The organism is Aureispira sp. CCB-QB1, assembly GCF_000724545.1.
Taxonomy (GTDB): domain Bacteria; phylum Bacteroidota; class Bacteroidia; order Chitinophagales; family Saprospiraceae; genus Aureispira.
Map to the genome: position 1 here is coordinate 57,672 of NZ_JHBV01000033.1, position 45,774 is coordinate 103,445.

The 45,774-nt window shown below is 35.3% G+C and carries 35 protein-coding genes and 2 pseudogenes (1 of these 37 cut by a window edge); 18 read left to right on the forward strand and 19 right to left on the reverse strand.

All coding sequences use genetic code 11. The features are described from left to right. Window positions 1-194 carry the 3' portion of a helix-turn-helix domain-containing protein gene (locus CG11_RS17945; RefSeq protein WP_052598214.1) on the forward strand. 163 nt of this gene lie to the left of the window's left edge, so 194 of the gene's 357 nt are visible here — the last part of the coding sequence; the start codon falls outside the window, past its left edge; its stop codon occupies window positions 192-194. A 76-nt stretch (window positions 195-270) separates the two neighbouring features. Here the strand turns inward: CG11_RS17945 and CG11_RS17950 are convergent, their stop codons facing one another. Continuing rightward, a complete protein-coding gene (locus CG11_RS17950; RefSeq protein WP_052598215.1) occupies window positions 271-849 on the reverse strand; it encodes an SH3 domain-containing protein in 579 nt (192 codons plus the stop codon). Between the two features lie 530 nt (window positions 850-1,379). Here CG11_RS17950 and CG11_RS17955 point away from each other — a divergent pair. Next, window positions 1,380-1,613: a hypothetical protein gene (locus tag CG11_RS17955; protein WP_052598216.1), complete on the forward strand. Its 234-nt coding sequence runs from the start codon at window positions 1,380-1,382 to the stop codon at window positions 1,611-1,613. A 990-nt stretch (window positions 1,614-2,603) separates the two neighbouring features. On the opposite strand, the gene CG11_RS17960 is transcribed toward CG11_RS17955, so the two are convergent. Continuing rightward, window positions 2,604-2,831, reverse strand: a complete 228-nt coding sequence (locus CG11_RS17960) for a hypothetical protein (RefSeq protein WP_052598217.1) — start codon at window positions 2,829-2,831, stop codon at window positions 2,604-2,606. A 22-nt stretch (window positions 2,832-2,853) separates the two neighbouring features. Further along, on the reverse strand, window positions 2,854-2,988 hold the full coding sequence (locus CG11_RS30950) for a hypothetical protein (RefSeq protein WP_255351954.1): 135 nt from the start codon (window positions 2,986-2,988) through the stop codon (window positions 2,854-2,856). A 229-nt stretch (window positions 2,989-3,217) separates the two neighbouring features. Here CG11_RS30950 and pheT point away from each other — a divergent pair, with 229 nt between their 5' ends. From pheT to CG11_RS17985, 5 genes are all read left to right on the forward strand, one after another. After that, window positions 3,218-5,701, forward strand: a complete 2,484-nt coding sequence (pheT, locus tag CG11_RS17965; RefSeq protein ID WP_052598218.1) for a phenylalanine--tRNA ligase subunit beta — start codon at window positions 3,218-3,220, stop codon at window positions 5,699-5,701. Window positions 5,702-5,797: 96 nt separating this feature from the next. Then, window positions 5,798-6,097, forward strand: coding sequence for a hypothetical protein (locus CG11_RS17970; protein ID WP_052598219.1), 300 nt, complete (start codon window positions 5,798-5,800; stop codon window positions 6,095-6,097). Window positions 6,098-6,107: 10 nt separating this feature from the next. Further along, complete coding sequence (locus CG11_RS17975; RefSeq protein WP_052598220.1) at window positions 6,108-6,404, forward strand: cell division protein ZapA; 297 nt, start codon at window positions 6,108-6,110, stop codon at window positions 6,402-6,404. 123 nt (window positions 6,405-6,527) lie between these two features. Continuing rightward, window positions 6,528-8,165 (forward strand): ribonuclease Y, encoded by a 1,638-nt coding sequence (rny, locus tag CG11_RS17980; RefSeq protein ID WP_052598221.1) that lies wholly within the window; start codon window positions 6,528-6,530, stop codon window positions 8,163-8,165. Between the two features lie 100 nt (window positions 8,166-8,265). Continuing rightward, window positions 8,266-8,880 carry a hypothetical protein gene (locus CG11_RS17985; protein WP_052598222.1) on the forward strand — a complete coding sequence of 205 codons (615 nt, stop codon included), beginning with the start codon at window positions 8,266-8,268 and terminating at the stop codon, window positions 8,878-8,880. Window positions 8,881-8,903: 23 nt separating this feature from the next. On the opposite strand, the gene CG11_RS17990 is transcribed toward CG11_RS17985, so the two are convergent. The 3 genes from CG11_RS17990 to murC form a co-directional block, all read right to left on the reverse strand. After that, on the reverse strand, window positions 8,904-9,803 hold the full coding sequence (locus tag CG11_RS17990) for a bestrophin family protein (RefSeq protein ID WP_052598223.1): 900 nt from the start codon (window positions 9,801-9,803) through the stop codon (window positions 8,904-8,906). Window positions 9,804-9,861: 58 nt separating this feature from the next. Next, window positions 9,862-10,635 carry a hypothetical protein gene (locus CG11_RS17995; protein WP_052598224.1) on the reverse strand — a complete coding sequence of 258 codons (774 nt, stop codon included), beginning with the start codon at window positions 10,633-10,635 and terminating at the stop codon, window positions 9,862-9,864. Window positions 10,636-10,746: 111 nt separating this feature from the next. Continuing rightward, window positions 10,747-12,117 (reverse strand): UDP-N-acetylmuramate--L-alanine ligase, encoded by a 1,371-nt coding sequence (gene murC, locus CG11_RS18000; RefSeq protein ID WP_052598225.1) that lies wholly within the window; start codon window positions 12,115-12,117, stop codon window positions 10,747-10,749. 404 nt (window positions 12,118-12,521) lie between these two features. On the opposite strand from murC, the gene CG11_RS18005 reads away from it, so the two are divergent. The 3 genes from CG11_RS18005 to CG11_RS18015 all read left to right on the forward strand — a co-directional run bounded on the left by CG11_RS18005 (window position 12,522) and on the right by CG11_RS18015 (window position 15,298). Then, window positions 12,522-12,953: an SRPBCC domain-containing protein gene (locus tag CG11_RS18005; protein WP_052598226.1), complete on the forward strand. Its 432-nt coding sequence runs from the start codon at window positions 12,522-12,524 to the stop codon at window positions 12,951-12,953. 165 nt (window positions 12,954-13,118) lie between these two features. After that, window positions 13,119-14,651 (forward strand): GH3 auxin-responsive promoter family protein, encoded by a 1,533-nt coding sequence (locus tag CG11_RS18010; protein ID WP_052598227.1) that lies wholly within the window; start codon window positions 13,119-13,121, stop codon window positions 14,649-14,651. Window positions 14,652-14,905: 254 nt separating this feature from the next. Further along, window positions 14,906-15,298, forward strand: coding sequence for a hypothetical protein (locus tag CG11_RS18015; RefSeq protein ID WP_052598228.1), 393 nt, complete (start codon window positions 14,906-14,908; stop codon window positions 15,296-15,298). 1 nt (window position 15,299) lies between these two features. Here CG11_RS18015 and CG11_RS18020 read toward each other — a convergent pair whose 3' ends face one another. Then, window positions 15,300-16,067, reverse strand: a complete 768-nt coding sequence (locus CG11_RS18020; RefSeq protein WP_052598229.1) for an alpha/beta fold hydrolase — start codon at window positions 16,065-16,067, stop codon at window positions 15,300-15,302. A gap of 30 nt (window positions 16,068-16,097) precedes the next feature. After that, window positions 16,098-16,970 carry a DNA/RNA non-specific endonuclease gene (locus tag CG11_RS18025; RefSeq protein WP_052598230.1) on the reverse strand — a complete coding sequence of 291 codons (873 nt, stop codon included), beginning with the start codon at window positions 16,968-16,970 and terminating at the stop codon, window positions 16,098-16,100. A 760-nt stretch (window positions 16,971-17,730) separates the two neighbouring features. On the opposite strand from CG11_RS18025, the gene CG11_RS18030 reads away from it, so the two are divergent. The 4 genes and pseudogenes from CG11_RS18030 to rpmF form a co-directional block, all read left to right on the forward strand. After that, window positions 17,731-18,495, forward strand: a complete 765-nt coding sequence (locus CG11_RS18030; RefSeq protein ID WP_052598231.1) for a hypothetical protein — start codon at window positions 17,731-17,733, stop codon at window positions 18,493-18,495. A gap of 517 nt (window positions 18,496-19,012) precedes the next feature. Then, window positions 19,013-20,185, forward strand: a complete 1,173-nt coding sequence (locus tag CG11_RS18035; protein WP_052598232.1) for a TlpA disulfide reductase family protein — start codon at window positions 19,013-19,015, stop codon at window positions 20,183-20,185. Window positions 20,186-20,629: 444 nt separating this feature from the next. Beyond that, window positions 20,630-21,178: a DUF177 domain-containing protein gene (locus CG11_RS18040; protein WP_052598233.1), complete on the forward strand. Its 549-nt coding sequence runs from the start codon at window positions 20,630-20,632 to the stop codon at window positions 21,176-21,178. Window positions 21,179-21,201: 23 nt separating this feature from the next. Next, window positions 21,202-21,357 (forward strand): annotated as a pseudogene (gene rpmF, locus CG11_RS18045) (50S ribosomal protein L32); the annotation flags it as partial. 458 nt (window positions 21,358-21,815) lie between these two features. Here rpmF and CG11_RS18050 read toward each other — a convergent pair. From CG11_RS18050 to CG11_RS18065, 4 genes are all read right to left on the reverse strand, one after another. Next, window positions 21,816-22,757, reverse strand: a complete 942-nt coding sequence (locus CG11_RS18050; RefSeq protein WP_197043881.1) for an alkaline phosphatase family protein — start codon at window positions 22,755-22,757, stop codon at window positions 21,816-21,818. A 117-nt stretch (window positions 22,758-22,874) separates the two neighbouring features. Next, window positions 22,875-23,567 (reverse strand): LytTR family DNA-binding domain-containing protein, encoded by a 693-nt coding sequence (locus CG11_RS18055; protein ID WP_052598236.1) that lies wholly within the window; start codon window positions 23,565-23,567, stop codon window positions 22,875-22,877. A gap of 11 nt (window positions 23,568-23,578) precedes the next feature. After that, a complete protein-coding gene (locus tag CG11_RS18060; RefSeq protein ID WP_052598237.1) occupies window positions 23,579-24,637 on the reverse strand; it encodes a sensor histidine kinase in 1,059 nt (352 codons plus the stop codon). After that, complete coding sequence (locus CG11_RS18065; protein WP_052598238.1) at window positions 24,634-25,623, reverse strand: hypothetical protein; 990 nt, start codon at window positions 25,621-25,623, stop codon at window positions 24,634-24,636. Before CG11_RS18065 ends, CG11_RS18060 begins: the two co-directional genes overlap by 4 nt. A 598-nt stretch (window positions 25,624-26,221) precedes the next feature. Between CG11_RS18065 and CG11_RS18070 the strand changes: the two genes are divergently transcribed. Continuing rightward, window positions 26,222-26,923, forward strand: a complete 702-nt coding sequence (locus tag CG11_RS18070) for a DUF2461 domain-containing protein (protein ID WP_052598239.1) — start codon at window positions 26,222-26,224, stop codon at window positions 26,921-26,923. A gap of 54 nt (window positions 26,924-26,977) precedes the next feature. Here CG11_RS18070 and CG11_RS18075 read toward each other — a convergent pair whose 3' ends face one another. From CG11_RS18075 to CG11_RS18085, 3 genes are all read right to left on the reverse strand, one after another. Next, window positions 26,978-30,130: a CHAT domain-containing tetratricopeptide repeat protein gene (locus CG11_RS18075; protein WP_052598240.1), complete on the reverse strand. Its 3,153-nt coding sequence runs from the start codon at window positions 30,128-30,130 to the stop codon at window positions 26,978-26,980. 141 nt (window positions 30,131-30,271) lie between these two features. Then, the gene (locus CG11_RS18080; RefSeq protein ID WP_052598241.1) at window positions 30,272-31,663 is read right to left on the reverse strand and encodes a dipeptidase; all 1,392 of its coding nucleotides are present in this window, start codon (window positions 31,661-31,663) and stop codon (window positions 30,272-30,274) included. Window positions 31,664-31,822: 159 nt separating this feature from the next. Then, the gene (locus tag CG11_RS18085) at window positions 31,823-32,821 is read right to left on the reverse strand and encodes a sugar phosphate nucleotidyltransferase (protein WP_052598242.1); all 999 of its coding nucleotides are present in this window, start codon (window positions 32,819-32,821) and stop codon (window positions 31,823-31,825) included. 1,228 nt (window positions 32,822-34,049) lie between these two features. Between CG11_RS18085 and CG11_RS18090 the strand changes: the two genes are divergently transcribed. From CG11_RS18090 to CG11_RS18100, 3 genes are all read left to right on the forward strand, one after another. Further along, the gene (locus tag CG11_RS18090; protein WP_052598243.1) at window positions 34,050-35,147 is read left to right on the forward strand and encodes a methylmalonyl-CoA mutase family protein; all 1,098 of its coding nucleotides are present in this window, start codon (window positions 34,050-34,052) and stop codon (window positions 35,145-35,147) included. Between the two features lie 215 nt (window positions 35,148-35,362). Beyond that, window positions 35,363-37,135 (forward strand): VWA domain-containing protein, encoded by a 1,773-nt coding sequence (locus CG11_RS18095; protein ID WP_197043882.1) that lies wholly within the window; start codon window positions 35,363-35,365, stop codon window positions 37,133-37,135. Window positions 37,136-37,343: 208 nt separating this feature from the next. After that, window positions 37,344-39,014: a peptide MFS transporter gene (locus CG11_RS18100; protein WP_052598245.1), complete on the forward strand. Its 1,671-nt coding sequence runs from the start codon at window positions 37,344-37,346 to the stop codon at window positions 39,012-39,014. Window positions 39,015-39,144: 130 nt separating this feature from the next. Here CG11_RS18100 and CG11_RS18105 read toward each other — a convergent pair whose 3' ends face one another. The 4 genes and pseudogenes from CG11_RS18105 to CG11_RS30390 form a co-directional block, all read right to left on the reverse strand. After that, on the reverse strand, window positions 39,145-39,537 hold the full coding sequence (locus CG11_RS18105) for an HIT family protein (protein WP_052598246.1): 393 nt from the start codon (window positions 39,535-39,537) through the stop codon (window positions 39,145-39,147). A gap of 12 nt (window positions 39,538-39,549) precedes the next feature. Next, on the reverse strand, window positions 39,550-40,029 hold the full coding sequence (greA, locus tag CG11_RS18110; RefSeq protein WP_052598247.1) for a transcription elongation factor GreA: 480 nt from the start codon (window positions 40,027-40,029) through the stop codon (window positions 39,550-39,552). A gap of 725 nt (window positions 40,030-40,754) precedes the next feature. After that, the gene (locus CG11_RS18115) at window positions 40,755-44,846 is read right to left on the reverse strand and encodes a hypothetical protein (protein ID WP_052598248.1); all 4,092 of its coding nucleotides are present in this window, start codon (window positions 44,844-44,846) and stop codon (window positions 40,755-40,757) included. 451 nt (window positions 44,847-45,297) lie between these two features. Next, a pseudogene (locus CG11_RS30390) lies at window positions 45,298-45,774 on the reverse strand (hypothetical protein); the annotation flags it as partial.

The following is a 45,774-nucleotide window of genomic DNA, read 5'->3' on the forward strand; positions in this document are numbered from 1 at the left end:
GTTTGCAGTTAAAGGCTTTGGTAGAAGATGGATTGCTTAAGCGACAAGTTTATACTTCAAAGCCCCCTTTAAAAGTAGAGTATTCGCTCACAGAATTTGGAAAAACACTAATTCCATTAATTCAATCTATTGCAGATTGGGGTGACTTTGTTCATCAAAATGGTACTTTGCTTACTCAAAATCGCATTAAGTAAATACACAAGAAGATTCAACTCCTCTAAGAATATTAGGAGCTAAATCTAGAATTCGTTCAAAAACAAGTAAATCTATTTAATGCAAATGGCAACGACCATTACAATTTCGTGTTTGAACCTTACATGATTCACCAGCAGGAGTATTGGCCCCACACACGACAGAAGGGCATTCGTATCGAATACGAAAGGCAGAAGGAGAATCTGTTAAGTTATCTACAGCCTTTTTTTGCACCAATCCCTCCTCTATCAAATTAAGTGGATATGTCTCCATACTAGGTGTCATCTTGAGATTATACACATAGCCGATTTGATCGTTTACTTTTATCTTATAATAACCATATTTATCCTTGTCTAGTAACAAAACCTCTTGTTTGTCTTCCAATGTTGCAATTACATTTCCTTGCAAAGGATACGTTTTATCTTGAACATCTAGGGTAGTTATGGTGTTTATAATAATAGGATAGCCATTGGTTTGGATATATTCAAGGATTTCATCTTCCAAGCGATCAATTTTTGCACGGATTGCCTTTTTGGGTTTTGCTTCATAAGTTTCTAACAGCAAGACTCTTTCTTTTGATAGACTTTCAAAGGATTTTTGTGCAAATGCACTTGTTACAAAAAGAAACAAACTGAAAATAATTATATATCGCAACATATTTAGGATTGTTATTGGTTTTTGAATATAGAAGTTACCACTAAATAAATACAATGGAGTATTCCCCTTCGTTTTTAGTACGCTGTTTATCAAGTTATGTTTCTTTTTATAAGACATTTCAATAAAACTTGACACCTATTAAAATGAAACTGTATGGTTATTGTAACAACAGCAATAAAAGAAAAAATTTGCTCTTAATGACAACCATAATACGGTGTGCAGTTCATTTAATTGCTTTTAATGAATAATTTCGTGGCATTAATATATTATGCACTTGAAAAATAAAATTAATACTAACTAAAAATATAAGTGTTTTTTTCTGCTTTTATAGCAACAAAACTAACAATTCTACTACATTACAAGGGGCTTATTTATAACTAAAACTCTCCATTTTTCCCAAAAATGCGTATTTTAAGCCGTAACTCAATCCACAAACCTAGGTACAATGTTCGCTTCAAATTATATAGTTTGGCAAACAATGCACCCAGTGCTACCTTATCTATAATTAACAATCAATCAATTAATATAACATGGGGTATTATGTAAAGTATGGCCATCGCTTCATCAAGCGAACACGCAATCGGAGGATTGACACCATTGACGCCATTTTGGGCACCAAAAAGCAAGCAAAAATTTACGGTTCTGAACGAGATGCCAAAAAGGCAATTACAACCTATATGTATGCCTACAAAGAATTAGAAGGAAATTGTGAAATTGTAAAAGCCAAAGTTCCTCCTAAGAGTGCGGCAAAAGAGGATTCTTAGATTAGGATGAAGCAACTTATCTTGAGTGGACTTTTTCTAAATCAAAAAGAAAAAGCCAATCGCAGTACGATTGGCTTGCCTTTGCATAATCATTAACATGGATTAGGTTGTCATGGTTTGTTAAGACTTAGTAAAGCATTGGTCTAAAGTTTAGTTCTGATTATTTCAAAGGCAATCTCTTTGTTTCATGGGCAAAGAGTTGTTCATAGGTTAAAAATTTAGTTGAAGGTTTTAGGTTTGTTTAGTTGAATTTTAGGTATTAGTTTTTCTCAAGCTATTTTCTTTATATTGTTAAAGTATAAAGAAGTTTCTCATGGATTTTAAAATTTAGTTGAAGGTTTAGGTTTAGGTAAATTTTAAAGTTTAGTTTTTTAATTTTCATGAGGAAGGGTTAGCTCCTTTTGTTGTTACAAATATAGTCCTTTTATAGTTTCAGAACAAGCCGAACTAACGAAAGGAACATTTGAACTAATGAAAGGTACATTTCACCTAACGAATGGATTTTGTATTCTTTTCCTTTACTTTCGTTTAACCTTAAAAACATATTTTTCGCCCCCTACCATACCTAATTTTATCACTTATTTACGATCTTCCACTCGATCAGATTAAGAGTGCCTTACAATTGATTATTAACTTTTTGAATCTTGAGTAGTTCCTTAAAAAGAAAAAGCCAACCGCTTTGCGATTGGCTTACCTTTTTATAACCATTAACATGAATTAGGGTTGGGGATCATGGTATTCACTTTAAGGTTCAGCATGGGTTTAACGTTTAGCTGAATTTTAAGGTTTAGTTTTGGCTATGCAAAGGTAACTTTCCTGATTTCATGGATAAAGAGCAGTTTACAATTACTTGGTTTAACTACATTCTAAAACGTTTGACACAAAGAAAGATGTATCCTTCTTTGTTGTTACAAATATACACCATCTAACTACATCAAACAAGTCCAACTAATGAAAGGAACATTCTATCTAATGAAAGATACATTTCACCTAATGAATGGATTTTTTATAGTGGACACCGTCTCTATTAGGCAGAATATCTTTAAGCCTTTCTCTCTCTTTTGAAAACCAAATAGCACCTTGATTAATCCAACGATAACGCACAACATTGCCTTTGGGATACGCTTTTTTTAAAGACAAACCTCCCCGCTTAAGACGAATTGGATAATCATTCCAATTTTTTCCCTTTTTAAAAATCAATTCTTGCAATGCCGCCACACAATAATCACTTTATTGGTTGTTATCTCACAATACTAAACCATTCAATTCCTAAATTACCTTCTCTACTTTTGATATCTAATAATGCTCCTTTTTCTGTTTGATCAAAAAAATCCTCATCCACAGCTATTTGAGTTTGATTAAAATCCTTTTTCATAGATTTTAAAATCAAATAATACATCTTTTTTATTCTATGCTATTAATTTGCTCTGAACATTACTAAATAGCTTCTACTCATCCTATTGAGAACTACAAGAGTCTCTTAAATATTTTAATACTAAAATCTAGGAAAATTTATATCTTTGTGTTTTATTTTATAATAGCTTGCTAATAGTCGAGCGAACTATTGATTTTAACAACTACTATTCATAACATAAATACAAACCATGAAAGTTTCACTAAATTGGTTAAAACAATACGTTAACGTAAACGAATCCAAAGAGGAAGTCAGTGACATTCTAACGAATATAGGTTTAGAAGTAGAGGGAATGGACATTTTTGAGAACATCAAAGGTAGCCTAGCAGGATTGGTCATTGGCGAAGTATTGACTTGCCAGAAACACCCTGATGCAGATAAATTGTCTATCACAACGGTTAATATTGGTGCAGAAGCACCGTTACAAATTGTTTGTGGAGCACCTAATGCCCCACAGGCAGTTGGCAAAAAAGTTGTTGTGGCGACTGTTGGAACGACCTTGTATGCTGAAGATGGCAAATCTTTTAAAATCAAAAAGGGAAAAATACGTGGTGAGGAATCTATTGGAATGATTTGCGCAGAAGATGAGATTGGCTTAGGCACTTCACACGATGGCATTATGATACTAGACGATGAAAAAGCAAGTGCTGGTATGCCTGCTGCTACTTATTTTTCCGATCGTGTTGTCAGCGATGTGGTTTATGAAATTGGCTTAACCCCCAACCGTTCAGATGCAACAGGGCATTTAGGAGTTGCTTTTGATTTGGCTGCCGCTCTCAAAACAAATTATACCAACCAAGGAACATTTGAACAACCTGATGTCTCCAATTTCTCTATTGACAATCACAATTTAAACATTGATGTCAATGTTGAAAATCAAGATGCGTGTCCAAGGTATACTGGGGTTTGCATTGAAGGGGTAACCATTCAAGACGCTCCTCTATGGATGCAAAACCACCTAAAAGCCATCGGCATTGAACCTAAAAACAATGTTGTCGATATTACCAACTATGTGCTTCATGAGCTTGGTCAGCCCCTACATGCGTTTGACTATGACCAAATTGAAGGCAAAAAAGTAGTTGTTAAAAACCTAGCAGATCAAACAAAATTCACAACACTAGATGAGGTAGAACGCAAACTAAGTCACGAGGATTTGATGATTTGCGATGGGAATGGCAATGGCATGTGCATTGCAGGTGTATTTGGAGGTATCCAATCTGGCGTTACCCAAACAACTACTAATATTTTCTTAGAATCTGCTTTTTTTGATGCAATTTCTATTCGCCGTTCAAGCATGCGCCATTTGTTGCGTACAGATGCTGCTACTCGTTTTGAAAAGGGAGTAGATCCAAATGGAACTCTATACGCTTTGAAACGAGCGGCATTGCTAATCAAAGAGTATGCTGGTGGTACAATTGCTTCAGAAGTCATTGATATTTATCCAAAGCCTGTTCAAAGAGCACAAGTAACGGTTCGTTTTGAGAAAGTAACTGACTTAATTGGTGCCGATATCCCCAAAGAAGATATTAAGAAAATCTTGGGTTATTTAGACATGAACATCCTAGAAGAAAATGCAGAAGCGTTTACAGTAGATGTTCCCACCAACAAAGTTGATGTTACTAGAGATGCGGACGTTATTGAGGAAATCTTGAGAATTTATGGCTACAACAAAGTAGAAACGCCTACAACCGTACACTCTGTATTGTCGTTTGCTCCAACTCCTAACCCTTTCAAAGTAAAGAACTTAATTGCTGATTTGTTAACAAGTTCTGGTTTTAATGAGATGATGGCAACCTCTATGACGCGTTCTGATTATTACAAAAAGCATTTGCCTCAGGATGAAGATAGTTTGGTGTATGTTAACAATACATCCAACCAACACCTAGACTTGATGCGTCCAAGTATGCTTTTTAGTGGTCTAGAAGCCATTGTTCACAACCAAAACCGCCAAAATCAAGATTTAAAGTTGTATGAATTTGGCAAAACTTACTTCAAGAAAGTAATTGATGGACAAGGAAATAGAGATTATTTTGAACAACAACACATCAGTTTGTTCCTAACTGGTCAACGCAATCCAGAAAATTGGCATCAAAAGGAAAACAAAGTTAGCTTTTATACGTTAAAAGCTTATGTTGAACATCTTATGACTCGTTTAGGTATATTGCCTAGTTCGATTCAATGTACGCCTCTTAAAGAGGACAACGAAGTATTCACCTATGGTTTGAAATATCATAGAGGGAAACAAGAAATTGTATCTTTTGGGCGTTTAGATGGGAACATTGCCTTAGGCATGGGCATCAAACAAGAGGTGTTTTATGCTGATTTTGATTTTGACACCATACTTCAAATTTTGAAAAAACACAAAATGAAGTATCAAGCAATGTCAAAATACCCCGCTGTTCGTCGTGACTTGGCTTTGGTCTTGGATCAAACAGTTGGCTACAACGAAATTTTGGGCATTGCGGTTAAAACTGGTGGCAAACAATTGCAAGCAACGAATTTATTTGATGTTTATGAAAATGAAGCGCAAATTGGAGCAGGCAAAAAATCTTGCTCGGTTAGTTTTATCTTTCAAGACGACAATAAAACATTAAAAGATAAAGATATTGACAAAGTTATGTCAAAACTAATTGCTACTTATGAGAAAAAATTAAACGCCCTCATTCGTAAGTAAAGCATTCAAAATTGATGGTTTGGGTATCTATTCATTTAATTTCCCCAACCATCAATTTTACTTTAATAATTCATAATTTTTTTAGAATTACCAAAAATGAGTACCTTAGAGGTAAAGTTAGAGGAGATAGAGAGAAAAGTAATAAAACTAGTAGAACAAAATCTTCAATTCAAAGAAATTTGTGAAGATTTGTTAATCGTGCGCCGTAGGCTAGAAAAAGAGAATGAAGCATTGAGGCAACAGCTTGCTGGACAAGCAGACGAAGTTAAAGAACTCGCAAACAAAACACAAAAACTAGAACTAACTTACAAAGAGGACACGGAAGGAATAAAGAAAAAAATCGATCAATATATTCAAGATATAGATACAAGTATTGAGTGGCTTCAGCAGCTCTAAATTGTAGCCAATGGACGAAGATAACTTATTGACTATACCAGTTGTGTTAGCAGGACGTACATACCCTGTTATGGTAACACAAGATGAAGTTGAAGGTGTAACGCTTATCAACCAACAACTTAATAAGGAGTTCTTGGATTTGCAACGTCGCTATGCCAATAAGCTAAACAAACAAGATATCTTATCGATGCTTTTATTAACCTATGCTAAAGATTTGCACGAGGAGCGCCAAAAAAAAGACTTGGCTCCAATCAAAGAACGCATTGAATCTATCGAAGACATCTTAGAACAAGTTTTTGAAAACTAAACACTTGCACTAAAAAAAGCATTCTTTTCCTTTTCCTTTTCTCTGTATTCTACTCTAATTAGTCATTTGGAAACTAATTTGGGGAGAACTTCCCTTTTATTTATATACAAACTTGAACAAATCATGGATGCAACATCACTCGCGATTGGAGCTGTCATTGGTATTCTAGTTGGTGTTTTGATTGGTAGATTTCTACTTGAAAAAATCAATAAAGAACGTCAATTGGAATTAGACAGAAAAGCGGACGAAATATTAAAATCAGCTAGAGAAAATGCTGATACAAAAGTACAAGAGGCTGAACGAAAAGCTGGTCAAATGGTTGAAAAAGCCAAAAAAGAAAGTGAACAAATTAAAAGCAACAAAATAGCAGAAGCAAAAAAACACTTTATTAATAAGAGAAAAGAATTTGAAAATAACTGTAAAAAACGCGAACTAAAACTAAAATCTAGTGAAGACAAAGCTCTAGAACGCGACAAAATCTCTTTAACTAGAGAAAGAGAAATTCTAAAAAAAGAAACTGCAGTTCAAAAAATTCGTGAGAACTTAAATCAACAACTTGAATTAGTAGAAGTAAAACTCGAAACCTTAAATAATAAAGAAAGTGAGTATTTGTCTCAGCTTGAAAAAATTGCCAAATTAACAGCTCAACAAGCTAAAGATGAGTTGCTTAAAAACATCAAAGACAAAGCAGATGCAGAAGCAATGGCTTATGTCAAAGATCGCTTTGAGGAAGCTAAAATGAGTGCCAACAAAGAAGCCAAAAAGATTGTTATTCAATCTATCCAAAGAATGGCTGCTGAGCATACCATCGAAAATACGGTTTCTGTATTCCGCTTGGATTCAGATGATTTGAAAGGTCAAATTATTGGTCGTGAAGGTCGTAACATTCGTGCTTTGGAAGCTGCTACTGGTGTTGAAATCATCGTGGATGATACGCCTGAGGCAGTTATCATTTCTAGCTTTGACCCTATTCGCCGAGAAGTTTGTCGTCTGTCTTTGCAACGTTTGGTAGCCGATGGGCGTATCCACCCTGCTCGTATTGAGGAGATTGTTGCCAAAACGAAAAAGCAAATCGAAGAGCAAATCATGGAAATTGGTCAACGTACTGTAATTGACCTAAATATTCACGGCTTACAAGCGCCTTTGATTCGTATGGTTGGTCGTATGCGTTTCCGTTCGTCTTATGGACAAAACCTATTAAAACACTCTATAGAAACGGCTAAATTATGTGCCATTATGTCGGCAGAATTGGGCTTGAGTTCTAGAGAAATTAAATTGGCAAAACGTGCTGGTCTGTTACACGATATTGGAAAGGTAGGAGAAGAAGAAACGGAACTTTCTCATGCTCTATTGGGTATGAAAATGTGTGAGCGTCATGGTGAAAAAGCTGCTGTATCTAATGCCGTTGGAGCCCATCACGATGAGGTTGAAATGAAGTTTATCATCTCTCCTATTGTACAAGTTTGTGATGCTATTTCGGGGGCTAGACCAGGGGCTAGACGTGAAATTCTAGAAAGTTATATCGAACGAATCAAAGAATTGGAGCAAGTAGCAATGGCACACGATGGTGTTCAGAAGGTATATGCGATGCAAGCGGGGCGTGAACTTCGTGTTATCGTAGAAGCCGATAAAGTATCTGACAACAAAGCGGAAGAATTGTCGTTCTTAATCTCACAACAGATTCAAAATGAAATGCAATACCCAGGACAAATTAAAGTAACGGTTATTCGTGAAAAACGTTCTGTGGCATTCGCTAGATAAATCTATATTTTTTGGGAAAACAAATTCCTGAATAAGACGTATATAAAAGCAATTCTGTCACTCGATGGAATTGCTTTTTTAGTTACTAAACTCAAATACAATGAGACAAATTATATTTTTGCTGGTCTGGACAAGTCTGCTTTTTAGTTGCAATTCGGATACGACAGTACCTGACATAAAAGAGTCTACTCGAACGAAAATTAGCAAAAAGAAGAAAAAACCTGTCCCTAAAGCAAAATTGCCTTTTTACTCTGAAAAAGGTGGCTTTAGCATCGTTTTTCCTGATACTCCCAAAGAAAACAAACATGTCACTACTTCTGAAATAGGACAAATTGAATTGACCCAATACATTTATGGAAAAAATGACACCCATGCTTGGGTTGCAAGCTTCTCTGATTATCCCGAACGAATGATTCAGTTAGGAAATAAGGAGCAGCTTCTAAAAGGGATTAAATATAGAATCTTAGAAGATCTTCGTGCCAAAACATCTATAGAAGAAAAAGTAAAGTTAGAAGACAAATACGATGGCTTGTCCTTTGTAGCAAAAGCCAAAAAGAGAGATTTAAATATTTCTTACAAGATATTTTTAGTTAAGAATCGAGTTTATCAATTGAGTATGTATTCTTCTGTGGGACCAATTGAAGCTCAAGATTCTACCGTTTTTTTTGGTAGTTTTAAATTGATTAAAACAGAAAAGAAAAAAGATCCTTCTTAGAGCATTGTATTGAATTGATTGGCTTACATCAAATAAAAACCTTCTTCTATTGGCAAAGGAGTTGGAATGCTTTGCTCCTCTTCTTGCAACAATTGTCGAATATTAATTTCAATTGTTCTGGCAATTGCAGTAATTGGCGTGTCACTTGGTCTATTTTCAAAAGGGTCTTGTAAATTGTAAGCGGTTCCTTCTAACAAAAAGAAAATAGTAGCAATACTCATAATTAACGGCAAACCAAAATAAATAGGCAGTGCACTTGTCGCCATAGTCAAGCAAATAACAAACAAATAAATGCTCAAATGCAAGAACATTCTATATTTGGTTGGAAAAACGGTGCTTTTGATTCGTTCTGCTTTGCCCATAGACGCACACAAGCGGACCAAAGTATTATCCAATTGAACTTGTTTGTACTCTGTCAAACCATACATAGATTTGAGTTGTTCTAAATCTAAGGTATTCAATTGTAAAATTGCCAAAGGTTTGTTGCTTTGTTTTGCAGCATGTCTTCTATCGTCAGCATTTAGAAATACTTCCATCCCCTTTAAAGGTTCTAAACCACGCAAACTTCTACCCAAGACATAACACCAAGCCATTTGTCGGTAGGCAATGGTTTTTACTTGACTATTGTCGATTCCTACAAAAGCCTGCAACTGCATTACCAAACTTCTCGAATCGTTTACAATAGCCCCCCATATTTTGCGTGCTTCCCACCAACGATCATAGGATTGACCGATTTTAAAAGACAACAAAATAGAGATCGCTGTCCCCAAAAAAGCTGGGATACTAAACGATAATTCCATTAACAAAAGCCCTAATTTCCACTCCACAAAATAGACGACACTTGCAATAGTTAGAACAATCAAAAAATCAGGCATTGCAGCTTGCAAAATATACCTCAAAGGCATTTTATAACGAATTAGCATAATCTATATCTAGTTTAAATGGTTCTATAGCAATCCACCATCAAAATATGGGTAGGCATTACTTTTTTCTTTTTCTAGTTTTCTTGGTTTTCTTCTTCTTCGTTTTCTTTTTCAACCGAGGATTAATTCCTAAGTGCTTGCGGATCGCTTCTTCATTATGGTAATAAGTCAAATATCCATAAAACCAAAATCGTTTTCTAGCTTTGGGTGGATGAATCATATTAACATTCAAATCTTGATCAACCATCAACACACCAATATCCCTAGCCTTGCAAATTTTGATTAAATTCATCCTAAGATGCTCTTTAATCATATCAAAGGAGTCTTCCGAAAGAGATAACCACTGTTCATTAGCAGGATACTGAAATACTTGGTGTATCACCTCCATCTCTTGGTATTTGTAGCTGTTTTTAAACAGCAATAAATGAACTAACATTGCCAAAAACCAAACCCCAAATGGCATTAAGACCAACCAACCATCTTGTCTCCAAGCAAAGAACAGCACACCAGATGCCAAGGTAAACAAAAAGCTTTTCCAGATGCTGTCTTTTATCCAAACCTTGTTGACTCTATACGGTCTCAGAGCGGGCAACGTTTTGTGCGATTTGGCTTCCATAGAGACCACATAAGCCCGTCTTTTGTTGAGTTTGTAAGCCAGCAAGCCATCGGCACGTTTCATTCCATATTGCTTCTTTGTTCGTTCTTCTATATTAGAAAACAAATGCCTTTTACCATGTTTTATTTTATAGTATTGTTCCAAATAAGATTGGGCTCTTTTTTGGACGGTGATTTCTTCCAGTCGGTTTTTTGGGGCTACCTTTCTTTTTGCCATATATGTAATTTTGCCTTACTTCGCCATAAAATCATATCCAATTGATTAGTAGTGCGACATACTTAAAAATTAAAAACGATGTGGTTTTAAGAATTCATAGACCATTGCTGTTTAGTCATTGACCAATTTTAATATATCTATTCCACCCCAATTTCCAGAACTCATCAGTAACAAGTTCGACTCTTGAGCAGCAATGTCTTTTTCCAATTGATGTTTGAGAGCTTGTTCATCTGTAAAAACAATCAAATTAGGATGAAAAAAAGCCTCTTCGACTTGTGCAGGTTCAATATCCTTTAACTTTTTCATACGAATAGTATGCGGGTTATAATACACATAGGCTACATCTGCGGCTCCCATGCTACCCAAATATTCATCTAAAAAATCAACATTTAGAGAGCTAAAGGTGTGCAACTCTAACACGGCAACCAATGAACAATTTTTATATTGCTGCTTAACTGCATTAATCGTTGCTTTAACTTTAGAGGGAGCGTGTGCAAAATCTTTAAAGATAACTTGTTTTTCTTTTTTAGACAAAATTTCCAAACGCTTAGCTGCTCCTGAAAATGCCTGAATCGCTTCTAATATTTGCCCGTCATTGAGTCCCAACTCTCGGCAAACCATGCGGGCTGCTTGAAAGTTTTGCAAATTGTGCTTTCCAAATATTTGCAAGGGGATTCCTACAACACCTTCTTTAGCCAATTGATAATTATAATCGACATCTAAATAAGTTTGATGATTTTCGACATGATGTGCTGGTGTATCATAAGCAATTACCTGTGCAGGAGCATATCCCGCAATCTTTTGAAGCTGTTTATCTTCCTTATAATAGATTAAAGTACCATGCTGCAAAATCGTTTTAACAAACTTTTTAAATTGCTTTTTGTACTTTCTAAATGTTGGAAATACATTGATATGATCCCATGCAATTCCTGTTAAAACCGCAATGTGTGGATAGTAATGTAAAAACTTTGGTAGAGTATCAATCGGAGACGACAAATATTCATCTCCTTCTATAACAATCAAAGGTGCATCAGATAACCGCACCATCAGTTCAAAACCATCCAATTGAGCACCAACGGCATAATCAAAATCAATTTGGTGATACTTGAGGATATGCATAATCATAGATGTGGTCGTCGTTTTTCCATGACTTCCACCAACAACTACCCGTTTTTTTTGTTGACTTTGTAAGTAAATATACTCAGGATAGGAGTAAATTGTCAATCCTAATTCTTGTGCTTTTAACAATTCAGGGTTATTGGATCTAGCATGCATGCCTACAATGACAGCATCTAAGTCGGGTTGGATACGCGCAATATCCCACCCCATTTTAGAAGGCAATAATCCAGCTTTTTGTAGTCTTGAGCGAGACGGGTCGTATATTTCGTCATCGGAACCTGTTATTTGATATCCTTTTTGTTTTAAAGCCAAAGCTAAATTGTGCATCAATGCACCTCCTATGGCTATAAAGTGTATTTTCATTTGATTATTTTATTACATTACTTCGTGGGAAAATCGCATCCGTTCACTCCCTAAGATCGTTTACTTGTTTTGTGTGTTTGGTTCTCTTAGTTAACTATGCTGCTACTGTGCTAATTCTTCGCAACTGACTATCAAAAAGATACCTTTCACTTCTAAATTTTTCAGAAATTGATAATCATAAAACAAACAACGTTCTTAAGCATACAAATTAATTATGACACGACCTACGTTTTGTCATCGTGTTGACTACTAAAGCTATCTTTTTTTTGATAAAAATGAAATTTATGCCTTAGAAATATTAGAGATAATCATAATAAAGTTGAATTGTTCGGCTTTTTTTATTTTTAAACAATAACTTATTGCTAAATATCCATTCCATTCACTCTTTTACATACCTTACTACTATGAAATCTTGCCATACAGAAGTTATCATCAATGCTCCTGCCTCCAAAGTTTGGGACATTTTGTTGGATGTAGAACGTTACCCAATCTGGAATCCATCTATTCTCAAAACGTGGGGCACATTAAAAGAAGGGCGATTGATATTTGCTCATGTAGCCCCGCTCCAAGCAATTGTTCCCATACAAATTACAAGTCTAAAAAAGGAAAAAGAATTGATCTGGAAAGGCACTCTTCTTAGCCCATCAATTATAAAAGGAGCGCATTATTATCGACTTCAAGCACTCGACAAGGAACAAACGCTATTGCAGCATGGAGAAGAATTTACGGGTAGTATGAGTCGTTTCATTCCTAGTCTGATGTTATCCAAGCTGAAAGCTAGTTATCAATATCACAATCAAAAATTAAAAATTATTGCAGAACGAGGAAATAAATAAAATGATAGAATAGAGTGTATTGTTTTTTGTATTTTTGTTGTCTTGTTTTGAATTAGTAGTTCACTGCTCTCTTATCAATAGTTCGTTGAAACCACGCAGTAGCAGCGAAGCTAACTACTACTCTTATAAAAGCAACGAACTATTGTTGAATTAGAATACAATCTTATGAAGTGGCTTAATGCTGTTATAAAAACTGGATTCAACCTGAACTTGCGTCATGTGCAAAAAAGCATAGAACATCCCGAAACTACGCAACAAAAGGTCTTTGAGCAATTAATTCGCCAGAGTTCTAAAACAGAATTTGGTCGGCAACATGATTTTGCCTCAATTGCTTCTATTCAGCAACTTCAAGAACGGGTTCCTATACAGAGTTACGAGGAGATCAAGCCTTATATTCAGCAAATGATGGCAGGAACGCCCAATATCTTAGTTCCTGGTAAAGTAAGCTACTTTTCAAGATCGTCAGGAACAACGAGTCACAAAAGCAAATACATTCCTGTCCCTTACAACAACCTAAAACATTGCCATCTAAAAGGAGCCCATGATGCTGTCTCCATTTGGTTTCACAACTATCCTCAATCAAAATTATTCGATGCCAGTCGAGCAATCATTATGGGAGGAGAAATAGGACTTTTTAATTCCCAAGCATCGACCTATGTAGGAGATGTTTCTGCTATTATGTTGAAGCATTTACCATTTTATGCCGCTTACTTTTTAACCCCCAATATTCCTACTGCCCTACTCCCCGATTGGGAAGAAAAAATTGAACGAATTGCTCAAGTTGCGGTTCATCAAAACATCACCAATTTAAGTGGTGTACCGACTTGGACACTCGTCTTATTAAGACGCATCTTAGAGTTATCTGGAAAAAGTCATCTAACAGAAGTTTTTCCAAACTTTGAATTGTATGCACATGGAGGCGTTGATTTTGCCCCTTATCGTTCTCAATTTGAAGCCCTTTTTCCTGGCAATAACGTGCAGTATAGAAATACGTACAATGCTTCTGAAGGTTTTTTTGCTACCCAATTTTCTGAAAAAGACAATGGAATGCAAGTGCTTTTAGACAATGGCGTTTTTTATGAATTTGTCCCCCTTCAAGAATTACATCAAGAATGCCCCAAAACCTATACCATAGCAGAAGTTCAAACAGGTATCAACTATGCCCTATTAATCAGTACTAATGCAGGACTTTGGCGCTATTTGATTGGCGACACGGTTCAATTTACCTCTATTTACCCACACCATATTCAAATTACAGGACGAACAATGCAATTCATCAATGTATTTGGTGAAGAGGTAATGGTCTGGAATGCAGAAAAAGCACTTGCTCGCACTTGCCAACAAACACAAGCTCAAATTGCAGAGTATACAGTTGCTCCAATTTTTTTGTCGGATGACAATAAGGGGGGACACGAATGGCTTATTGAATTTGAAAAGCTACCTAATAACATCCTTCAGTTCAAACAGCTTTTAGATCAGAATTTACAACAACTTAATTCCGATTACGAAGCCAAACGCTACAAGAATATTGCCCTTCAAGAATTAGAATTAAAAGTAGCCCCCAAAGGAACTTTTCATAATTGGCTGCGCTCAAAAGGCAAATATGGTGGTCAAAATAAAGTACCTAGATTGTCTAATCAGCGCCAATATTTGGAAGAAATATTAACTTTTATTCCTTCTGAATTTTCTTCCTTTTAACTCATTAGTAGCAGGAAAGTTATTATAAAAATGGATCGCTTAAACAAATTTAACAGCCTTTTGTTCACCCCTTCCATCACTAATGTTGTCAATTAACGACTCTTTAACTTTCCTTGTTGTAAGAAATTAGCTAAAATAGCGTATAATTGTTATTACCAATCACCTCAACAGCTTACCAACAAGCAACAAAAAAGATTGACACCTTATTTATTCCCTCCTTGGTCAATAAATTTTAATTTTAATTCAAACCATATATGATTGTTACTTATTTTTCGATACTAGCACTTAGTCTCAGTTTTATTATCGTTATAATTATTGGTGGTGCTATTGCTTCCAGAAAATGGGAACTCAGTTTACTTTCTGTAAGTTTTATTTCTTTTCTTTCGGTTGGTATTTATTTAGCAACAGGCTATTGGGCTGCAAATTTATTAACGCCAATGGCAGGGATTACCATAGTTGGATTGATTGGGCTATTTGAGGCAACGATTGGTTTAAAACTAGCACAAAAATTCAAAACCAATGTAAAAAGTTTGGACGTAGAAATGCAAAGTTTTTTGGACAACAATACAACACTTCCTCCCAATTTGGTTCTTCTAATGGTCTGCGTCTACCTCTTTATTGGATGGCTAGGAACTTCTTTTGTATAATTTAAACAATTGGGTGCCTAGCCAAAAATGTACTTAGTAAGTGAATAAAAGCCTCTGGTTTTTCCATCATTGGAGCATGCCCACACTGATCCAAAATATGTAGTTCAGATCCTTCGATTTTTTGATTAAAATCCTCTCCAACAAAAGCAGGGGTAATGGTGTCGTTTTTGCCCCAGATTAGCAAAGTTGGTGTTTTAATCTTGTGTAACTCATGCTCCAAGTTGTGACGCATAGCAGATTTAGCTGTCAAAACAATGTTTAAGCCTTTGGTGGGTGTATTGACAATTTCAAAAATATCGTCAATCAACGCCTTGGTTGCAACCTGCGGATCATAAAATGTTCGTTGTGCCACATCTTTGACAAATTCGTAGCTTTGACGACGAGGAAACGAATCTCCTAGTGCATTTTCAAAAAGCCCAGAACTTCCTGTCAACGTAAGTGTTTTTACCAAGTCAGGATCTTTTAAGGTCATTAACAAACCAATATGCCCTCCCAATGAATTGCCAACAAGGTGAATAGATGTATGCCCTTCTTCCAAAATAAACTCATGCACATGCTCCATCAAAGCATTCATAGAAATTTCTCGTCTAGGGAGTTCAAAAATGGGCAATAAAGGAACAATTAATTTGTACGTTGATTTTAATCCAGTAATCAATGCGCCATAATTCCCCATTGAACCAAACAAACCATGCAATAAAACAATCACTTCGGTTCCTTGACCTTCTTCAATATACTTAAACTTGCCTTTTTGGCGGATGGGATATTCCATAAATTTATATCAGTAATAATCGGTTGATGCTTATTTTATATTCCAAAGACTATAATCCGAAACAGATTCCAACGCAATTGCTTCTTCTCTAGTTAGGTCAGGAAAAAAATCTAAATTGGTATACGTTTCTACTAAATCTATTGTTGTCACAAATCGTTCTAGGGGTTGATTTATTGTTTTATTCTTAAACATAAAGGCAATTGCCTTTTTTTCTGGTCCTTCATAATCCATTATTATCTTAAAAAAACCTCTAGGAATTGTTGGTCCAGTTGCACTAATACGATCAGCTCGCTCTATTGTTTTTTTTAACAAAGGTCCAGTAATAACATAAAGACGTTTTTCCTTTTTTGCCCATTTTCGCACTTTTCCTTCTAATTCTTTCCAAATACCTCTATTAAACTCTGGAACTTGAGGAGATACATTTGTCATATAGAAGCTTTCTGACATAGCTCGTTCGTTGAAATCCATGTCATGCGCGGGAACTAAATGACCTCTGTCATATCCAGAATTACTATAATCTGAATGGCTTGCTTCTGCTCTTACATTAGGATCAGATCTAAAACTTTGTCGTTCCTCTCGGTCGCTCAAATCCAATCGAGCGCCCAACAATTCATAAGCGACCCATTCAGCATTTTTGTGCTGATTAGAATATGAAATCGTGTAATATTGATAATGAACCAATTGATCACCTAGTTCTTGTGTTGGCAAGTAATTAAGCGTCCCGACAGGCAAATCATCTTCAATTTCTCGAACGTCTACTACTTCCTTATAGTCGTCTTCTGGTCCATAAGTTGGTGGTTCGATTTTTGCATCATTGCCAAAGGGATTGTTTCCCATTATCAAAACAAAAACACCCGACACTCCAGCAACCAACAACAATACAATTTTACTTATTCCCTTCATAATTATAATTTTATTACATGAAATATTGATTTAAAATTGTAGGTCAAATACTTTCGTTAAGTGTTTCTAGCGGTAAAGGTAATAGAGAATATGAAATTAGACAAAAATAGCTCCTTACATTTTTATATTTGCCTAGAAGCTCTTTCTTCTTTCATTTTAAAACTGTATCTTAGACAATAGTAGTTTGCTGATTAGCTGCGCTGCTACTACGTGGTACTTCGTAAGCGCTGCGCTTTTAGTTAGCTTTGTTACTCCCTGTGGTCGTGAACCAACAAGCTGGTTTTGTTACTCCCTGCGGTCGTGAGCTCGGTTCGCTTAGTTCTTTACTTTTTTAGCTTGCTATGCTCGTGAGATTGCAAGCTTAGTTAACAAAAAGACAAAAAATCACATTTATATTGGATTGGCGATCAATTTTTTATTAAAAACACAATAAAACAACAATTTACTGATTATCAAACACGTAGCACACGCAAAGTAATTTAAGAAAATTCATCAACAAACAATTGAGCCCAATTAATCTCCACTTAATTTTACATAATACTTCGTGATTTTTTTCGTTTTTTATAAAAAAAAAGCAGCATCTTTGCATCAACTGCAAAGCATTCTCAAAGTAATTTGATTAATACGATTTAGCTACGCTGCTACTGCGTGGTTTCGACGAAGTATTGTTTATAAATAACGTAGTTGCAGGGCATAAATTCCCAAAGAGGCAACTACATAAATCTATCATTAACAGCGCATTCTTCTAAATAACTAAAAGATGAAAGATACGTTCTTAAAATTAATAATGCTCTTAGTAGTTAGTAGTATTATTTTAGGAGGTTGCCAACCTAACGATGCCTCTCTAGATACTATTAATGATTCTGGCGTTTCGTTTACAGATACCATTCAAACACGTGATTTGCCTCAAAAGCGCTTTTCAGTAAAAGAGGCATTCCTTAAATTATCCTCAGATGAGTTGCTATTAGATGGTTTGCAAAATATGTCTATCGCTGAACGAAAAACATTGCTCCAATCAAAAGAAACAGCCAATTATACAGTCAATTGGATTGGTAATTACCTGCAAATAACCGAAAAACCTAGTAATCCCGATGATGTCTTTGAGCAAGTGGAACAAATCCGTTTAGCCATTTTCAATTCCTTAAAACAACGCAATGTCCTCTTTGTTTCGCAAGAGCTAATTGATGAAAGTCGTCAAAACTTACATGTTATGCAACAAGACTTTTACCAATTCAAACATCAACGTTGGGAAGATATTAACCAACAATTGCCCTTAATTACAACAAAAACTTTTTTGGAAAACGATGCCAAAACGTTCAGTCCAGAGGATTATTTTTATTTCGAACCCAATCCTTTAGACATCAACTACCTACAAGCTATTTTGATTCATGAAAAGTACCCGAATAAAAATGAAGTGGCTAGCAAAGAAGCTTATAAAGTTGCTCTAGTTTGGAATGGCGATGAATTTATATTAGACCGTCAGTCTATGGTGCATTATAACATTAGTGAGCATCACCCCCACTAAAGAGAGTTCTGGAATTTGAAAATTATTCAAAATAAGGCGTCATTCTTAAGCAATTAAATACTTATCAAAATCTTAAAACGCAATAATTTCAAAGTATCTATCACAATAAGTTTGTATTTTGTGGTAGTCACCCGCTAATTATCTATATTTATTCGTTGTTATTTAGAATCAATAGTTCGTTGAAAAACTTTATTAGTTTACTTCGTGAGTGCTGCGCAGTTGATAATTAACAAGTTATGCTTTCATTGTGTTTGTGTTAAAATTTTGATTATCAAACTAATATAAATGTGCTTTTTTATCTTTTTAGTAAAAAAGTAAACAACTAAGCGATAGCGATCTCACGACCGCAGGGAGCTAATCAACGAACTACTATTAGAATAGTACTTCGTGGACTTTTCATCATATTCCAAATGAGCAAAATAGAAAAGCAACATCAGTACGTATTGGTAGCAGATAACCAATAACACCATTACTGATATTATATAGCAAACGATTGAAATACAATTGAAAATTCATTATGAAAAAATACTTTATTCCGCTTTTGGCAGCGACTTTATTAGCTAGTTGCTCTGACACAACAAATCATACTACAGAAACAACAGATCAAGCCGCTACTTCGGTTTCAACATCTACTACAACTAAAAAAGCACCGCCTAAAATTGTGGGTACGCCAACCACTATAAAAGGATCTGTTCAAGGTTTGGAAGAGGGTACAAAAATATTTTTTGATAAAAAAACACTAGATGCTACCGATGTGGTTAGTTCTACCAAAATAGATGCTAGCGGTAATTTTGAAATCAATACAGGTCTTCAAAATCCAGGCATTTATCGCATACGTTTGGGGGCAAAACCCGTCTATATGTTGTTAAACGGAGGGGAAAATGTAACACTCAATGCCACTATGAATGGTAGAAATATCGAAACATATGATGTAACTGGTGGATTGTATGTCGAAGATATGGCAACATGGTCTGCTGATTTAGATAATGGCAAAATCAAGCAATACATAGAAACAACAGAAGAAGACAAACCTTTGTTGCATCTTTATCTTGTAGAAAAACTAGATTTGGCCGCCAATATAAAAGCTTATAAAAAGGTATTGGCATCATTGCAAAACACTTATCCTAATGACCTATATACCAAGCAATTTAACTCAAAGGTATTGTCTATGGAAGCGAAACTAAAGGCTCAACCTGTTGCTGTAGGTCTTGAAGCTCCTGAAATCAACCTTCCCAATCCTGATGGCAAAAAAATGTCTTTATCTGCTCTAAAAGGAGATGTGGTCTTGCTTGATTTCTGGGCAAGTTGGTGCCGCCCTTGTAGAATGACGAATCCTCATGTGGTAGAACTGTACAAAAAGTACCACAAAAAAGGATTTGATATTTTTAATGTTTCTCTAGATGGTTTGGATGATAAACGCCTTGCTGCATATCAAAACAATCCTGATATGGTTGCTAAAGCCATGGAACTTGAAAAAGAGAAATGGAAAGCTGCAATTAAGGCGGATAAGTTAACTTGGAAAAATCATGTTTCGGAGCTAAGAAGCTGGAGTAGTCCTATTGCTGCAACTTATGGTGTCAATTCTATTCCTAAAACTTTCTTAATTGATAGAAAAGGTGTTATTCGTTATCAAAACCTTCGTGGACAGGCTTTAGAAGATGCCATCAAAACATTGCTTGCAGAAAAATAACTGCCTAAAACAGCCTCCTTACTAATCGGTTTTGTTTATAGGTTTTTGCCCCTGAAGTTGTTTTAAACGGAGTCTTTATTTAAAACAACTTCATTCCAAAACAAATCTGAAATTGCTCATAACGTATATTAAAGAATAGTTGGTTAACTTTTTTTTACAGTTGCTATTGCTACTACTTTTAAGATTACCCTTTAAAATTGATCTTAAGAAGACATAGCATAATTCGTGGATTAATATGGTAGGTAAGTTTTCTATTATGATTATAATATATACCTACTTATTAAAAACATGCTACTACATCTAATAATTAGCAGCTTCAAAAGGCGTTCTTAGAGCTTTCGAAGCTATTAGTTTATAGATTTTTATAAAAGTAACTGTATTTTAATTGTTAGGTTCTATTTTTTTTTCTACCTTTGCACGGCGTTTTCAGAAAAAACTATATCAATGAAAGCTCTTAAATCATTCACCATAAATTTTGCTAGTTTAGCTGATGGTGAGCATTTATTTGATTATCAAATAAATAACAAGTTCTTAAAACATTTTGAAGCAGCCTTGGTACAAGAAGGAGATGTTGATGTGAAATTATCCTTAACTAAATTTTTGGATAGTTTAGAATTTAACTTCGAAATTCAGGGTACTGTCCTTACGGCTTGCGATGTCTGTGCAGAAACATTTGATTTTCCAATTGAAGGAACAGATCAAGTACTTGTCAAAATAGTTCACGAAATTCCAGAACAAGAAGATGAGTTTAATATCATCTATCTAAAAGAAGGAACAAGTTCTATTAATATTGCAGAGATGCTTTACGAATTATTAATGTTGAGTATCCCTATGCGCACAGTACATCCAGTTGATAATGATGGAAACTATACTTGTGATCCAGCTGTTCTAAAATATTTAGAATCGAATGAAGACACCGAAGCTTCTGACGAAGAAGCCAATGAGGGTGACAGCATAAACCCAATATGGGACGAGTTAAAAAAATTAAAATAATAACGTTTAAATAAAATAAGAAGATGGCACATCCGAAGAGTAGAATATCAAAGCAGCGTAAACGCAAACGTCGTACTCACTACAAGATTACAGCTCCTCATGTTGTTAGTTGTAGTAACTGTGGTGCTCCTACATTGAGACACCGTATCTGTGAAGCTTGCGGTTCTTACCGTGGTCGTACAATCCTTAACAAAACAGAACCTGTTGTAGAGGACGTTGAAAACACAATCGACGACGTAGAAGTAGAAGATTAGTATTAGGTAGCTTCGCCACCTTAGTGGGAACCAATGTGGCTATCTGATTATCTTTAATATAGATAACTCTTATTCCTTATCAAAAAGGGGTAAGAGTTTTTCTATTTGTTATTGGGTCGAATAAAGGGAGGTCAATTTTCTTATTTTGGCATGAGCTTTGCTTTAAATAACTAAACATTCAAACAATTAAATATTTGATAGTCCTATTTCATTTCAACCCAAAATAGTTTAGTTGTACTACTATTCTTTCCCTAATATCTTTCTTTTCCAAATTTTTCTAGGAATGTATGCCACTGAACAACAAATGCAAAACTAGCCTCCACTAGTTTTGCATTTCTAATTGTAACAATATTTTTTTCTGAATGGTTACGAACTTCTTACAATCACAATGCAATAGCACTCCCATCTAAATTCCATGCTGCATCAATGGGAATTCCTAGGTGATTGTAAATAGTAGGGGCAATATCAACTAGTTCTGGTGAAGTTGGCAAAACGCCAGGATTTGCAGTATTTTTAGTTCTAAAAATACCAAAGACTTGTGTTACCTCTGTCGCATTATCATCGTGAGTTCCCTCTATAGTCCCTCCGTGGTCGGTGCTGACTACAACCAACCAATCTTCGTTATTATCTCGCTCTCGTTGGTAAATAGCTTCTAAGATAGGTTTTAGATGCGCATCCACTTGCTCTATTGCCTCTATGTATTGAGGAATACTAGGATGAAATCCTCGGCTATGACCAGCATGGTCTACACCATCAAAATGCGTAAAAACAACATCCATATTACAATCATTAAGATAGTTGGTCACTGCATCTCTTACCTGTTGATCTTCGTCATAATCTCTTAATACAGCATTACATGGACTAATAATTTCATCATTAATAGCAGCATAATGAACAATTGAAGCCGTTTTAAAGCAAGTATTCGCCTCTTTGATTCGGCATAAAAAGGAAGGATACTGTCCATATTTCTTTCCTTGATAAAAATTATCCAACACGCCATGTTTCGCAGGCCAAACTCCTGTTAACAAACTAGACCACCCTGAACCACTTGAAGGGTAATCTACACCTCTATTTAGGGTCCAGCTATATCGGCTAGCAGCAATTAGTTGATCTAAATTTGGGGTATTAGCTGCTTGCAAGGCATCCGAACGACAACCATCTATTCCTATTACCAAAACCCTTTTGATATGCTGAAGATTATCATTGGCACAAGCTTCGGAACACTCTGCTACGGTTGTTTTTTCACAGGCACTAAATCCTATCATTATTAAGAAGAAAAACACTCCTTCAATTTGTTTAAATAAGGGAATAAACCGTTGTTGCATATCCATTTAGTATTATTGGTGATGAATTTAATAGCGACTCTAAAACTCCTTACAAGATACAATTTTCTAGCAACTATTGCAAGCACGAAACGACCACATTGATATGTCTACCATCTATCAAAAACGTCTTCCATCTAACAATTGATTAAAAGCATCCTTGTAAGTTTCACTAATGGGAATTCTCTTCTCCCCTATCTTAATTCGATTTCGCTCAATGCTTTCTATCTTATCCAAAGCAACGATATAGGATTTGTGTACACGAACAAATTGCTGTGCAGGCAAGTAATCCTCATAGGTTTTGAAACGTTGTAATGTCATTATGTTGCCTAGTTGAGTTACCAAGCGCAAATAATCTTTCATTCCTTCAATATAGAGAATGTCTGCTAAATTTACCTTCTCAACACGGTACTCTGTTTTAACAAAGATAAAGTCTTTTGTACTATTCGATTGTTGCATCAATTGATACTGAGTCTTTACTTTGTCTATGGCTTGAACAAAACGACGAAACGCATATGGCTTTAATAAATAATCGGCAACATTCAATTCATATCCTTTTAAGGCATAATCACTGTAAGCTGTCGTGATAATCACCTGCGCATTCGTTTGGGTACTTTCTAAAAATTCAATGCCTGTTAATGCCTCCATCTGAATGTCTAAAAAGATCAGATCAATGCTATTTCTAGCAATATAATCCATTGCCAATAAGGCATTGTCAAATGTTTTTAACAAATTTAACCCAGGCATTCGATTAACAAAAGCACTCAGCTTTTCGGTTGCCAAAGGTTCATCTTCTATAATAATACAATTCATCTTGTCTTAAATTAACGTAAACAAGTTAAAGGGAACTCCAATTGCACCACATACCAATCATCAGTTGAATGAATGCTCAAATTGTAATTCGAATTATAAATCAAGTTCAATCGTTTTTTGACCAAATCCAAACCAATGCCACTGTATTCCATTTTTTCTACTGTAGGGCGTTTCTTATATCTGTTCTTACACTGAAATAATAAGGCATCTTCTGTTATCGAAAAAGATACTTGCAAACCAGCATCACAAGATCGGTCACTGCTATGTTTAAATGCATTCTCAACAAAAGCAATGAATAGCATTGGTGCGATTCGAATGCCTTGAGGTTTTCCTACTACTGCAAAATGGACAAAGTGTTTATTTTTAATTCGGATGGTTTCCAAATCTATATAATTTCTAATAAATTGAATTTCTTCTGTCAGAGCAATTTTTTCAACATTGGAATCGTGCAACAAATAGCGCATTTGCTTGGACAACTGAATTAGAGTTTCAGAAGCTTTGTCGGGGTTAGTATAAATCAAAGCATCAATATTATTCAAGGTATTGAATAAAAAATGAGGATTGATCTGCGCTCTAAATAACGATAACTCACTTTGAAAATTAAAATGTTCCAATTCCTTTCTTTTCGTTCTTTCCTGAATATATTCCACAAATCCTTTTGCTCCCATTGACAAACCTAATCGAAACAACAACCATATGAACAATGTAATTTCTGCTCCTAACAAAAAATCTTTTTCTGTAAAACTAGTCGGATAAAAAAGCTGAATGATCAATAGTTCGCTTAGAAATAGCATCACAAATAATACGAGTGTTTTTGCAATTCCTTGTAATAAATTAGAGGAACGAAACAGCCATTTAAACACAAAAAAATAAAAAAGGTAAAAAGAAATGCCAAAAGAAAGGGTATTATACAACGCATCTGTCAATACGTAATGCATCGTTGCTTCAGGATAAAATGACCATATTAATTCTGGATATAACTTAAATAGGACAATAGACGTGCAACTTATTGGCAAGACAAATAGCAACCATAAAATGATATGGATTAAAATAATAGTTTGTTGTTTCATATTAAGCTGTTCGCAAGATATTGTTGAAACCCTTCTTTGTCGTCTACAAACAACAGTAAATCACTGCATTCTTTTTGTTTTCCAAATGTAGTAGTTATTTTGATTGGATGCTTAAATTTGAGCCATAAATTGGGAGTTTCTAATTCTCCTAGAGGCGAAAAACGAACAGCATTGGTTGTATCTTTTGTTCTATCATAATCCAGAACCTGTTCGATTTGCTCCAAAGGTATTTTAGCCTCACACAAGGTTCCATAAGCTAACCAAAGTACGGTTTCTTTTACCTCAAAAGGACGTTGAGGCATACTTTTAATCAAACTTAACACCTGAAAGCAAGTGTAAATACTCAATATCGTTAAGACCCAAGCTGCTGTTGTGCTCCATAAGCCTACTATAAAATGTAAGGCAATCGTTTCCACGATTAAAATCATTATCAACGCCCACAACAAGGCTATACTACCACTTTTTTTATGATAAAAAAATTGATTTTGTTTTAATATTGGGGCTTGCCAACAAAAAAAACAATAGTAAGGAATACTCAATTCGCTAGCGATGAAATAGCTCACTTTTTTAGGAAATAGCTGTTGACTGACATACAGTAACTTGGTATAAAAATCAGCCGCATCGCTTGCCTTATAGGCTTGCGACACCTTATAGATTCCGTATAGAATATAAATTAAAACGGCTAATTCTACAATAGGTAAAACATACCATTTAATAGCATTCAAGTAAACCTGTTGATCATCGGGCAAGATGTAATTTCCGACTACGACACCAATAAACAATACAGGTATAGCCGTTGTTTTAGGAATTTTTCGATTCCAGATTAACACCAAATAAAGCAAAGGAAATGTAAGAACCAAATCAGCAGTGATTCCTATTGATAAAGATGAGTCTAAAGGAAAGTACTTCGCAATCAAGATACTGCTTAAAAGCACTAAAAGCGGCAAAAAAATGATTAATGGAGCTGGTAAAGTATTATCTTTCATAGAAAATCCATTCGTTATATTATATTTATAGCAATAATTTTTACTAGACTGAAGTAGAGCATTTGATGAAGTCAATCAGAAAAAGATATTTTTGTAGGCATACCATTTCATTCGTAATCATGTCTACTATTTTAGTAGTTCGTTGATTAGCTCCCTGCGGTCGTGAGATCGCTATCGCTTAGTTGTTTACTTTTTTACCAAAAAGATAAAAAAACACATTTATATTAGTTTAATAATCAAAACTTTAACATAAAACACAACAAACTTACAACTTATTAATTATCAACTGCGCAGCACTCACGAAGTAAACTAATAAAGTTTTTCAACGAACTATTGCTATTTAAAAATAACATTTTAATGCGCCACCCCTTAGTATAATCTGCCAAATGAAATATTCTATCGACTACCTAGGACTGTGTTCCTTACATTGCTTTCGTTTTAAAGAGGGTTTTATTTGTTGTGGAGGTCGTTCGCATTAGATAATAACTCTATCCAAACGAGAACAAAACGAGCAGAACAGATCAAAGGAGCGCTTAAAAATCATTAGATAATTACTAATATTTACACTAGATATTACCACACCATAAACAAACCATATATGCAATACTTTACCGAAGGATTCAACAATTTCTTTAAGGGGTTAGCCCCTAATAATAATAAAGATTGGTTTCATGAGAATAAAAAAACGTACGAGAAAGAAGTAAAAAAAGCCTTTGCTAAATTTTTAACCGATCTAATTCAAACAATTAAGGAACGATATGACCCTGAATTAGACCTAGAGGTTAAAAATGCTACCTTTAGAATCAACAGAGACATTCGTTTTTCAAAAGACAAAACACCCTATAAGCTACATGTCAGTGCTATCATCTCTAATGGCGGACGCAAAAATATGCAAATCCCAGGTATGTACCTCCAGTTTAGCGTAGGAGAACTTTGGCTTGGTGGTGGGATGTATCGTCCAGATAAGGAAAACTTGCAATTAATCCGAGAGCATATTGCTCGACATCCAGAAAAGGTGCGCCAACTCAAAGAAGATAAAAGATTCAAGGAAATTTATGGTGCCATTCAAGGAGAGCAAAACAAGCGCATTCCTAAAGAATTTAAAGAAGCTCTAACAAAAGAGCCGTTAATTGCGAACAAGCAATTCTATTTTATGGCTCAATACGAAGATGATGAAAGTATTTTACTCCAAGAAGATTTGATGGATTGGGTCTTAAAACACTATGAAGCAGGTAAAGCTTGGAATCAATTTTTCATAGACGCTATTTCTGTAGAACAAGACTCAAATCCAACTGATTGATTTGGCTGTTCATTAAGCCTTAACAATAGCCAGTTGTACTACTACTTCAATAAATCATTCTTTTTTCCATACTTTAAAACCTATTCCAACAATCATTATCAAAAATACTGTTATCAATATCCACCAATATTTCGTAACAGTATTTTTTTTGCTTAATTCGATGGCTTGATTGTTTCCTAACTGTATAAAAGAAGACCAAAAAGCGGGGTGAGCATAAATGCCCTCTACTTCCGACAGATAACGTTGTTTTGCGGCTCGAAGTGCGATTGATTTGCTGCTGCCTTGTTTTAAGTTTTCATAAAAATAGTGCATCACAATTGCCGTTGACTGATCGTTAACTTGCCATAATGAAACAACCATTGCGGGTACTCCTGCATACATAAACGATCTAGCCAAAGAAGCAATACCATTGCCACGCTCAAACTTACCATATCCCGTTTCACAAGCTGATAAAACAACAAGATTGGCATTCAAGTTCATCTTAGAAATTTCATAAGCCTGCAAAAAATTATTCTCTAAGGTATCGTTGTTTTCGGTTAAAACTAGACTAGACAAAATAGGTGCTTTTCGATTCAGCACACCATGCATAGCTAAGTGAATAATACCATATTCGGAAGCTTTTTCTTTGAAAAAACGCTCATTTGCGTCTACCCCTGTCACGACATCACTTTCAAAAATCTTCGCCAAGGTATTCACTTCATCGATTGCAGCGGGCAAAGGACTAAGCATGCTTCTTTGCTGTTGATAAAAAGGCGATCGATGTCCTTTCGATGTCAAGGACTGCTTATAAACAGCAGCCATTGCCAATAATTTATCGTTGTTGGGGCGCTCTGATTTACTCAAGTTTTCTTTCCACAACGTTGCGGAATAGTCGTAGCTAATTGCATAATCGTTCATTAAATAATGCAATGATTTATAACCTTGTTGGTTTGCACTATTTTCTACCAAAAAAGTTTCAAAAGGGAGGTGTCCTAATTCTCTATCTGTAACCAATACCAATTGATCAATCTTATCCTTTCCACTTAATACTGCTTTCAACAAGTTTTCATAAAACCAATACGCTACATCGGTATATCTTCGGAAAGCTCGTTCTGGGGCTTTTAATAAAATTTGGTAATCACTCAAAGTATGGTGCAATAATCCGATTTTAGAAGATAACGTTTTATAAGATACAGGAAGCGTATACAGTTCAAATTGTTGTTGATCGATATAAAATACCGTGATCATTGAATCCGAAACACTGTATTCTAACAAGGCAGTTGTTGCATCTAAATTTGCCTGCACCTCCTCAATTGAAACAGTGGTAGCTGCATATTTAAGTTGGTTATATTTGGGATAATTGGCTTCTATATATTCTTTAAAGGCATTTTTCTCGAGAAATAAGTCACTCAAATAAGTATAAATTTCTTGTCGCTCCTCTTCGGTAATATCATCCGACAAGTAAGCCTTGTAATCATCGTATTCTTTTTGTAATAATTGTTCTTTTTGAGCTAGAGAATCGGGCAAATCGCCAAAACTATACGCCTTTTCGGCTTGCAAGTCTCCAGTTAACAAAACCGATTTGTTTTTTTCTGCAAAATCAAATGCTTGTTTTTTGTATTGATTCCAATTCGGATGTGCTCGATGTTTTCCAATAGTCATAATTCCTTGCTCAGCCCAAGCTGTACTTTGAGTCAAGGTATACAATTTATCTTCTTCTGTACTGTATTCATTTCGGTGCCGTTCAAAAATAGTCATGACCATTTCTACTAGCATGAGCTGCTTTTGAAGTGCATCTTGGGTTGATTGTTCATCTAAAATACGCCAAATGATTTCTAAAGAAGTGTTTAAATCTACAAACGATAAGAAAGAATGTTTTAGAATTGTAGCACACCACGCCTTATCAATTTTGTCGTTTGAAAACAGAAAATCTCCATTGATTTCTAGCGTTTGAAAAGCATAATCCAATGCCTTAGAATAATTCCCCTTATTACAATAAATCTCAGCAATCCGATTCATCAAAATTAGATAACCAACATGTTGTTTTCCTCGAATATTTTCTAATAAAACAAGGGATTGATTGGCAAGCAACAACGATTGATCCCAGTCTTCGATCCCCAAATAAACAGAAGATAAGTGCGACAAATTTGTAGCATAGCTAATATGCTGATCATCAAATATTTTTAGAAATATTTGCTGTGCTTCTAAATATTTCTCTTTGGCTTTTTCAAAATTTCCTATCTCTTCATAATAAACCCCTAAATTGCTAATTGACCAAGCATAATCATAGCTATTACTCCCCATAAATTCTTTGGTCAAAGCAACTGTCTTAAGATAGTATTCTTCTGCCTTTTTGTACTGCTCCATGTCACTATAAAGAATCGCCAAACCAGAGTAAGCGCTAGAGATGTCATAAAAATTACCTAAGGATTCATTAGAAAAAATTTCTATCGCTTGCAAGAATAAGTTTTCGGTTTGCTCAAACTGCTCTAATGAATGGTAGAGAATTCCCATGTTTGTTAACAAAATTGCATAATTAGGGTGCGTTACTTGGTTATTCTCTTTAAAAATCTGTTGCGCTTCTAAATAAGCCGCTTCTGCCACAGCATACTCTCCTAAACTTTCGTGCAGCAAAGCCCAATTCATCAATACAGCGGTATACAATTCTGCACTCTTGTCCAATGTATATTGATCTAAGATCGATCGATACAATACTTTTGCTTCTTGAGGCTGTCCTAATATATCGTACAAGCTTGCCAAATTTGATTTTGCAGCAAAATAATCATATTCTTTTCTTGGCAAATGCATCTCGTAGACTCTAATCGCCTCTAAAGAATACGTTTCTGCAAGATCATACTCATCCAAATCAGAGTAAATCATAGAGGTTGTATTGACAACCAACGCATAATTAACACTCTCTTCTCCATAACTTCTTTCTATCATTTTTTTAGCCTCCAACGCATACGTCAAGGCTTCTTCTGGATTATCATTCAAATACAAAGTATAGGATAAATAATAGGCTGCTAAGCCTAACAAACTATCTCTCTGAGGTGACATTCCTTTTAGAGTTTTCCAACAAACGTAAGCATGTTGGTAAGCCTCTTCATAGCGACCTTCATCTATAGCTGATCGATACTGTTCATGCCCGTCGTGCAAAATTTTTTCTTGTTGAGCATGTAGTTGAAACGTAAGTATAGTAAATAGGAAGGATAGGACAAGATTTTTCATTGTACAATGAGTTTTGGTGCTAAAAGGGGAAGTTTTGATTTATCTTCAAACAACCAATAGTCCGCCTAACCTACTCTAAATTATTATTATCACAAGGTTTAGCAGTCGTTTTAGCGGACTATTGATTGTATTGATAAAGAATTATTGGGTAGATAATTCTGTGAAGTATTGATAAAAATATGGGATGGTTTCAATTCCTTTATAATAATTGAATAAGCCATAATGCTCGTTCGGAGAATGAATTGCATCTGAGTTCAAGCCAAATCCCATCAAGATAGTTTTTACACCCAACACCTCCTCAAACATAGCCACAATTGGAATAGATCCTCCCGAACGTTGAGGAATAGCCGATTTACCAAATGTTTTTTGATACGCTTTGTCTGCTGCTTGATAAGCAATTCCTGTTGTTGGCGTTACCACTGGCTCACCGCCATGATGTGGCGTTACCGTTACTTTCACAGAAGGAGGAGCTATTTTTTCAAAATGTGCTTTAAATAATTTAGTAATCGTTTCCGAGTCTTGGTTGGGAACCAAACGCATCGAAATTTTAGCATTAGCCTTCGAAGGCAAAACGGTTTTAGCACCTTCTCCGATGTAGCCACTCCAAATTCCATTCACATCTAAGGTTGGGCGAATCGAACCACGCTCTAAAGTTGTATATCCTGCTTCTCCTTGAACAGCATCTATATCCAAATGTTTTTTGTACTCTTCCAAAGAAAAAGGAGCCTTATTCATAGCCGCACGCTCTTCGTCTGAAACCGTTGCTACATCATCATAAAAACCATCTACCGTAATATGCCCATTTTCATCGTGCAAAGAAGCAATCATTTTTGCCAACACATTGGCAGGGTTCGCAACGGCACCTCCATAAATTCCCGAATGTAAGTCTCGGTTGGGACCAACCACCTCAACTTCTACATAACTCAATCCTCTCAATCCTGTACAAATGGAAGGGACATCATTGGCTATCATACCTGTATCCGAAACTAGGATGACATCACAAGCAAATTTTTCTGCATTTTTACGAATAAAAGGTCCCAAGCTTGGAGAGCCAATTTCTTCTTCTCCTTCTATCATAAACTTCACATTACAAGGCAAGGCATCATTTTTCATCATATTCTCAAATGCCTTAACATGCATATACATTTGTCCTTTATCGTCACAAGCTCCACGGGCAAAAATTGCTCCATCAGGATGGATGGCAGTTTTTTTGATGACAGGATCAAAGGGACCAGAATTCCACAATTCGATAGGATCGGCAGGTTGAACATCATAATGCCCATACACACACACTGTTGGCAATTTGGGATCTATAATTTTGTCTGCATAAACAATTGGAAAACCATCCGTTTCGCAAACCTCAACATTGTCAGCACCTGCTTCTATCAACTTATCTTTAATAAAATTTGCTGTTCTCAAAACATCCGCTTCATAGCTCGAATCTGCGCTCACAGAAGGAATGCGCAACAAATCCATTAACTCCTCCAAGTAACGTTCTTTATTCGCTTCTTGGTAACTTTTCAACTGTTCCATTTTTTTCTTGATGTTTTTTTATTGCCTTAATCTAATAATAATAGTTAGCACTACGCTGCCACTTCGTGGTCGTTGATTCCTTTATCCAACCATTGCGAACACTTAGTTATTTCCTATACTACGTGGCTTCAACAAGCTATTACTTATAAACAAAGGCTATTATGAAAAATCAATTTCTGTATTATCTCCTATATTTAAACTCAAACTCAATCCCTTGATAGCTGCATCACTACCTATAATTGATTTTTGTAGTACAGCCTCTTCAATCATAGCATAACTACCAATGATAGAATTGCTTACAATAGCATAATTCAAGATAGAATTATCCCCAATACACACATTAGGACCTATGATTGAATTTTTAATTTGACAATTTTCGCCAATGCTCACGGGATGAACAATAATGGTATTTTCGAAGGCAGGAATGTCTTCTGAAGCATTTCCTTGCCGCCTCAACAACATGGCATTGGTATCTAGCAAAATATCTTTCTTTCCGCAATCGTACCAATTATCTACTTCAAATACCGTAAACTGCACCCCCATTTCAACCATTCTCATCAAAGCATCACTCAATTGATACTCATCAATTGTTAGAACATTATTGGTTACAATATATTGCAGTGCCTCAACCAAACTCTTGACATCTGATATTTTGTACAGTCCTACCAAAGCCATGTTTGACTTTGGAATTCTAGGTTTTTCTACCACCTTGTTGATATAACCGTTGTCTCCGATTTCTACTACTCCAAATTCTCTGGGGTCATCTACTTTTTTCACTCCCAAGCAAGAATTCGGCTGCTTCAACAAAACTTTTAAATCTCCCTCAAAAATGGTATCTCCCAATACGATCAAAATTTCTTCGGAGTCTTCAAAAGCATTGATTGCCATATACATAGCATGTCCTAAACCCAATCTGGCTTCTTGATATACAAAAGTTATGTCTAAATGAGGATACCGGTTTTCGATATAGTTCCTCATCTTATCCCCTAAATACCCAATGACCAGTATAAATTCTGTAATGCCTCCATCGGCAACTAACTGATCTATAATTGAAGCAATTAAAGGTTTTCCTGCCACTGGAATTAGTGGTTTGGGCTGCGTATATGTGTGTGGTCTTAAACGAGTTCCTACTCCTGCAACTGGAATGACTGCTTTCATTATTTATTTTGATTTTTTCATTCAGATACTCAAACAAGTCTTTGTAATCGGCAAGTACTGTCTCAGAAAGATGGACTATATGGCTATCAAACAAGGTTAGGTAGTTTCTTTTTGTTCTTTTAAGTCCTTTTTTTATATAACAGAAGAGCCAATACAAGACAAATTTATTTTTAAGATTTTAGTCCTCTAAACAACTAAGTTCTCCCTTCATAACCAAAGGAAGTTATTAACGGACTACTACTCTATCAACTTCTGATTAAATGTACAACTATTTAGTGTTAATACTTAACTACATTACTACTTTGTAGTCGCATTTTTTTAATTGCTGAGTAGGCTGGTGTTAGTCGTACAAAAACCAAAGGTCATTGACCGTAGAGAACTAGCCCTGCGATCTCATAAGCATAACAAATCATAATCGACGAAGTATTCATCACTAGTATGTGAGCTCTTACTTTAACACCATCGAAAACAAAGTTACCGCTTTTGTCATGGACAAAAGAATCTAACTATTTTTTTTCTAGTAGAATTGATCGCTCTCTTTTCAAACGAAAGCCCTTTAATTGCTTCAACAAGCTATCATATTTTTCAACTTTGACAAAAAAGTTTTCAATTTGTTATTCTATAACTACTTAAAACAAAAACCATAAAACGATTGCAAACTAATCCCAAAAACTTTCATGATTTCATAAGAATTTGTATTTTTGTTTCTTAGTTTTAATAGATAAAAATCGCTTGGTAATGATTCATTAAATCATTTTTTTTTACATAAAGAAGTAATGCATATTTACTACTCTCTATTGAGTTTTTTTATGGTTGCATTCTTAACAAACATCCAAGTGAAAAAAATCCGTCAAACTAAAAAGACCAACGAAGTAATGGTTCGGTAAAAATGATCTATCCCATAGAAGTTCTTTTAGATAGTATGCTTTAACTATAGTAGTTTGTTGATTAGTTCGCTAAGGTTTTATTTTTGTTCAATTAGCACTAACAATCACTCTATATTTTTTAGTTTTTTTGCTGCCCAATTACTCAACTTTAGAATACTAGATATTTGACAATGCACAGAACTTTTATTTGTGATTTAGCAATTGACAAAAGCTAATACCATGTGATTGTGCTAACCAAATCTAAAAAATAAAAATAAAGATATAAAAAAGATCTTTTGGAGCTTTTCAATGTTGTTTGACAATAAAGTATTCCAATATATTACGACAAGGAAATCATAAGTATGGAGCAGACACAGAATTTATTCCAAGAGTTTGACAAAGTAACTACCAAAGAATGGGTTGATGCCATTGAGAAATTCTTAAAAGGGAAACCCGTTGATAGTTTAAATTGGGAAATTGAAGAGGGGCTTATTGTATCTCCTTTGCACCGAAAAGAGACAACAACTTCTCAGTACCTTGGTAGCGCTAACTTAAGCCCTAACAATCACTGGCGTATTTGTGAAGCTTTTTTAGTAAAACACCCTGCTGATTGTACAACCATCAACCTACAAATCTTAGAAGCCTTAAACAAAGGGGCAAATGCTTTGATATTTGATTTCTCATTCACCCCTTCTGTAGACGATTTGCAACGTTTATTAAAAGGTGTTTTATTAGAGTTGATTCACATCCATTTTCAAGGGGTTGCTCTTCCTGATGCTCCCAAAACTTTTTTGGAAACCCTCTCCCATATTCCTAATATTCAGACATTAAGTAGTAGTTGCAACTTAGGATCTCTTAACAAAGATTTAATTTGTGATTGCTTTGACTTTTGTGCCGTTCATTTACCTCAACTCAGATTTTTAAATATTTTAATAGAAGACGCTTCTACCCAAAGTCTTAGTAATGCAATTTTTACAGCCAATCAATGGATTGCTATTTTAAAAGAAGAAGAGAAAAATATCGAACAAATTACAAACTTTTTGCGTTTTGATTTTAATATAGGAGAACGTTACTTTGTAGAACTAGCATCAATTAGAGCTTTCAAAAGACTTTGGTTGGGTTTGTTAGAAGCCTACGAAGCTCCTACAGCTATTTTCCCCTTTTTGCATGCAACAACACTAAGTGATCAGCATGACAATCAATATTGGAACATGATTACGGCCACAACGCAAGCGATGGCTGCTGCTATAGGTGGTGTAGATTCTATATATGTTCGTCCTTGCAACAGTCTAGATAAGGCAGATGCTTTTACTCGTAGAATTGCACGAAATGTACAACACTTATTGCAGTCTGAAAGTTACCTGAATAGAGTCGTTGATCCTGCTTCTGGTGCTTATTACATCGAAAATTTAACAGTTGCATTGGCAGAAAAAGCTTGGCAACAATTTTGCAAACTATAATCTTAACTGCTTTTCTATTGAAAATCAAATCATTCGCCAATGATAAAATTTGAGCAACAAAGGAAACCAATGATTATTTAACAAACTATAGTCTTAAGACCTAATAGAGATTGCTGTTTCTACTGATTGTAAGGATGAGTCGGTAGCTATTAACTATGACGGGAAAATTTTTATATAAAAAAATAACATTTCATTTTCTGGTATTTTGTTTCTGTTTGACTAACTTACAGGCTCAAAATCAACGCTTATCGAAATCAACCTATCAAGCATTAAATAACTATATTGTTTATTCTAATGAAGTATCGCATGCACTAAACTTAATGTATTTTGATTTCTTGCATATCAATGATCAGTTTTATCAATTTGTAGAAGATAGCATCGATCAAGTTGTCTACGAAAAAGATAATATCCTTACCAACCCCGATTACTTTCCCATTTATCCACGTGATCTTTATCCTGCAATTCTTAATGATAATATTTATATCCCTTATGATAAACGAGGTGCTCCACTTCAGTTAATTGGTAAGGTTGTTAATGTTCTTAAAGAAATAGAAGATACTCGTTCTCTATTGGCTCAATATGTCGAAACAGGAGATTACAAAAAAGACACCAACCTCGTTCAGGGGTTTAAATGGCTCCGTAGAGTAGAAGTACTTTACTATGACATGTTTACCCTACAAGAAAAACTACATTGGAACCTTACAGCAATTATCCAAACTTACAACTCACCTCAAATAGACAGCAATGCATTAAGGGCAACACAAGAGCTTCAACCACTCCTCAAACAAAGTAAGCTAGTAATAAAAGCCGTTCGAGCAGGAGACACAAGTAGTTCATTAGAATACAATTTTTTAAAATTAAATGAGTTTCTGATCAGTTTAGAAGGTCGCCAAGAAAGCATTCTAAAAGGATTAAAAAAAATTCCCAATTCCCTGCGTTCACCTGAAAAAAGATTTGCAGAAATTCTTAACAGGACTCAAAATATATTAAAAATAGCAAAAGAATATCAGCGTAATCCTAAGTATCAAAATTTAAACTTTAAGACCAGTTATTATTACTATAACATAGATTTGCTAAATAGTTACAATCGCTCGGGAGATGGTGCTGCTACCTTGTTCAACAAATTTATTAATGATAATGACGTTTATTGGTTGTACGAACACGAAATGCCACACTTATTTGAAGTCCTTTACCCTGACATTCCAGAATACGAGCAATACAAGGCTCCTGATATTGATATAGAAGAACTCATTCGCAAAAAATTGCGCGAAAAATATGTAGCAGATAGCATAGCTCAAATTAAATCGGATAGTATTGCTCAAGCTAAAAAAGACAGTGCTATTTATGCCCAACAAATTTTGGATAGCATAGAATATAGAAAAAATAATCCTCAAGTTGGGGACATGAATCTCAATGGATTTGCGACAAATAACCTCGTGTTTTTGTTAGATATTTCTGCCTCAATGAAAGATACCAATAAGCTGCCGCTGCTCAAGGAGGCTCTTGTTCAATTACTTGATTTGATGCGAGAAGAAGATAATATTACTCTAATTACATATTCTGGCAAAGCTGAAGTCGTCCTGCCACCTACTTCTATGACTTCAGAGGCCAACAAAAAACGGGTGATTGATATCATTAGTCAACTATCGTCTGATGGTAGTAGTGATGCAAACAAAGGGATTCGATTGGCTTACAAGACCATCGAAGAGAGTATTATTAAAAACGGTAACAATCGGGTTATCATGGCAACAGACGGTGCCTTTAACATTAATTCTAGGGTCAAAAAAATTATCAAACGAGGAACTAAAGAAAAAGATCCTATCCGTTTGAGCATTTTTTATTTCTCCAAAAAGGAGTATACCCATCACAAAGAATTACTCGAAAATCTTAGTGAAATGGGGGCAGGAAAATACCGTCATATAAAAAAAGAAAATGCCAAAAAGATATTGGTTATAGAAGCACAAGAAGTACGGGAAAAAAAAAATTAACCCCTATAAAAGAAAAGAACAGTTAACAACAACAAAATAGTAGTTCTTAGTTCCTTCTTTTTGTACTTTTTTATATGTTTTAGTCTATTTTTTGCCTACAACAATCTATTTCCTTTGCCCTTAATTCGCATTTCGTTAGTAATTTGTTACCTTCAAGTTCAAATTTTGCTAATAATTAATTAATCCTCAAAAAAAATCTTCGGATATTATGGGAACATATACTACGATGGCTCTTGCATGGGTCTTCTGTGCCATTTGGATTGTCTTTGTTATCTCGACAAACAGAAAGGTACATCCTAAAGTACTCTTCTTCTTATTTTTTGTAGAAATGTGGGAACGTTTCTCTTACTATGGTATGCGAGCTTTATTAGTATTATATATGACTAGTGAAGTAATGAATTATAGTACTAGTGACGCTTATGGTATTTATGGAGCCTATGGAGCATTAGTATATGCAACACCTCTTATTGGTGGTTTATTGGCTGAAAAGTTTATGGGATACCGAAAAGCAATCATGTGGGGAGCATTTCTAATGATGTGTGGTCATTTCTTAATGGCTATAGAAAACGAACTTATCTTCCTTACTGCTTTAGCATTATTAATCATGGGTAATGGTTTCTTCAAACCTAATATATCCTCTATGATTGGTAAATTTTATGCAAAAACGGACCCAAGACGTGACGGAGCCTTCACGATTTTTTATATGGGAATCAATATTGGTGCGTTTCTTTCTGGTTTAACTTGTGGTGCCGTTGGTTTAGATCCTAACTTAGGTTGGCACTTTGGTTTTGGACTTGCTGGAGTAGGAATGTTATTAGGTTTATTGATATTTTGGTATGCAGAACGCAATGGAATACTTGAAGACAAAGGTTATGCTCCATATCAAGTTACAGCAGGTGGACCAGGTATTATGTTAGACCAAAACAATGGGGGAGAAATTTTAAACAATGATCCTACTCTTGATAATACAACAAAGACTCCTACAGATCAATCAGAAGCTAGCGATGATCAAGTTGAACGATTTACATTAGTAGAAAATCCCGTTGAACCTAAGTTATTTGGTCTTCCACTTAATTTATTGATTTATATAGGTTCTATTATTGCTATTCCGTTCTTTTTATTACTAATCCAACACAATGACATTTTAGATTATGGTATTGGAGGTATTGGAATTATAATGGTAACTTATTTATTATACAGTTCTTTTCAGTATGAAAAAGTACAACGTCAACGTATATGGGTTATTGTAACGCTCTTCTTCTTTACTATTATTTTCTGGACCTTCTTCGAACTAGCAGGTAGTGCATTGACAGTATTTACAATGAACAACGTGCGTCCAAACGATTATTTGAACGCGGCAATGTTCAATTCATTAAATCCGTTTTTCATCATGCTATTTGCTCCTATTTTTTCTTGGTTGTGGGTGAAGCTATCAAATGCTAACATGGAACCTGCTGCGCCTGTAAAATTTGGAATCGGTTTAATCTTGTTAGGTTCCGGTTTTTTAATTTTAAACTTTTCCAAAGGTGGTGCTGTTGATGGTCTAATTGCACCTATGTTTATGGTGTTTTTATACTTATTGCACACACTAGGTGAATTAACATTGTCTCCAGTAGGGTTATCAATGGTTACCAAATTAGCCCCTGCACAGGTTGTAGGTTTTGTAATGGGATTCTGGTTAATGGCTTCTTCGTTTGCCCATCAAGCTGGTAAAACAATTGCCCAGTTTACTGTAGTTCCAGAAGGAACACCTGCTGAAGAATCTCTAAGCTTATGTCTATCCGTATTTAACAATCTAGGTCTAATTGCCGTTTGTGCTGGTGGCTTTTTGATATTGGCATCGGTTGTTATTACAAAATGGATGCATGGAATCAAATAACAGCAGTAAAAAGTCTTACAAAAAGGTCGTTCTGAAAATATCAGAACGACCTTTTTTTTATATAAAAAAACACCTAATTCGCTCTACGAATTAGGTGTTTTATCAAAAAGCAAAAATACTTTTTTCTTATCTAAACAAAATTAGCTCGAATTTTTTCTGCCAAAGCGACAAATTCTTCCTGTTCCATTGATTGTCGTTTGTTAAAATCAATAAACTGGATGTTTAAGAGCGGCACCAAGTGAATGTGCGCATGAGGTACTTCTAACCCCAAAACGGTCTGCCCTATTCGCTCACAATGGACTGTTTTTTCTATAGCTGCTGCTACTCGTTTAGAGAACAGATGCAATCCCAAAAACAAAGACTCCTCCAAATCAAAAATATAATCTACTTCTTTCTTAGGAATAACCAGTGTATGTCCTTTGACAACAGGAGCAATATCTAGAAAAGCCAAAAATTGTTCATCTTCTGCAATTTTGTGACAAGGGATTTCTCCATTTACGATACGTGTGAATATACTTGGCATAATGAGCGTATTTTAAAGATTAATAGCAATATCTAAAATTTCAAACTCCATAATTCCTCCAGGAGTCTGTACCTCTGCAATTTCTCCTACTTTTTTGCCTAGCAACCCTTTTCCAATTGGTGAATCAACAGAAATTTTACCTGCACGCAAATTTGCTTCCGATTGAGAAACTAAGGTATATTCAAATTCCTTTTTGGTCTTCACCTGTTTAATTTTAATGGTGCTTAGAATAACCACTGAAGAAGCATCTAGGTCTTCTTGCTTAATTACTCTTGCTGTCGACAACGTTTTTTCCATTTCAGAAATTTTCAACTCCAATAATCCCTGCGCTTCTTTAGCAGCATCGTATTCTGCATTTTCTGACAAATCACCTTTTTCACGAGCTTCTGCGATTGCTTTTGCTGCGTCTTGACGACCTTGAGTTTTCAAAACTTCTAATTCACTTTTCAATTTATCAAACCCATCTTGGGTCATATATGAGTATTTAGACATAATAATTTCTTTTTAATTATAATTAAGTAGTCATTCATAATTAATGATCATAAACTTAAGAAGCAATTTTGTGATCAACTTCGTTAAAAAGTCTCGTGATAACGCTGCTATCACTACTTTTTTTCACCTTGTTTCTCATCAAAATTTCTAGTAATTTTACCCATCATCTACTATCAAAACTTACTTACCTTATAAATTTGCTGTAAAACGGTTACGTTTCGTGCTATTCGTAACCTGCAATTAAATATTTCTTTTTAAAATTTGAATTTGCTAGAAAATTCAATTCATTTATAAAACTCCATTCCTAACGAAGAGGTTGCTCAAAAGTTCCCATATTCTTAAAAATAATCCTTTCTATTTACACTTACTTATTTGGTAATGGATAGGCTATCTTGAAGAAAAAAACTGATGCCCGATTAGCAATTCTATCGCATAAAAGCAATAAAAAGAACGTTCCTCCCAGTTTTTGGGAGGAACGTTCTTTATTCCGTATAAAGGCAAATATATAAAATTATTAAGATAAATGCCAGTTATTAGCCTAATAGTCTGCTATTTTTTTAGTTTAAAATTCTTAAAAAAACTCAGCAGCGACACACAAAACTGATTATCAAAGTTTTAAAAGGAAAATCAAAAACATTAGCACTCTGATTATCAGTCAAGTAGGATTCCATCCCTATGCCTTTTGATACAGTTTATAAGGATATTCAATAGCAATTGAGAGCTTCTTACAAGCGCTGCGCATCAAAAGCTCGATTAATAACAAAACTTTTTAACACCTTGGTTCCTACTCCTTCTACTTTGACGTGAATTAGATAAACTCCTGAAGCAACAGGTACATCAGCATAGTTTTTCACATCCCATTCAACTGATGTTTTGATTTGTGCATCAGCCAGAGGTCCTTCATATCCTTGTCCAATTCTCGCAATACCATTTTTAGCTGAATTCTTGTACTCTTGTGCTATTTTAAATTCTTTTATAAATCGACCATCCAACGAGTAAATCCTAATATGACATTTAGCAGGAATATTTGTAATTTTGACAACATTATCCGTTTCTAGTATCTCATAATCAGAATAAGCATAGTAAGGGTTTGGAACCACACGCATTAAATCTAAAGCAGAAACAGCCGTCTCTTGTTCTTCTTTTGTAGGAACAAATTTGTCTAATGAAAATTCATACAATGGATATCCTAAATTCTCATTCGTTCCTTCTTCTATTTCAAACGGGCGATCAACTCTTAACTTAATTCTCGCTTTGGTTGGAGGAACTTCACCATACGTTCCCTGCATAGTTGTTGGTACTGCCATTGATGCCCACGTCACAACTAGATTTTTGTAAATATGAATATCCTTATCAAGAGGAATGTTAGGATTCACTTTATCAAACTCTGCAATAACGCTTTTGCAAGAGTCATAAGGCTGATTGGTTACATAAATAATATGCTGTCCGCCTTGTACATTTCTTAGTAATTGTACTTTTTCATCCGTTGAAAAAGGACCTGTCGTTTGTACATTAGTTGGGTTAAAAATCATATCGTTTCCAGTACTACTACCAGGGTTCAACCCCTCCTCTAAAACACTACCATTGTATAAAGAATTTTCTCCAAAGAAAATATTCAATCGTTCTCCTGTTTCCACATTATAAGCATATCCAGGAAACCAAGACATACCAACAGTACTGTTATCAATAGACATATCTTTGTTTCGAGAAGGATACACTGGTTTGGGAACTCCAAAACTTGGTCCAACACTTCCTCTCCATTCCATTTGATCTCGCTTAGAAGGTATTTGCCAATTGGAGCTTACACTTCCTAAGAAAGAGTTACCATGATAAAAATTAGCCGTTTCAACAACAATACAGCGGCTCCACTCATCTCGATTAGGAGACATTACTATATTGACGTTATTTAAGTTAGATAATAATGTATCCCGTACTTTATTAGGTACTATTGGTGCTCCTGGCACTGTATCATTTCTTAATTTGGAGCCATCCGAGGCAATATTCCCTAGTGACAAATAAGGGCCATCAAAATCTCGTTGTGCATCACACAACATAAATGGGTACCAACCTCCTTCTGATTCAGAATACAACTGCTCTGGATCAAACCTTTGATCAGCCTCATTATTTCCTGTTTTTAACATATTTAGAATGCCGTCCCCATCGTTTAGTCCATGATACCATTCACCATAAGTAGTATCTTCATATGCAATTTGAGAACCGATAAATCCTACATTTCCATTATGACTTGGCTTATCTTTCTGCTCCAATTCAAGAGAGATTCCTAAATCTGGAATATACTGCTCGTAGTTCCAGTCCATAGTTTGATAAGACGACCATACGATGCTCGGATCTTGTGGGTCAGACAACATCCAATAAACAGAATCAGACAAGGTTGTCACATTGGCTGGTTGTGGAATATAAGCATCTAAATTAGCATCATAAAGCCAACCATACAATTGATCACATACACGAACTTGGAACGTTCCCGCAGGAACACGCAAGGGATCTACAATTTTTACTTTGATAGGCGCTTGCCCCTCCTTATAAGTGATTCTTCCAACATTATTACCGGCTAAAATAGCAGACTCTACTTCTTCTATATTCGCAATATTTAAAAACTCTCCTGATCCTACACCTTGACCATCTAATCGAGTTATCTGTGGTTGATCACCATATTCTGATTTTAATTGAATACCAGAATATTCGGGCGCATTAATTCTTGGAATACCTGTATAAATTCTAAAATTGCGACGCCCTTGCAAATAAGCTTTATCTTGCCCTTTTCCCGTTACAGGATCATACTTTTGATACTCATTATGTGCATAAGCAACCACACAGAAATAATAGGGTTTATGATTGATTAAGTTTTTTTCTCCTGTTGCGAATTGATCTTCAACGACCTTAAAAGTATGCTTCAAGCCACTATTTGCTCCTTCTACCTTAATCACAGGTGTCAGTAAATCAATTTGAGCCGCATCATTTCTAAATTCCTCCCAATTGGCAATGGTAGTTACATCATCCTCCACATCACACTGGTAGATTAAACTTGCTTTGCTTTCATCATCTAATTCTGTAACAGAAACATTTGGTCCTACTACTTGGTAAATTTTATACCCCTGAAAATTGTAGCTCGTATCCAAAGGTGCATGCTGTGCCAATATAGCTGGAGACTCTTCATAATCAAAAGGACTATTGGCACCATAACTTAAATTCAATACTAATTCCTTATCCATTTCAATAACATCCATATTAGGAGCATCTGGACCATTTGTTATTTTAAAACAGCCATCAAATAGATTTTGTGCTAATTCATCAGCAGTAACCAGAGATTCCAAAGAAGCACAACCAGAATAAGGCACTTCAGGAACCCATACAACCCCCGATATCATTTCATTGGTAGCCCCAGGCAATAAAGTAAAGGGTCCTGAGGTGTGCAAAAAGCGTTGATCCAAGCCATTTAAGTTCTCTTGGCACATAGACCAAGCTCCGGGGCTGTCGTCAGTTGGAAAACTAGGAAATACATATCTTGTTGGAACAGCATTAGGATTATTGGGATCATAGCCATTTCCTCCTTGAGTAACAGGAGTAGCATCTATCCAAAGACCAGACATCAACCGATAATGTTGAATTGCTGTTTGCGGGTCACCAATACCACCACCACCTCTTCTGTAGTATTGAAAACCAGATAAACCAATTTCTTTTTTAGTAGAATCCAAAGGGCCTTTAAAATAATCGACTCCCAAGGCAGGAACTTGTGCCCCATACCCAGGTGTTCCTGCTTGTCCACAAGGATTATCATCATAAGGATAAGCATTATAGACATACCCCATTCCTGTCGAAGTATCACAACCAATATAATCATCCTCTGAACATCCTAAATCAGGATCCGTCCACAAAGAAAAATACGTATCATTGTATCGGAGTTGGTTTCTATTTAATAACTTATAACGGTAAAAGGTCATATTGTTGACAGCATCTGTCGTAGAATATCCAAAAGCCAAAGCTTGTACCTCCATATCCATTGATTTCCCTTGTGTCTGAGTATGCAGGTTTCCTTTGTCATTATAGACCCACCATGTCATCTGATCTGCATAAACGGGATTGGAATAATCTGTTCTATCGCAACCCACAACTTCTACAATTGGATGATCTCCATCATAAGGATTATACCGATTATCCCCATTATTATCTACAAAAGGGGCTAAATCTTGATCATAACCTAAAATATCAAAACCATGAATGGCTGCAAAATGTACGTTGCCTCGTGCTGGCCACCCCAATAACGCTTTTGATGGGGTATCGTCTATCCCTGGCGATAGTGGATCTAAAAAATCTGCCCTCAATGCATCTATATCTCTACCATATACTGTAAAATGCTTGTCCCAACGAGCACATTCGTTTTTATCAATTGTAGCCGTTTGGGTATTGAGAGGTCCTGGCCAATAGTCGTTTCCTCTATTTCTATAAGTTTGAGCAGCAAGAATCAAATTTCCGCCGCCATCATAAGCACCTATCCAAATCCCTCCTGCATACAAAGAAGAAATTTCGGGTTCTCCTGATGCTGGGTCAACATTGGGAACAATATATCTAGCTTGTTGTCCATCCCACCACATATCACCTCCTCCACGCAGTCTTGCCCGAACATTATTGATATTCAAATCTGTTTCTGCTCTAGATTCTGTACAATTGCTTCTGAATCCTATATTCTTCGGTGTGGAAGGTTTGTTTTTATCGCCTACAAAATCCCGTGCTTCTCCTTCTATCGGTATAGTCCAAAAATAGACTATGAGAATGGTTATAAAAGATAGTTTGTTCATAGTAATAATTTTGATTGAGAATTTTAATAAAGGCATAGGAAGTCCTACCTCCAGAAAATGTCTTTTCTGAAGTTCAGCAATCATCTATGTCCTAATGTAGTAAATAAGGATAATGGCTTGAGGAGCTACCTATTTCTAATAATTGCCATTATCATACAAAAGAGGTATTTTTGCCCATTTGACTCTTTTTGCACATTATAAATATCGTTGGTTATTTATGTAAAGTAAATAACAGATTTCAATATTCCTCAACATTTTAAATTCCTACTTATCTTTTCTAACAAACTATTCAGCACTATTTTCCCAATAAAAAACTATCAATTCAAAGCTAATAGAGCCAGTTATTTACTTTGTTACCTCAAACCATCGTTAATAAAAAATGCGCTCAATCTCATAAGAAACAAGCGCATTAAATATAATTTTATTACCAATAAGTCAACTAATATACTCCCTAGAGTTTTTGAGCATCCAAAGCACGATTAATGATAAAGCTTTTCAATACTTTAGCTCCTACTCCATCGACTTTGACATGGATCAAATAAACGCCCCCAGCTACAGGAACTCCTGAATAGTTCTTCAAATCCCATTTCACGGATGTTGTGATTTGATTTTCAATATCAGGGTTTCCAAATTGCCCCAAACGAGCTTTTCCATTTCTAACGACATCTCCATAAATTTGTCCTACTTTAAACTCTCTTACCAATCGTCCATCCAATGAGTAAATACGGATGTCACATTTTGCAGGAATGTTGATGACTTTCACTACATTATCTGTCTCGATTACCTCATAATCTGAATAAGCATAGTATGGATTTGGTACTACTCGCATCAAATCTAATGCACTCGTGGCTTTTTCTGTATCCTCTTTCGTTGGTTGCAAACCATCCAAGCTAAATTCATACAATGGATAACCCAAGTTCTCATACGT

Coding starts and splice junctions, on each gene's coding strand:
- CG11_RS17950 (WP_052598215.1), bottom strand. CDS start 849: ATGTTGCGATATATAATTATTTTCAGTTTGTTTCTTTTTGTAACAAGT.
- CG11_RS17955 (WP_052598216.1), top strand. CDS start 1,380: ATGGGGTATTATGTAAAGTATGGCCATCGCTTCATCAAGCGAACACGC.
- CG11_RS30950 (WP_255351954.1), bottom strand. CDS start 2,988: ATGAAAAAGGATTTTAATCAAACTCAAATAGCTGTGGATGAGGATTTT.
- pheT (WP_052598218.1), top strand. CDS start 3,218: ATGAAAGTTTCACTAAATTGGTTAAAACAATACGTTAACGTAAACGAA.
- CG11_RS17970 (WP_052598219.1), top strand. CDS start 5,798: ATGAGTACCTTAGAGGTAAAGTTAGAGGAGATAGAGAGAAAAGTAATA.
- CG11_RS17975 (WP_052598220.1), top strand. CDS start 6,108: ATGGACGAAGATAACTTATTGACTATACCAGTTGTGTTAGCAGGACGT.
- rny (WP_052598221.1), top strand. CDS start 6,528: ATGGATGCAACATCACTCGCGATTGGAGCTGTCATTGGTATTCTAGTT.
- CG11_RS17985 (WP_052598222.1), top strand. CDS start 8,266: ATGAGACAAATTATATTTTTGCTGGTCTGGACAAGTCTGCTTTTTAGT.
- CG11_RS17990 (WP_052598223.1), bottom strand. CDS start 9,803: ATGCTAATTCGTTATAAAATGCCTTTGAGGTATATTTTGCAAGCTGCA.
- CG11_RS17995 (WP_052598224.1), bottom strand. CDS start 10,635: ATGGCAAAAAGAAAGGTAGCCCCAAAAAACCGACTGGAAGAAATCACC.
- murC (WP_052598225.1), bottom strand. CDS start 12,117: ATGAAAATACACTTTATAGCCATAGGAGGTGCATTGATGCACAATTTA.
- CG11_RS18005 (WP_052598226.1), top strand. CDS start 12,522: ATGAAATCTTGCCATACAGAAGTTATCATCAATGCTCCTGCCTCCAAA.
- CG11_RS18010 (WP_052598227.1), top strand. CDS start 13,119: ATGAAGTGGCTTAATGCTGTTATAAAAACTGGATTCAACCTGAACTTG.
- CG11_RS18015 (WP_052598228.1), top strand. CDS start 14,906: ATGATTGTTACTTATTTTTCGATACTAGCACTTAGTCTCAGTTTTATT.
- CG11_RS18020 (WP_052598229.1), bottom strand. CDS start 16,067: ATGGAATATCCCATCCGCCAAAAAGGCAAGTTTAAGTATATTGAAGAA.
- CG11_RS18025 (WP_052598230.1), bottom strand. CDS start 16,970: ATGAAGGGAATAAGTAAAATTGTATTGTTGTTGGTTGCTGGAGTGTCG.
- CG11_RS18030 (WP_052598231.1), top strand. CDS start 17,731: ATGAAAGATACGTTCTTAAAATTAATAATGCTCTTAGTAGTTAGTAGT.
- CG11_RS18035 (WP_052598232.1), top strand. CDS start 19,013: ATGAAAAAATACTTTATTCCGCTTTTGGCAGCGACTTTATTAGCTAGT.
- CG11_RS18040 (WP_052598233.1), top strand. CDS start 20,630: ATGAAAGCTCTTAAATCATTCACCATAAATTTTGCTAGTTTAGCTGAT.
- CG11_RS18050 (WP_197043881.1), bottom strand. CDS start 22,757: ATGCAACAACGGTTTATTCCCTTATTTAAACAAATTGAAGGAGTGTTT.
- CG11_RS18055 (WP_052598236.1), bottom strand. CDS start 23,567: ATGAATTGTATTATTATAGAAGATGAACCTTTGGCAACCGAAAAGCTG.
- CG11_RS18060 (WP_052598237.1), bottom strand. CDS start 24,637: ATGAAACAACAAACTATTATTTTAATCCATATCATTTTATGGTTGCTA.
- CG11_RS18065 (WP_052598238.1), bottom strand. CDS start 25,623: ATGAAAGATAATACTTTACCAGCTCCATTAATCATTTTTTTGCCGCTT.
- CG11_RS18070 (WP_052598239.1), top strand. CDS start 26,222: ATGCAATACTTTACCGAAGGATTCAACAATTTCTTTAAGGGGTTAGCC.
- CG11_RS18075 (WP_052598240.1), bottom strand. CDS start 30,130: ATGAAAAATCTTGTCCTATCCTTCCTATTTACTATACTTACGTTTCAA.
- CG11_RS18080 (WP_052598241.1), bottom strand. CDS start 31,663: ATGGAACAGTTGAAAAGTTACCAAGAAGCGAATAAAGAACGTTACTTG.
- CG11_RS18085 (WP_052598242.1), bottom strand. CDS start 32,821: ATGAAAGCAGTCATTCCAGTTGCAGGAGTAGGAACTCGTTTAAGACCA.
- CG11_RS18090 (WP_052598243.1), top strand. CDS start 34,050: ATGGAGCAGACACAGAATTTATTCCAAGAGTTTGACAAAGTAACTACC.
- CG11_RS18100 (WP_052598245.1), top strand. CDS start 37,344: ATGGGAACATATACTACGATGGCTCTTGCATGGGTCTTCTGTGCCATT.
- CG11_RS18105 (WP_052598246.1), bottom strand. CDS start 39,537: ATGCCAAGTATATTCACACGTATCGTAAATGGAGAAATCCCTTGTCAC.
- greA (WP_052598247.1), bottom strand. CDS start 40,029: ATGTCTAAATACTCATATATGACCCAAGATGGGTTTGATAAATTGAAA.
- CG11_RS18115 (WP_052598248.1), bottom strand. CDS start 44,846: ATGAACAAACTATCTTTTATAACCATTCTCATAGTCTATTTTTGGACT.